At 69.1% G+C, this 53,531-nt stretch carries 59 protein-coding genes; 32 read left to right on the top strand and 27 right to left on the bottom strand.

The annotated features are described in order from the left end of the window. Nucleotides 1-105: 105 nt before the first annotated feature. Both ABIE65_RS21360 and ABIE65_RS21365 read right to left on the bottom strand, forming a co-directional pair. A complete protein-coding gene (locus ABIE65_RS21360) occupies nt 106-483 on the bottom strand; it encodes a response regulator (protein ID WP_354080530.1) in 378 nt (125 codons plus the stop codon). Continuing rightward, nucleotides 480-1,931: a sensor histidine kinase gene (locus ABIE65_RS21365; RefSeq protein WP_354080531.1), complete on the bottom strand. Its 1,452-nt coding sequence runs from the start codon at nt 1,929-1,931 to the stop codon at nt 480-482. The genes ABIE65_RS21360 and ABIE65_RS21365 overlap by 4 nt, the downstream gene beginning before the upstream one ends. Nucleotides 1,932-2,240: 309 nt before the next feature. On the opposite strand from ABIE65_RS21365, the gene ABIE65_RS21370 reads away from it, so the two are divergent. The 3 genes from ABIE65_RS21370 to ABIE65_RS21380 all read left to right on the top strand — a co-directional run bounded on the left by ABIE65_RS21370 (nt 2,241) and on the right by ABIE65_RS21380 (nt 3,502). Continuing rightward, nucleotides 2,241-2,486 carry a hypothetical protein gene (locus ABIE65_RS21370; protein WP_354080532.1) on the top strand — a complete coding sequence of 82 codons (246 nt, stop codon included), beginning with the start codon at nt 2,241-2,243 and terminating at the stop codon, nt 2,484-2,486. A gap of 148 nt (nt 2,487-2,634) precedes the next feature. Beyond that, a complete protein-coding gene (locus ABIE65_RS21375; RefSeq protein WP_354080533.1) occupies nt 2,635-2,985 on the top strand; it encodes an alpha/beta fold hydrolase in 351 nt (116 codons plus the stop codon). 70 nt (nt 2,986-3,055) lie between these two features. Next, complete coding sequence (locus ABIE65_RS21380) at nt 3,056-3,502, top strand: alpha/beta fold hydrolase (protein ID WP_354080534.1); 447 nt, start codon at nt 3,056-3,058, stop codon at nt 3,500-3,502. 15 nt (nt 3,503-3,517) lie between these two features. Here ABIE65_RS21380 and ABIE65_RS21385 read toward each other — a convergent pair whose 3' ends face one another. The 3 genes from ABIE65_RS21385 to ABIE65_RS21395 form a co-directional block, all read right to left on the bottom strand. Continuing rightward, nucleotides 3,518-4,669, bottom strand: coding sequence for a baeRF3 domain-containing protein (locus ABIE65_RS21385; protein WP_354080535.1), 1,152 nt, complete (start codon nt 4,667-4,669; stop codon nt 3,518-3,520). Between the two features lie 67 nt (nt 4,670-4,736). Next, on the bottom strand, nt 4,737-5,054 hold the full coding sequence (locus ABIE65_RS21390; protein WP_354080536.1) for an antibiotic biosynthesis monooxygenase family protein: 318 nt from the start codon (nt 5,052-5,054) through the stop codon (nt 4,737-4,739). A 43-nt stretch (nt 5,055-5,097) separates the two neighbouring features. Then, on the bottom strand, nt 5,098-5,244 hold the full coding sequence (locus ABIE65_RS21395) for a hypothetical protein (protein WP_354080537.1): 147 nt from the start codon (nt 5,242-5,244) through the stop codon (nt 5,098-5,100). 183 nt (nt 5,245-5,427) lie between these two features. Between ABIE65_RS21395 and ABIE65_RS21400 the strand changes: the two genes are divergently transcribed. Then, nucleotides 5,428-6,264, top strand: coding sequence for a DMT family transporter (locus ABIE65_RS21400; RefSeq protein ID WP_354080538.1), 837 nt, complete (start codon nt 5,428-5,430; stop codon nt 6,262-6,264). 47 nt (nt 6,265-6,311) lie between these two features. Here the strand turns inward: ABIE65_RS21400 and ABIE65_RS21405 are convergent, their stop codons facing one another. Next, complete coding sequence (locus ABIE65_RS21405) at nt 6,312-7,484, bottom strand: MFS transporter (RefSeq protein WP_354080539.1); 1,173 nt, start codon at nt 7,482-7,484, stop codon at nt 6,312-6,314. A gap of 119 nt (nt 7,485-7,603) precedes the next feature. Here ABIE65_RS21405 and ABIE65_RS21410 point away from each other — a divergent pair, with 119 nt between their 5' ends. Then, nucleotides 7,604-8,035, top strand: coding sequence for a PaaI family thioesterase (locus tag ABIE65_RS21410; protein WP_354080540.1), 432 nt, complete (start codon nt 7,604-7,606; stop codon nt 8,033-8,035). A 23-nt stretch (nt 8,036-8,058) separates the two neighbouring features. Here ABIE65_RS21410 and ABIE65_RS21415 read toward each other — a convergent pair whose 3' ends face one another. Further along, a complete protein-coding gene (locus ABIE65_RS21415) occupies nt 8,059-8,604 on the bottom strand; it encodes a hypothetical protein (RefSeq protein WP_354080541.1) in 546 nt (181 codons plus the stop codon). A gap of 150 nt (nt 8,605-8,754) precedes the next feature. On the opposite strand from ABIE65_RS21415, the gene ABIE65_RS21420 reads away from it, so the two are divergent. Next, nucleotides 8,755-9,630: an LLM class F420-dependent oxidoreductase gene (locus ABIE65_RS21420; RefSeq protein WP_354080730.1), complete on the top strand. Its 876-nt coding sequence runs from the start codon at nt 8,755-8,757 to the stop codon at nt 9,628-9,630. Beyond that, complete coding sequence (locus ABIE65_RS21425; RefSeq protein ID WP_354080542.1) at nt 9,627-10,238, top strand: glutathione S-transferase family protein; 612 nt, start codon at nt 9,627-9,629, stop codon at nt 10,236-10,238. The genes ABIE65_RS21420 and ABIE65_RS21425 overlap by 4 nt, the downstream gene beginning before the upstream one ends. Nucleotides 10,239-10,276: 38 nt before the next feature. Here ABIE65_RS21425 and ABIE65_RS21430 read toward each other — a convergent pair whose 3' ends face one another. Further along, on the bottom strand, nt 10,277-10,507 hold the full coding sequence (locus ABIE65_RS21430; RefSeq protein ID WP_354080544.1) for a hypothetical protein: 231 nt from the start codon (nt 10,505-10,507) through the stop codon (nt 10,277-10,279). Nucleotides 10,508-10,639: 132 nt separating this feature from the next. Further along, complete coding sequence (locus tag ABIE65_RS21435) at nt 10,640-10,969, bottom strand: YbjQ family protein (protein ID WP_354080545.1); 330 nt, start codon at nt 10,967-10,969, stop codon at nt 10,640-10,642. 115 nt (nt 10,970-11,084) lie between these two features. On the opposite strand from ABIE65_RS21435, the gene ABIE65_RS21440 reads away from it, so the two are divergent. Beyond that, nucleotides 11,085-11,960 (top strand): TauD/TfdA dioxygenase family protein, encoded by an 876-nt coding sequence (locus ABIE65_RS21440; RefSeq protein ID WP_354080547.1) that lies wholly within the window; start codon nt 11,085-11,087, stop codon nt 11,958-11,960. 7 nt (nt 11,961-11,967) lie between these two features. Here the strand turns inward: ABIE65_RS21440 and ABIE65_RS21445 are convergent, their stop codons facing one another. Then, entirely contained in the window at nt 11,968-13,128 is a 1,161-nt protein-coding gene (locus tag ABIE65_RS21445) for a sensor histidine kinase (protein ID WP_354080549.1), read from the bottom strand. Between the two features lie 148 nt (nt 13,129-13,276). On the opposite strand from ABIE65_RS21445, the gene ABIE65_RS21450 reads away from it, so the two are divergent. Beyond that, on the top strand, nt 13,277-14,281 hold the full coding sequence (locus ABIE65_RS21450; protein WP_354080550.1) for a C-terminal binding protein: 1,005 nt from the start codon (nt 13,277-13,279) through the stop codon (nt 14,279-14,281). A 26-nt stretch (nt 14,282-14,307) separates the two neighbouring features. Here ABIE65_RS21450 and ABIE65_RS21455 read toward each other — a convergent pair whose 3' ends face one another. From ABIE65_RS21455 to ABIE65_RS21465, 3 genes are all read right to left on the bottom strand, one after another. Beyond that, nucleotides 14,308-15,510 (bottom strand): acyl-CoA dehydrogenase family protein, encoded by a 1,203-nt coding sequence (locus ABIE65_RS21455; protein ID WP_354080551.1) that lies wholly within the window; start codon nt 15,508-15,510, stop codon nt 14,308-14,310. 139 nt (nt 15,511-15,649) lie between these two features. After that, nucleotides 15,650-16,615, bottom strand: coding sequence for a cyclase family protein (locus ABIE65_RS21460; protein WP_354080552.1), 966 nt, complete (start codon nt 16,613-16,615; stop codon nt 15,650-15,652). A 143-nt stretch (nt 16,616-16,758) separates the two neighbouring features. Then, the gene (locus ABIE65_RS21465) at nt 16,759-17,841 is read right to left on the bottom strand and encodes an NAD(P)H-dependent flavin oxidoreductase (RefSeq protein WP_354080554.1); all 1,083 of its coding nucleotides are present in this window, start codon (nt 17,839-17,841) and stop codon (nt 16,759-16,761) included. A gap of 140 nt (nt 17,842-17,981) precedes the next feature. On the opposite strand from ABIE65_RS21465, the gene ABIE65_RS21470 reads away from it, so the two are divergent. The 3 genes from ABIE65_RS21470 (at nt 17,982) to ABIE65_RS21480 (ending at nt 21,238) form a co-directional block, all read left to right on the top strand. Then, complete coding sequence (locus ABIE65_RS21470) at nt 17,982-19,373, top strand: aminotransferase-like domain-containing protein (protein WP_354080556.1); 1,392 nt, start codon at nt 17,982-17,984, stop codon at nt 19,371-19,373. A gap of 99 nt (nt 19,374-19,472) precedes the next feature. Continuing rightward, on the top strand, nt 19,473-20,741 hold the full coding sequence (locus tag ABIE65_RS21475; RefSeq protein ID WP_354080557.1) for an aminotransferase-like domain-containing protein: 1,269 nt from the start codon (nt 19,473-19,475) through the stop codon (nt 20,739-20,741). Beyond that, nucleotides 20,738-21,238 carry a GNAT family N-acetyltransferase gene (locus tag ABIE65_RS21480; protein ID WP_354080558.1) on the top strand — a complete coding sequence of 167 codons (501 nt, stop codon included), beginning with the start codon at nt 20,738-20,740 and terminating at the stop codon, nt 21,236-21,238. The genes ABIE65_RS21475 and ABIE65_RS21480 overlap by 4 nt, the downstream gene beginning before the upstream one ends. Here the strand turns inward: ABIE65_RS21480 and ABIE65_RS21485 are convergent. Then, nucleotides 21,216-21,956, bottom strand: coding sequence for an SDR family oxidoreductase (locus tag ABIE65_RS21485; protein WP_354080559.1), 741 nt, complete (start codon nt 21,954-21,956; stop codon nt 21,216-21,218). The two genes, ABIE65_RS21480 and ABIE65_RS21485, sit on opposite strands and share 23 nt — an antisense overlap. Nucleotides 21,957-21,972: 16 nt before the next feature. Continuing rightward, nucleotides 21,973-22,218, bottom strand: coding sequence for a hypothetical protein (locus tag ABIE65_RS21490; protein WP_354080561.1), 246 nt, complete (start codon nt 22,216-22,218; stop codon nt 21,973-21,975). A gap of 165 nt (nt 22,219-22,383) precedes the next feature. On the opposite strand from ABIE65_RS21490, the gene ABIE65_RS21495 reads away from it, so the two are divergent. After that, nucleotides 22,384-22,851, top strand: coding sequence for a methyltransferase family protein (locus ABIE65_RS21495; protein WP_354080563.1), 468 nt, complete (start codon nt 22,384-22,386; stop codon nt 22,849-22,851). 7 nt (nt 22,852-22,858) lie between these two features. On the opposite strand, the gene ABIE65_RS21500 is transcribed toward ABIE65_RS21495, so the two are convergent. Both ABIE65_RS21500 and ABIE65_RS21505 read right to left on the bottom strand, forming a co-directional pair. Then, nucleotides 22,859-23,647, bottom strand: a complete 789-nt coding sequence (locus ABIE65_RS21500) for an ABC transporter permease (RefSeq protein ID WP_354080564.1) — start codon at nt 23,645-23,647, stop codon at nt 22,859-22,861. Then, on the bottom strand, nt 23,644-24,570 hold the full coding sequence (locus ABIE65_RS21505) for an ABC transporter ATP-binding protein (protein ID WP_354080565.1): 927 nt from the start codon (nt 24,568-24,570) through the stop codon (nt 23,644-23,646). Before ABIE65_RS21505 ends, ABIE65_RS21500 begins: the two co-directional genes overlap by 4 nt. Before the next feature lie 123 nt (nt 24,571-24,693). On the opposite strand from ABIE65_RS21505, the gene ABIE65_RS21510 reads away from it, so the two are divergent. The 11 genes from ABIE65_RS21510 (at nt 24,694) to ABIE65_RS21560 (ending at nt 37,641) form a co-directional block, all read left to right on the top strand. Next, nucleotides 24,694-25,848 carry an LLM class flavin-dependent oxidoreductase gene (locus ABIE65_RS21510; RefSeq protein WP_354080566.1) on the top strand — a complete coding sequence of 385 codons (1,155 nt, stop codon included), beginning with the start codon at nt 24,694-24,696 and terminating at the stop codon, nt 25,846-25,848. Nucleotides 25,849-25,956: 108 nt separating this feature from the next. Further along, nucleotides 25,957-26,265: an antitoxin of toxin-antitoxin stability system gene (locus tag ABIE65_RS21515; protein WP_354080568.1), complete on the top strand. Its 309-nt coding sequence runs from the start codon at nt 25,957-25,959 to the stop codon at nt 26,263-26,265. Between the two features lie 49 nt (nt 26,266-26,314). Continuing rightward, entirely contained in the window at nt 26,315-26,548 is a 234-nt protein-coding gene (locus ABIE65_RS21520; protein ID WP_354080569.1) for a type II toxin-antitoxin system RelE/ParE family toxin, read from the top strand. A 163-nt stretch (nt 26,549-26,711) separates the two neighbouring features. Beyond that, a complete protein-coding gene (locus ABIE65_RS21525; protein ID WP_354080571.1) occupies nt 26,712-27,653 on the top strand; it encodes an ABC transporter permease in 942 nt (313 codons plus the stop codon). Then, nucleotides 27,650-28,570 carry an ABC transporter permease gene (locus ABIE65_RS21530; protein WP_354080573.1) on the top strand — a complete coding sequence of 307 codons (921 nt, stop codon included), beginning with the start codon at nt 27,650-27,652 and terminating at the stop codon, nt 28,568-28,570. Before ABIE65_RS21525 ends, ABIE65_RS21530 begins: the two co-directional genes overlap by 4 nt. Nucleotides 28,571-28,619: 49 nt before the next feature. Then, the gene (locus tag ABIE65_RS21535; protein WP_354080575.1) at nt 28,620-30,209 is read left to right on the top strand and encodes an ABC transporter substrate-binding protein; all 1,590 of its coding nucleotides are present in this window, start codon (nt 28,620-28,622) and stop codon (nt 30,207-30,209) included. Between the two features lie 41 nt (nt 30,210-30,250). Continuing rightward, nucleotides 30,251-31,273 (top strand): ABC transporter ATP-binding protein, encoded by a 1,023-nt coding sequence (locus ABIE65_RS21540; RefSeq protein WP_354080731.1) that lies wholly within the window; start codon nt 30,251-30,253, stop codon nt 31,271-31,273. Continuing rightward, a complete protein-coding gene (locus ABIE65_RS21545; protein ID WP_354080577.1) occupies nt 31,270-32,394 on the top strand; it encodes an ABC transporter ATP-binding protein in 1,125 nt (374 codons plus the stop codon). Before ABIE65_RS21540 ends, ABIE65_RS21545 begins: the two co-directional genes overlap by 4 nt. A gap of 62 nt (nt 32,395-32,456) precedes the next feature. Continuing rightward, nucleotides 32,457-33,896, top strand: coding sequence for an amidohydrolase family protein (locus ABIE65_RS21550; protein WP_354080579.1), 1,440 nt, complete (start codon nt 32,457-32,459; stop codon nt 33,894-33,896). A 467-nt stretch (nt 33,897-34,363) separates the two neighbouring features. Continuing rightward, on the top strand, nt 34,364-36,061 hold the full coding sequence (locus ABIE65_RS21555; RefSeq protein ID WP_354080581.1) for a methyl-accepting chemotaxis protein: 1,698 nt from the start codon (nt 34,364-34,366) through the stop codon (nt 36,059-36,061). Nucleotides 36,062-36,300: 239 nt separating this feature from the next. After that, on the top strand, nt 36,301-37,641 hold the full coding sequence (locus ABIE65_RS21560) for a methyl-accepting chemotaxis protein (protein ID WP_354080583.1): 1,341 nt from the start codon (nt 36,301-36,303) through the stop codon (nt 37,639-37,641). Between the two features lie 22 nt (nt 37,642-37,663). Here ABIE65_RS21560 and ABIE65_RS21565 read toward each other — a convergent pair whose 3' ends face one another. The 6 genes from ABIE65_RS21565 to ABIE65_RS21590 form a co-directional block, all read right to left on the bottom strand. Further along, the gene (locus ABIE65_RS21565) at nt 37,664-38,500 is read right to left on the bottom strand and encodes a phosphodiesterase (RefSeq protein ID WP_354080585.1); all 837 of its coding nucleotides are present in this window, start codon (nt 38,498-38,500) and stop codon (nt 37,664-37,666) included. A gap of 143 nt (nt 38,501-38,643) precedes the next feature. Then, on the bottom strand, nt 38,644-39,480 hold the full coding sequence (locus ABIE65_RS21570) for a phosphodiesterase (RefSeq protein WP_354080587.1): 837 nt from the start codon (nt 39,478-39,480) through the stop codon (nt 38,644-38,646). 96 nt (nt 39,481-39,576) lie between these two features. Continuing rightward, nucleotides 39,577-40,863 (bottom strand): ABC transporter substrate-binding protein, encoded by a 1,287-nt coding sequence (locus ABIE65_RS21575; protein ID WP_354080589.1) that lies wholly within the window; start codon nt 40,861-40,863, stop codon nt 39,577-39,579. Nucleotides 40,864-40,889: 26 nt separating this feature from the next. Beyond that, a complete protein-coding gene (locus ABIE65_RS21580) occupies nt 40,890-41,723 on the bottom strand; it encodes a carbohydrate ABC transporter permease (RefSeq protein ID WP_354080591.1) in 834 nt (277 codons plus the stop codon). Then, a complete protein-coding gene (locus tag ABIE65_RS21585; RefSeq protein ID WP_354080593.1) occupies nt 41,720-42,667 on the bottom strand; it encodes a carbohydrate ABC transporter permease in 948 nt (315 codons plus the stop codon). The genes ABIE65_RS21580 and ABIE65_RS21585 overlap by 4 nt, the downstream gene beginning before the upstream one ends. Beyond that, a complete protein-coding gene (locus tag ABIE65_RS21590) occupies nt 42,660-43,832 on the bottom strand; it encodes an ABC transporter ATP-binding protein (protein ID WP_354080595.1) in 1,173 nt (390 codons plus the stop codon). Before ABIE65_RS21590 ends, ABIE65_RS21585 begins: the two co-directional genes overlap by 8 nt. 241 nt (nt 43,833-44,073) lie before the next feature. Between ABIE65_RS21590 and ABIE65_RS21595 the strand changes: the two genes are divergently transcribed. The 5 genes from ABIE65_RS21595 (at nt 44,074) to ABIE65_RS21615 (ending at nt 46,230) form a co-directional block, all read left to right on the top strand. After that, nucleotides 44,074-44,409, top strand: a complete 336-nt coding sequence (locus ABIE65_RS21595; RefSeq protein ID WP_354080597.1) for a hypothetical protein — start codon at nt 44,074-44,076, stop codon at nt 44,407-44,409. A gap of 148 nt (nt 44,410-44,557) precedes the next feature. Then, a complete protein-coding gene (locus ABIE65_RS21600; protein WP_354080599.1) occupies nt 44,558-45,130 on the top strand; it encodes a cupredoxin domain-containing protein in 573 nt (190 codons plus the stop codon). A gap of 115 nt (nt 45,131-45,245) precedes the next feature. Beyond that, nucleotides 45,246-45,662, top strand: coding sequence for a DUF411 domain-containing protein (locus ABIE65_RS21605; RefSeq protein ID WP_354080601.1), 417 nt, complete (start codon nt 45,246-45,248; stop codon nt 45,660-45,662). Nucleotides 45,663-45,667: 5 nt separating this feature from the next. After that, nucleotides 45,668-45,799: a hypothetical protein gene (locus ABIE65_RS21610; RefSeq protein WP_354080603.1), complete on the top strand. Its 132-nt coding sequence runs from the start codon at nt 45,668-45,670 to the stop codon at nt 45,797-45,799. Next, complete coding sequence (locus ABIE65_RS21615; protein ID WP_354080605.1) at nt 45,796-46,230, top strand: c-type cytochrome; 435 nt, start codon at nt 45,796-45,798, stop codon at nt 46,228-46,230. Before ABIE65_RS21610 ends, ABIE65_RS21615 begins: the two co-directional genes overlap by 4 nt. A gap of 30 nt (nt 46,231-46,260) precedes the next feature. On the opposite strand, the gene ABIE65_RS21620 is transcribed toward ABIE65_RS21615, so the two are convergent. Next, nucleotides 46,261-48,333 (bottom strand): hypothetical protein, encoded by a 2,073-nt coding sequence (locus ABIE65_RS21620; RefSeq protein ID WP_354080607.1) that lies wholly within the window; start codon nt 48,331-48,333, stop codon nt 46,261-46,263. Nucleotides 48,334-48,489: 156 nt separating this feature from the next. Here ABIE65_RS21620 and ABIE65_RS21625 point away from each other — a divergent pair, with 156 nt between their 5' ends. The 3 genes from ABIE65_RS21625 to ABIE65_RS21635 all read left to right on the top strand — a co-directional run bounded on the left by ABIE65_RS21625 (nt 48,490) and on the right by ABIE65_RS21635 (nt 51,171). Next, nucleotides 48,490-49,335 carry a class I SAM-dependent methyltransferase gene (locus ABIE65_RS21625; protein ID WP_354080609.1) on the top strand — a complete coding sequence of 282 codons (846 nt, stop codon included), beginning with the start codon at nt 48,490-48,492 and terminating at the stop codon, nt 49,333-49,335. A 148-nt stretch (nt 49,336-49,483) separates the two neighbouring features. After that, nucleotides 49,484-49,879 carry a cupin domain-containing protein gene (locus ABIE65_RS21630; RefSeq protein WP_354080611.1) on the top strand — a complete coding sequence of 132 codons (396 nt, stop codon included), beginning with the start codon at nt 49,484-49,486 and terminating at the stop codon, nt 49,877-49,879. A 242-nt stretch (nt 49,880-50,121) separates the two neighbouring features. After that, nucleotides 50,122-51,171 carry a PLP-dependent cysteine synthase family protein gene (locus ABIE65_RS21635; RefSeq protein WP_354080613.1) on the top strand — a complete coding sequence of 350 codons (1,050 nt, stop codon included), beginning with the start codon at nt 50,122-50,124 and terminating at the stop codon, nt 51,169-51,171. A gap of 174 nt (nt 51,172-51,345) precedes the next feature. Here ABIE65_RS21635 and ABIE65_RS21640 read toward each other — a convergent pair whose 3' ends face one another. From ABIE65_RS21640 to ABIE65_RS21650, 3 genes are read right to left on the bottom strand one after another with little or no spacing between them, the layout of a single operon-like run. Beyond that, nucleotides 51,346-52,578 carry a pilus assembly protein TadG-related protein gene (locus ABIE65_RS21640; RefSeq protein WP_354080615.1) on the bottom strand — a complete coding sequence of 411 codons (1,233 nt, stop codon included), beginning with the start codon at nt 52,576-52,578 and terminating at the stop codon, nt 51,346-51,348. Next, nucleotides 52,568-52,969 (bottom strand): TadE/TadG family type IV pilus assembly protein, encoded by a 402-nt coding sequence (locus ABIE65_RS21645; RefSeq protein ID WP_354080617.1) that lies wholly within the window; start codon nt 52,967-52,969, stop codon nt 52,568-52,570. The genes ABIE65_RS21640 and ABIE65_RS21645 overlap by 11 nt, the downstream gene beginning before the upstream one ends. An 8-nt stretch (nt 52,970-52,977) precedes the next feature. Further along, a complete protein-coding gene (locus ABIE65_RS21650) occupies nt 52,978-53,382 on the bottom strand; it encodes a TadE/TadG family type IV pilus assembly protein (protein WP_354080618.1) in 405 nt (134 codons plus the stop codon). Nucleotides 53,383-53,531 lie beyond the last annotated feature (149 nt).

Here is a 53,531-nt window from a genome sequence, read left to right on the forward strand (position 1 = left end):
ATCATCCGGGCCCTCCGCAACACGCGTCGGGCCCAGCCTATCGGCTGGGGCAGAAATCAATCGGCGACCGGGTCAGTTTTCATGCGGCGGCTACAGTGAATCGGCCTATTCGCGCACCAGCCGGTCCCGGCATCGCGAGAGTTCTCGCCCCAGCTGATGCTTCAAGATGGGCTTTCCGAGGAAGGCGAGCGGCTCCACAGCCGATAGGACCTCGCGTGCCTCGTCGTCGAGATTTCCGCTGATGAAGATGCAGCGCACGCCCAGCACCTCGTAGAGCCACCGGGACGCATCGATACCGGACGAGCCGTTTGCGAGACGAAGATCCATCAACGCGAGGTCGGGCGGCTGCTCTTCCGCGCACGTCTTGCAGCTCCCGACGTCACGCGCAATGCCAGTCACCACGTGGCCCAGATCCTCCACCTGGTCCTGAAGATCGAGCGCGATGAAGAACTCGTCCTCCACGATCAGAACGCGCAGGCTCATCCGGCCTGGAGCGGCACACGGATGACCACCCGATGCCGGGTCACCGGGGGGCTCGTGCTCAAGGAGGCGCCGAGTTGCCCAACCAGACCGCGGATGATGCCGGTGCCCAGGCCTTCCTTGGCGCCTTCGGCCTTCCCAGTTCCGTTGTCGGACACTTCGAGCACCAGGTCGCCAGCTTCCAGACTGGTCGCGACCCTGATGATCCCATGCGGAACTCCTGCGAGCCCGTGCTTGATCGCGTTCGTCGCCAACTCGTTCACGATCAGCGCGAGTGGGATGGCCTTGTCGGCCGGCAACTTCACCTCGGCAGGCTCGCACTGGATTTCCACACCATCTCTCCCGGCATCGCCAGCGGCAAGATTCCCGCACAGTTCGCGGAGATAGTCCCCGAAGGCGACGGTCTTCACCTCGTTGGAACGGTAGAGCATCTCGTGCACGGATGTGACCGCCCGGACCCTCGAGGCCGCCCCTTCGAGCCGTTCGCGCACTTCGCCGTCACCGGCCCTGCGCGCGTCGGTGTTGAGGATGCTGGCCACGAGCTGGAGGCTGTTCTTGATACGGTGGTTGACCTCCCCCAGGAGCGCCTCCTTCTGCGCGAGCAGGCGGTCCCGGTCTTCCAGCGTCTCTGCCAGTTTCTCCTCGCGCTCCTTCGAGGCAGTGATGTCGAGGCTGACGACGATGAACCGGGGCAACGCTTCACGATGGTCGCGCACGAGTTCTCCATGTGACGACAACCACCGCGTCGTGCCATCCTCCAGCACTAGGCGGTGCGTGAAGGCCACGGTCGTATGTTCCGGGGAGTGAACTTCCTGCTCGAACGCGGCGTGAACGTTGGACCGGTCCTCGGCGTGCATGAGGGCGAAGCACTCGGGCGCCGGAATCGTGCCCTCCCGTTCCGGCAGGCCCAGCATGAGGGCGAAGGCACGCGAGACGTAGATGGTCTCGGTGCTGGGGTCATATTCCCAGAACGCGAGATCGTTGAGCCGCTGAGCCGAACGCAGACGGATTGCCTGGTCGCGGCGAAACAGAGTCTCCTCGGTGACATCCCGGACATGGTGGATCAGCGCCACGACCTTGCCCTGGCGCAGGACCGGCGTGTTGAGCGGCTTCCAGTAACGCTCCTCGAAACCGCCTCCCGGTCCTCGAAGGGGGATGTCGTATTTCTGAACCGCCATGGCGTGCGGACGGCCCGTCGAGCGCGCCGTCTCCAACGAAGCGCGAAGGTTGCGCACGCCGTCGGCGGTCGGATCGTCCGGATTGTCCGGAAACGCTTCGAACATCGCGACGCCGACCAGGTCCTTCCGACGGGTCCTGGTAAGGTCCAGATATTGCTGGTTGACGTCGATGATGTTGAATTCAGGATCGAGGACCAGATAGCCATGTGGAACCGCGTCGAACACAGCGTCGCGAAGAACTTCGGTTTGCAGATTTCTTGATGTTCCAGCCATGTGCGCCCTCGGGTAACTCCTCACGCTGGACGCGGTTCCCGGATCATGGTTTCGGGAAGCCGACCCCAAGCCCAGGTCTGGACGCCCGCGCAGGCGTGGACGCGTCTACCTGAACCCGATCAACGAGGCTCATCAGGCGATCCGACGTCGACTGAAGCTCGCTCCAGCCTGACGCAACGAGACTACGGTTCTCAGCCGGATACAACAAGGCAGCAGCCGCCATGCTTGCGAGAGGCGCGCCGCAGGTTCCGGCAAGCGGACATTGGCGCTGGGTGCCGTAAAGGTCGGCTAGCCGCCCGAACCTGCCCGATGCCCGAACATCGAAACCCCAGGTCAGCGCCGCCCGGCGGCGGATCGCTCCCGATCCTGCCGCGCCAGATCGGGCATGGTCTTGCTGAAGAGATGGCGCGGGATGTTCACAAGGGCGAAGCGGCGCCTGTGGAACGAGCGGTTAAGCGTTTGCGCGGTCTCAGGTTCAGGGAATCTGGCAACGCCCAAAACCTTCAGGTTTTGACCCTGAAGGATCGAGAGCAGAAATCATCGAAAAAACAATGACTTGCCGTGAGTTCAGTTGTCGCGCAACCCCGCAGAAATGCGACGCTTCTCATAACCTGAAGGTCGCGAGCCCGTTGGACCGAGGCTAACCTGCCTGCGGCCTCTTACCCAAGGTCGGATCCGGTGTCACCAGCGGACCAGGGCTTCGATGCAGACGCTCGCTCACAAGCTCAATGCCCGCGTCGTCGGGAAGGGCGACACGGCGATCGTCCTCTCGCGCGGGTTCGGAACCGATCAGAGTGTCTGGGAGCCGCTTCCCCCGGCGCTGGCCGCACGCTATCGGGTCCTTCTCTACGACCTCGCGAGTGCGCCGACGGCACACCCGGACGTCTTCGATCTGCGCAGGCACGGGGAAATGGCCGGCTATGCCGAGGACCTCGCGATGCTGATGCGGTGGTTCGGCATCGATCGGTGTCATTTCGTCGGCCATTCGATGAGCGGCATGCTGGACCTCGTCGCTGCCAGTCCCCGTCCGAGCGCTTCCAGAGTCTCTTCCTGATCGGGGCATCGGCGCGGTATGTCGACGAGGACGGATATCGCGGCGGCTTTTCAGCGCCGACGTCCTGTCCATGCTCGACGCCATCGCGGCGGATTTCCGTGGGTGGACCAGCGATTTCGCGCCCATGGTCCCTGGGCCGCGCGGCGGACGATCTGGCGGCGCAGACCTTCCTGGGCAGCTGCGGCGGATGCGGCCCGATATCGCCCTGCTGACCCTCAAGTCGGTCCTCTTCGGCGATTGCCGTCAGAAGCTGCCTCTTTGCGGCTTGCCGGCCCTGGTGCTCCAGAGCCGCGACGATGTCGCCGTTCCGCTGGAGGCTGCGGCGTATCTGGCGGCGCATCTGCCCAGGGCGCGGCTCGAACTGATCGATGCCGAGGGCCATCTCCCGCACCTGACCGATCCGGCCCTCGTGCAGAAGGCCCTGCTCGCGCATCTGGAGCGCTGCGAAGGTGCGGGACCGCCGGTCGCGGCTTGCGCTGGTTCTGCCGGCGGCCACTCTGCGCCTGCGTCCCGATAGGATGTGGAGCGGCCGTCAGTAGCGGTACACCGCCGCCAGCGACGGGTAATCGTCCGCGGCATCGGCAGGGCGTGCATAGACCGCTCCCCCGGAACTCAGCGTCCGCACCACCGCGAAATCCACTAGGTCCGTCGTGTGCGCCGTCCCCGCCGGGGACACGATCGCCCGGTTCTCGCTCTCCGAGTAGACGCCCGTCGCCGATGCCGTCGCGCCGACCACCAGGGCCTCGATGCGGCCCTCGACGGCGGCGGGCACGATCTCCTCGATCCGCGTCGCGACGGTGCGGTCGCCGCTCGCGCGACGCGCCTCGAACCGCTCCATCGCCGACCGGCGCGCCGCGTCCAGGCGGTCGCGCACCAGCGCATAGGCCTTCTCGTGCAGAGCCTCGGCACCCAGGGCGGTCGGATGCTCGCGAATGCCGTCCGGCACGGCGTGCCGGTGGTGCAGATGCTGGCGCAGCATGCCGAGCAGGCGGTCGTCGGCCGCGAGCACAAGCGGCCCCTGCGCGTCCGCCAGGATCTCGTCGGTCGCCTTCGCCACCGCGCGCGAGAAATTGTCGACCTGCTCGCGTATGGCGTCCTGCGGGCTTTCGCCCAGGCCGTGGACCTGGATACTGGTTCCGCCGCCGCTGTTGGAGTGATAGCCGACGGCATTGGTCGGGTCGGTGCGCTCGGTGAAATAGGCGGCCGAGGCCGGCAGCCGCTCGTCCTTCACCGGCGTCATGCCGTAGCGGCTCGCGCGGTAGAGCGTCACCGTGTCCTGGGATGCGGCCAGCACGTGGAACACCCCGTCGCGGGCGAGCACCGGCAGCAGCGGCCGCACCAGGAACCGGTCCCCGACATGCACCTGCTCGGCGAGATCGAGCGGGACGGAGACATACTCGGTCGCGTCCGGTCCGACGTAGGCGGCCAGGCCGCGATCCTGGTGCTGCCAGAAGGGGTTAGCCTCGTGGGTCGCATGTTCCCGGACATGCGCCAGCAGGCGGTCGACGTCGACCGGAGTCAGCCCCCGCTCCTGGAGCAGGTCGGCGGCCCGGCGGAGCAGATTGCCGAGCCGTATCGGATCCTGACGCGTCTCCGCACCCATCCTGTGGGTCGGCATGAAGATGCTGACCCGCGGGAAGCCTGTCCGTTCTGACAGGGCGACGATTCTGTCGATGTCGATCATGACGTTTCCTTTTCGGGAGCTTCGGCAAGGGCGCCGCGTGCGCGGCGCGTGCGCCGGGCTGCGGCGCTCACGCCTCGACGTGCGCCACCTCGTAGAGATCGAGGCCGATCTGTTCCGCCGCGTTGCCGACTTCCGGCCATTTCTCGCGAAAGGCGTCGGTGTGATGCGCGGCGGTGAGCTGCTCGCGGTTCGACCACTGCACGTAGTTGACCACCCGCCGGCCGTCGAGGCTCCGGTGCAGGCTGATCGAGATGAAGCCGGGCTGCCGCGCCATGAACGCCGCACGCTCCTTCATGAGGGCCAGCAGCGCGTCCTGCTTGCCCTCCTCGGCTTCGGCGACCGTGATCTGCGTGACGCAGCCGGCACCGGCTGTGATCTCCGGCATGTGTGCCTCCTTGCTCGGTCGGCCCTCGCCGGGCGGCGAGGGCTCAGTCGTCGCGGTTCATCGTCTTGTTCGGGTCGGTCTGCTGGCCGCGTTCCTCGTCCTCCGCCCGCACCTTGCGGTAGCGCTTGCCGCGCGCCTCATCCGGTTCCGGCTGGGGCTCGACGGGCTCGGGGCTGTGTTCGCTGCGCATGGCATCCTCCGGTCGCCTGGTCTCGATCTCGAAACAGGCGCGCCGCCGGCCCGGTTCCGGACGGCATCGCGATGGCCGCGGCGGGAACCCATCCGGCGTCGCTGCCTTGAATGCCTCGTGCCTTCCGACGCCTCATCCTCCGCCGCCTCGGCCGTGCGCTCCCTCTCGGGTACCGCAAAGGGGATGCTCGTCATGGGGCTCGGCATCCTGCTGCTCGCCGGGCAGGCGGCGATCGCGAAGCTCCTCCGGGGCGACCATCATGCGGGCGAAATCCTCTTCTTCAGGGGATTGTGGGCGCTGCTGCCGGTGGCGTTCCTGGTCTGGCGGGCCGGCGGCCCGCGCGTGATCCGGCCGCGCCGACCGCTGCCGACGGGAGCACGGTCCGTGATGAACCTCGCGGCCACGGCCGCCCTCATCACCGCGCTTGGGATGCTGCCGCTGGCGACCGTCCTGGCGATCTCCTTCTCCAGCCCGCTGCTCGTCGCCGCCCTATCGGGTCCGTGCCTGGGCGAGCGCGTCCAATGGCGGTGCTGGGGCGCCATCGGCATCGGCTTCGCCGGCGTGCTCCTGATCACCAACCCGTTCGCCGAGGAGACCGACTGGTGGATCCTGCTGCCGCTCGGCGCCACGATCCTGCTGGCCCTGCGCGACCTCGTCACCCGCTACGAAGGCGGTGACGAGGAGGCGACGACCATGACCTTCTGGACAATCGTCGCCAGCATCGCGGGCGGTGCCGCCGCGATGCTTCTTTTCGGCCTGCAGTGGCCGGCCGCCGAAGATTGGCCGCTGTTCGCCGCGTCTGGCGTCATGGTCGGCTTCGGCCGGTTCCTGATCATCCGCGCCTTTCGCCTCGCCGCGGCCGCCGTGGTCAGCCCGCTCAAATACCTCGCCCTGGTCTGGGGCGCGCTGATCGGCTATCTGGTCTGGGGCGACGTGCCCGGTTTCCTCGACGTCGCCGGCGCGACCGTCGTCGTCGCCTCCGGCATCTATCTCGCCACGATCGGTGGCCGGCGGGGTTGAGGCGGGGCGCTGGAAGCGTGGGCGAGCAGGCCGCGCCGCGCCGCCGCTCATGCGCGCTCGGCGCTCCGCGTCACGCGCATGACGGCAGGGCTGGCCGCGGCCATCAGGGTCAGCAGGCCCGCCACGCCCAGCAGCGCGCTGCCCAGGCCGACATGGTCCGCGACCAGCCCGATGCCGGCCGGGCCGGCGAGGACGCCGGCATAGCCCAGCGTCGTGACCGATGCGACGCTCAGATGTTCCGGCATCGAGCGCTGGCGGCCCGCCGCCGAGAACAGCAGCGGCGCCACGTTGGAGCAGCCGGCGCCGACCAGCACGAAGCCCGACAGCGCCGCCGCCGACCACGGCGACAGCACGGCGAGCGTCAGTCCGCAGGCGGCGCAGAGCCCGCCGCCGACGAGCACAAACGTGGGACCAGCCGCCTGCACCAACCGGTCGCCGAGGAACCGTCCCGCCGTCATCGCGACCGAGAACAGCGCGAACGCGATTCCCGCCTGCGCCGCGGCGACGCCGCGGACGTCGGTGAGGAAGACGGCGCTCCAGTCCAGCATCGCGCCCTCGGTCAGGAAGCAGATGAAGCAGAGGATGCCGATCGCCAGGACGGGCCCGCGCGGCACCGCGAAGGCCGGTCCGGCGCTGCCGGTGCCGTGCCGCAGCAGGCCGCTGCCGTAGCGCAGCATCAGCGCCGCCATGATCGCCACCACCGCCGCGCCGGCCGCCAGCGGCGGCGCGCCGGCCCAGAGGATGGCCGCCGTGCCGCCGGCGCCGGTGATGCCGCCCAGGCTGAACAGTCCGTGGAAGCCCGACATGATGGCCCGCCCGCTCGCCCGCTCGACCAGCACGGCCTGGATGTTCATCGCCACGTCGATGGTGCCGAGGCCGGCGCCGAACACCAGCAGGGCCGCCGCCACCACGGCGACATGGTCGCCGACGGTCAGCACGGGCAGGGCGCTCGCGATGATCGCGGCGGCGGCCAGGATGACCCGGCGGCATCCCAGGTGCGCGGTCAGCATCCCGGCGAGCGGCATCGCCATCAGCGACCCGCCGCCGAGGCAGAGCAGCAGCAGGCCGAGCGTGCCGTCGTCCACGCCCAGCCGCGCCTTGGCATAGGGGACGAGCGGTGCCCAGGCCGCCATGGCGAGACCGGACACGAAGAAGGCGGCCCGCGTCGAGGCGATCTCGCCCGCGCCGGCCCCCGAGGCATGCGTTTCCGCGAGCCTCATGCGCCCCCCGGCGCGCTTTGTCCCGCCGGCCTCTGCCGGCTCGTGGTTGAACGCCGGCCGCTTTCGCCGGACATTCGGCGCAGTTCACGCCCCGCCTTACCCAGTCTCATGGAGTTCCAATGCCCGACGTCGGTTTCCGCAAGTGGCTCGGCCTGACCTATGCCGAGATGGATGACGGCCGTGCGGTCGTCTCGCTCGACCTGGACGAGGACAAGCGCAACGTGCGCGACGTGGCGCACGGCGGGGTGGTCGCCTCGCTGATCGACGTGGCCATGGGAACGGCCGCCGGCGGCGGCAACTACGATACGCGCAAGCGCCTGGTCGTGACGCTCGAGCTGAAGGTGAATTATCTCGCCCCGGCGTCCGGCAAGACGCTCACCGCCACGGCGGAGGTGGTGCGCAGCGGCAGCCGGACACAGGTGGTGCGCTGCGACGTGCGCACCGATGACGGCGAGGTCTGCGCGACAGCGCTCGGCACGTTCATCACGCGCCGGCCCCATGCCAACGACCGCAGCGCCAGCGACCGGGGGGCCGAGGCGGAGGGCGGCTGACGGCGGGGCGGCCCGACGTCCGGTCAGGGCCGGGCCCGCCGCCGGAACAGGACCAGCGCCGCCGCCAGGGTGATCGCTGCCGTCGCCGTGCCCGCGATCAGCGCGACGATCCAGGCCGGCGGCCGGCCGCTCTCTGGCGAGGCGGGGCCGGGGGGCGCCGCCGATGCCCCCGCCTGTGCCGTGGGCCGTGGCTCGGCGCGCACGGGGGGCGGCTGCGCGGCGGCCATCGCGGCCAGGACCGCATCCGGCACCGGGGCGATCGTTACTTCCGGGGCGTTCGCCGCGGCTGGGGCGGAGTCCGGACCACGATCCGTCGGCGGCTGCGCCAACTCGTCGCCGCACAGGCTGCGCGCCGCGTAGAAGAACCAGGGCGCCACGTCGAGCGACAGCGTTCCCGACTTGGTCCGCGCCACCTGCGTCAGGAAGTCGTGGATGCGCAGCGATCCCTGCATCTGCACGCAGCGGATGAAGTCGCTCTCGCGCAGCGGGTCGGAGCGCAGCGCGTCCATAAGCCCGGTCAAATAGACCCCGCGGTCCCGGTCGGTCATCTCCAGAAAATAGCTGCGCATCGTCACAGCAGCCGCAGGGGCGGGTGCCGCCGAACACAGAAGGAGCGCCGCCGCCGCAAGCCATGGGCCGCGCCCGCCTTGTGCCGGCCGGCGCCGCGGCCTTAGACTTCGCGCCACTCTCGGCACAAGAGAGACGGAGGACGGGTGGACATGCGCTTCGGGATATCCTTCCCGCAGGTCGAGATCGGCACCGACCCGGCGGTCATCCGCGACTTCGCGCAGGCTGTCGAGGGGCTCGGCTATGCGCATCTGACCTGTATCGACCACGTCCTGGGCGCGGCGCGTCCGGATCCGAACGTGCCGTGGTCGAAGCACTATACCCGCGAGCGCATGTTCCACGAGCCGTTCGTGACACTGGGTTTCCTGGCCGCCGTCACGAAGACGCTGGAATTGGCGCCGGCCGTGATGATCCTGCCGCAGCGCCAGACCGCGCTCGTCGCCAAGCAGGCGGCCGAGGTCGACGTGCTGTCCGGCGGCCGGCTGCGCTTCGGCGTCGGCCTCGGCTGGAACGCCGTCGAGTACGAGGCGATGGGCCAGAATTTCCGCACGCGCGCCCGCCGCATCCGCGAGCAGGCGGAACTGCTGCGCCTGCTCTGGACGCAGGAATTGGTCACCTTCGACGGCACCTTCGACAAGATCCACGAGGCCGGCCTCAACCCGCTGCCGGTGCAGCGGCCGATCCCGCTCTGGTTCGGCGCCTTCGACGAGCGCGCGGTGGAGCGCGCGGCGCAGCTGTCCGACGGCTGGTTCCTGAATCCGCGCATGCGCCCGACCAACGAGGGCGGCGAACTGATCGGCCGGTTCCGCCAGTGGATCCGCGACGCCGGCCGCGACCCGACCCGGGTCGGCATCGACGCCACCATCCATTACGGCGAGGGCGACGAGGATCGGTGGGCGGAGGAACTCGCCCACTGGCGCGCCTTCGGCGTCACCCACGTCACCTTCCGCACCATGGACGCCGGCCTGCCCGGCGTCACCGCCCACATCGACGCCTTCCGGCGCTTCAAGGAGATCAGCGGCGCATGAAACTCTACAATTCCGTCGGCCCCAACCCGCGTGTCGTCCGCATGTTCGCGGCCGAGAAGGGCATCGACCTGACGAAGCAGGAGGTCGACATCCGTGGCGGCGAGAACCGGCAGGGAGACTATCTGAAGGTCAATCCCGCCGGCCAGTGCCCCGCGCTCGAACTCGACGACGGGTCGGTCCTGACCGAGATCACCGCCATTTGCGAGTACCTTGAGGAGAAGCAGCCGGATCCGCCGCTGATCGGCCGTACGCCGGAAGAGCGGGCCGAGACGCGCATGTGGACCCGCCGCGTCGACCTCGGCATCGTCGAGCCGCTGGCGAACGGCTTCCGCTTCTCCCAGGGACTGAAGATGTTCGAGAACCGCATGCGCTGCCTGCCCGAAGCCGCGGACGGACTGAAGGCGTGCGCCCAGGACAAGCTCGCCTGGCTCGACGGCCAGATGCAGGGCCGGACCTTCATCGCGGGCGAGCGGATGACGCTCGCCGACGTCCTGCTGTTCTGCTTCCTGGATTTCGGCACGCAGGTGAAGCAGCCGCTGAACCCGGACCTGAAGAACGTGAACGCCTGGTTCGCGCGGATGGCGGCGCGGCCGAGCGCGGCCGCCTGACGCAAGGCGGGCCCGCGTTCAGGGCGGCGGAGCCGCCCTCACCGGTCGGGGTCGGGTTCCTGCGCCATCCGCAGGAACTCGGCCACCTCCGCCGTCCGGCCCTGCGGGAACGGTCGGTAGGCGTTGACCAACGGCTCGTCGTTGCTGACCCAGGCCTGCGCCTCGCGCAGTTCTTCCTCGGTCGCGCCGGTACCGACCACCTGTGCGGCCATGTGGTCGTCAACAGGACCCAGCACCCTCTCGATCGCTTCCTTCGTGAGCGCGGTCATGGCGGAGCCCTCCTCATGCTGCGGAACATGGATGCGGCGGCCGGGCCTGCGGGCTCGGCAACCACGATCTGGGTTCGGGCGGCCGGCCTTCAAGGTCTCGGCCGTTGGGTCTTCGCCGGGACCGCAGCCACCTCAGCCGAGCTTGACCGCCGTGCCGTTGGCGACCACCAGCAGCAGCGTCTTCTCGTCGCCGCCGATGACCTGATAGTCCAGGTCGACGCCGACGACCGCATCCGCGCCCAGCTCGACCGCCCGCTCGCGCAGGTCGGCCACGGCTTGGTCCTTCGCCCGGTTCAGCAGCTTCTGGTACGAGCCGCTACGCCCGCCGAACACGTCGCGGATGCCGGCGAACCAGTCGGACACGAAGTTGGTCCCCATCACCGCCTCGCCGGTGACGATGCCCAGATAGCCCGCGATCTTGCGGCCTTCGACGGCGTGGGTGGTGGTGACGGTGATGGTCATGCTGGTCGTTCCTTGCTGTCTTCCGTGTGGCTGTCTTCGATGTGCGGCGGCCGGTTGCGGACGACGGTCGCCTCTGCTTCGATGATCGTCGCTACCGCATGCGAGGCGTCAGGTCATGATCGAGATCCGCAGGTTGCACCCGCTCTACGGCGCGGAGATCGTCGGCGTCGACACCGGCAAGCCGATGAACGACGACACCTTCGCCGCGATCCGCGAGGCGTTCGAGGAATATTCCGTCCTGCTCTTCCGGGACCAGAGCCTCGACGATGCCCGCCAGATCGCCTTCAGCGAGCGCTTCGGCCCGCTGGAGAACACCGTCAGCGCCAATTCCGGCGGCGGCGGCGCCTTCGCGCGCCAGTCGAACATCGACGTGGAGACCGGCGAGGTCATCCCGTCCGACGACAAGCGCATGCTGTACCAGAAGGCGAACATGCTCTGGCACAGCGACAGTTCGTTCAAGCATGTGCCGGCGCTGTGCTCGCTGCTCTCGGCGCGGGTCGTGCCGGCCGAGGGCGGTGCGACCGAGTTTGCGACGATGCGCGCCGCCTATGCCGACCTGCCGGAGGAGACGAAGCGCCGGCTGGAGGGGCTGGTCGCCGAGCACAGCCTCGTCTATTCGCGCAGCCTCGTGGATCCCGACGTCACGGTCATGACCGACGCCCAGAAGGCCGAGGTGCCGCCGGCGCGCCAGGTGATGGTGCGCACCAACCCGGTGAACGGCCGCAAGGCCCTCTATGTCGGCTCGCACGCCTTCGCCATCCTCGGCTGGCCGGACGACGCGGCGCGCGCCTTCATCGCCGAACTCACCGCCCATGCGACGCAGCCGAAATACGTGCTGCGCCACGAATGGCGCGAGGGTGACATGATCGTCTGGGACAACCGCGCCGTCCTGCACCGCGCCACCCCCTTCGACAACGTGAAGTACCGCCGGCTGATGCAGCGCACGACGGTCGCCGGCGACGCGCCGACCGTTCCCGCCGCCGCGGCCTGAGCGGTCGTCAGGCGGCGGCCGCACCGGCCCGGCTGCTCCCGGCTTCGATCGGGAAGGAAAGCGCGAAGCGGCAGCCGGTGCCCGTATTCGCGTCGGTGTTCGCGACCGTCAGCGTGGCGCCGCTCAGCTTCGTCAGCGAGTGGGTCAGCGCCAGCGCCAGCCCCGTCGCGCTGAGCGACTCGCTCCCGGCGCTGGCCGGCAGGCGCGTAGCGTCGCCCTCGAAGGCGCTCGCGATGGCGGTTGGCACGTCGTCGCGAACCAGCGGTTCGCCGGTGGTCTCGCAAATCACGCTCACGGCGAGGCCGGCGCGCCGCAGCGCCACCTTGACCGTGCTTGCCGGCGCCGCCTTGGCGATGGCGGCCGACACGATCTGCAGCATGATCTGCTTGATCGCACGCGGGTCGGCGGCGATTGTCGGCAGCATCGCCTGCCCGCCGAGGTCGATGCGCACGTCCGCCTGGTTGGCGAGCATCCGCTTCAGGGCGACGACATGCACGGCGACCGCGGCGACGTCGACGGCCTCGGTTTCCGGCACGAAGCCGCCGGACTCGATCTGGCTGAGGTCGAGCACGCTCTGGATCAATTCCAGGAGCCCGGCGCCGCTGGCGTTGATGTCGCCGGCATAGCCGACATAGGCGCCGCCACCGAGGGGGCCCAGCATCTCGTGCTGCATCACCTCGGAGAAGCCGATGATGTGGTTCAGCGGCGTACGCAGTTCGTGGCTCATCCGCGACAGCAGCTCGAACTTGCTCCGCCGGTCCTCCTCGGCGCGCAGCCGCGCGGCATGCGCGGCGTCCAGCGCGATGTCGAGGCGGGTGATGCCCTCCTGGACGTCGGCCATCAGGCGGCCCGCCTCGTCGAGGGCGCCTGTCGGCAGCGCCGGGACGGTCTTCGCCGCCAGATAGTCGCGCACCGCCTTGGACGCCGCCCGCACCGGCGACAGCAGGGCGTAGAGGGCCGCCAGGGTGGCACCCGTGCCGAACAGCGTCGCCACCAGGGTGACGATCAGGATCGGCAGCACCTCCGGCCAGGCGAGCGAGGACGCGAGGACGATATAGCCGACCAGCCCGATCAGCGGCACGTGCACGCCCAGGAAGCTCACCAGGAGGATCTTGCCCAGGTAGCTCCGCGGGTATCGGAGTCCGGAAAGATAATTGTACAGCCACATGGCGACCTCTCCTGGCCGGCGCGATCCGTATCCATAAGGACGCGACCTTTACGGCACGTAAAGCCGAACGGATGCGTGGCCGTGGCCTAATTTCGCCGCCGGGTCCATCATTGCCGCGGAAACGACCGCCAGGACGGAGAAGCCGCCGATGCACATCCTCATCACCGACCGGAACTTCCAGGGGGAGCCGCTCCTGGAGCGCGAGGCCGCCGGCAAGGGGGCCGAGATCGAGATCTTCGACGCGCCGGACCAGGTGACCGACGCCGCCTGGGCGCGCGCCGACGCCGTGGTGACCTATCGTGGCACGCGCACGGTGACGGCCAACATGGCGAAGCTGCAGCGCTGCCGCATCATCGTGCGCGGCGGCGTCGGCTATGACGGGCTCGACCTGTCGGGTCTGGGCGCCCGCGGCATCGCCGTCTGCACGGTTCCCGACTACGGCACGACCGAGGTCGCCGACCACGCCATCGCCCTCATGCTCGCCCTGCGCCGCGGCATCGTCAGCTATCACGACGGCCTGCGCGCCGACCCGCACGCCAACTGGCGCTTCCGGCTGCCGCCGGTGGTGGACCGGCTGCGCGGCGCCACCTTCGGCGTCGTCGGGCTCGGCCGAATCGGCACCGCGGCGGCGCGCCGCGCCCAGGCCTTCGACATGCGGGTGCAGTTCTTCGATCCGCACCTGCCCGACGGCGTCGATCTCGCCACGGGCTGGCACCGCGTGAAGACGCTGGCCGAACTGTTCGAGACCTCGAACGCCGTCAGCATCCACACGCCGCTCACCGACGAGACGCGCGGCATGATCGACGCCGACTGCTTCGCGCGGATGCCCGACAACGCCGTCCTGGTGAACACGGCGCGCGGCGCGGTGGTCGACGTCGATGCGCTCTACGAGGCGCTGAAGGCCGGCCGTCCCGCCGCGGCGGCCCTGGACGTCCTGCCCGTCGAGCCGGCCGACAGGGCGCATCCCCTGGTACAGGCCTACGCGGCGCGCGAGGCGTGGCAGGAGGGCCGCCTCATCCTGACGCCGCACGCCGCCTTCTACACGGAGCCCGGCCTGCTCGACATGCGCCGCAAGGCGGTCGGCACGATCGCCGCCTATCTGCGCGACGGCGTCCTGCGCAACTGCGTCAACGGCGCATATCTGAACAGCTAGCGGCGGACCTGCTCGGCCGAGCCGTATCAGACGAAGGTCAGGTCGGGCTCGCCGCCCAGCAGGTGGCGGCCCGCCGTCTCGAAATGGGCGGCGCGGCCCTGGATCTGCTGGGTCACCGTGTGGATGTCGCGGAAGCGGCGTTCGAAGGCGCTGCCGCTGAAGATCGCGGTGGCACCCGCCATGTTCCACACCGCGTCGGCCACGTCACGCGCCTCGTGGATGGCGAAGGTGGCCGCAAGACGGATGCGCATGCGCTGGTCGAGCGTCGGCCGGCGGGTGCGCGCCACGTCGGCGCGGATCTCCTCCAGCGAGGAGAGCAGCCAGCCGCGCGCCGCTCCGAGCCGCGCCGCGCAACGCGCGACCTGGGCCTGCACCGTCACGTCGTCGCGCATCAGCCCGCGGCCGCGCGGGCTCTTGTCCCGCGCGAGGTCGATCAGTGCGTCCAGCATCGGCTGCGCGATGCCGAGCGCCACGCCGGCGAAGCCCGAGGCGTACAGGCTGAGCGTCGTGAAGCAGAAGGCCAGCCCTTCCTCGCGCCGTTCGTCGACGGCGTCGCGCAGCACGGCGTACGCCTCCGGCACGAACAGGCCTTCGACCGAGAAGCCGTCGCTCGCCGTGCCGCGCAGTCCGACCACGTCCCAGATGTCGTGCATGGTGGCGTCGCCCGCCGGCAGCAGCATCGTACGCTGCAGCTGCCGTCCGTTCGCGCCCATGCGGGGGCTGCCGTCCGCCTCGAAGATCGGCGCGTGCGCCCCCAGCCACGTCGCGTGCCGGCTGCCGCTGGCGAAGTTCCAGCGCCCGGTCACCCGGAAGCCGCCGGGCACCGCGACCGCCTCGGCGCCCGGGGCGGGCGGACCCCACGCCAGCACCGCGTCGCGCGGGCCGAAGATCCGCCGTGCCGCCTCCGGCGCCAGATACGCCGCCGCCATCGAGCAGCCGGACGCCTGGCACAGGCACCAGGCCGTGCTTGCATCGGCGCCGGCGATCGTCTCGATCGTCCGGACGAACGTCGCGAGGTCGACCTCGCCGCCGCCGAGCGAGCGCGGCAGCATCATCCGGAACATCGACGCGTCGTGCAGTGCGTCGAGCAGGTCGCGCGGCAGCCGCCGCGTCCGTTCGATCTCGTCCGCCGCCGCCGCGATGCGCGGCACCAGCGCCGCGGCGCGCGCGGGCCAGTCGACGGCGTCCTGCGACGCTTCGGCCGCCGCCCTCGCCAGTGTGGCGCACATCTGCCGGCCACCCCCTTTGGTCGTTACGGCAAGTGTAGGCGGCGCGGCCGGCCTCGGGAAGCCGCCCCCGCCGCCTTCACGAAAGCACTACCTTCACGAACGCGCCGCCTTCACGAAAGCGTGCCGGCCGCGCGCCGCCTCAGTGCACCGCGACGGGCGCCACTGCCGAGCCGGTGCCGCCCTGCACCTTGATCGGCTGCATCATGAAGGCGAACTCGTGCACCTTCTTCGCCGCCAATTCCTCCAGCTTCATGTTCTCCAGCAGGTGGATGCCGTTCACCACGAGTGCGATCTGGTGCACCGGCAGCGACAGTTTAGGGTCGGGATTGGGCGCGACCTCGACGGGCCAGTTGTCCGCGCCGAGCAGCATCGGATCCTTCTCGGCCAGCCACAGCGCCGCCGCCACGCCGATGCCGGGGCAGGTCTTTACGTAACGGGCATTGTCCTTGCCCCAAAGCTTGCCCCACCCGGTGTTGATCACGATCGCGTCGCCGGGCTGTAGCGTCGTGCCCTGCTTCTCCAGCGCCGCTTCCAGGTCCTCAACGGTGATCTCGTAATTGTCCGGCAGCATCTCGACGCCCTTCGACGCGGCGACGTCGATCAGGACGCCGCGGCCCATCAGCATGCCGACCTTGTCGATCCCGAGCTTGGTGAAGCCGGTGCGGGTCGCCGTCTCGTCCACCTTGAAGCAGTTGTAGAAGCTGTTGCCGTGGGTCTGGTGCGCGAACCCGTCGAGTTGGGTGCCGACCTGTCCGATCTCGGTGATCACGATCTCCTCGTTCGAGCCGCGATTGTTCGGCGCCGTATTGGCGAAGGTGCGCTTGGTGTGCACGTCGAACCGGCGCGTGCCGAAGAAGGGGATGGAGCCGCTCAGCGTGTGCCCCAGTTCGACCACCTCGCCGGTCTTGATCAGGGCGGCGGCCTTGCGCACGCTTTCCGGTTTCATGTGGTTGGCGGAACCCCGTTCGTCGCCCGCGCCCCACTTGGAGGGGCAGCGTTCCGATTCCGGCGGCGGCGACCAGCCGCTGGCGGCCTGCTGGGCATGGAGGGAAGGACTGGCCAGGAGCGCCGCGGACAGGGCGAGGCCCAGTGTGATGCGTCTCATCGGTTTCCTCCGTCATTGTCTTGTTTTTCTGAGCAGGCGGATCGCGAAGACGTCTCCTTGTGTGGCTGCAACCGAAGCATGCGCCGGCGCCCGCGCCGGATCAACCGGCGCGCCATCGAGCGGCGTACCCGAACCGGTCCGCGTCAGGACCGATCATGGCGGCCGCCCATCCGTGCCGCCGCTTCCCGCGCCAGCGTCTCGGTCAGGTCGCGCGCCGGCATCTCGCGGGCGAGGCGGGCGGCCTGGCCGGTCCAGAGCGAGGTGAAGTCGGACGACCCCTTCGCCTCGGCCGCCGCCTTCAGCGGAGCCAGCGCGCCGCCGGCGAGCGGGAAGGCGGGTGCCTTGTCCGACATCGGGCCCAGGTCGCGCATGACGCGGTTGAGGATGCCGCGCGCCGGCCGGCCGGTGAAGATGTTGGTCAGGGCGCTCTCGTCCTCGCGGGCGGCACGCAGGGCGGCGCGGTGCAGCGGCTGCACCTTCGCCTCCGGACAGAAGAGGTAGGCGGTGCCGATCTGCACCGCCGCCGCACCCAGCGCGAACGCAGCGGCGATGCCGCGCGCGTCGGCGATGCCGCCCGCCGCGATCACCGGCACCGTGACCGCGTCCACCACCTGCGGCACGAGCGCCATCGTGCCGACCTGGGTCGCGATGTCCGCCGACAGGAACATGCCGCGGTGGCCGCCGGCCTCGGATCCCTGGGCGATGATCGCGTCGCAGCCGTGCGCCTCGAGCCACTCGGCCTCGCGCACGGTCGTGGCGGAGGCGATGATCTTCGCCCCCGTCGCCCGTACCCGTTCCAGCAGCGGGGTCTCCGGCAGGCCGAAGTGGAAGCTCACGACCTCCGGCCGCACCTCCTCGACCACCGCGCACATGGCGGCGTCGAAGGGCGTGCGCGCCGAGCGTGGCGCCGGCGCGTCGGGATCGAGGCCGAGTTCGATGCGGTAGGGCCGCAGCATCGCCACCCATGCCGCCTCGCGCGCCGGGTCCGGATGCGGCGATACGTGCGCGAAGAAGTTCAGGTTGATCGGCCTGGCGGTGCGCTGGCGGATCACCGCCATGTCACGCCGCACCTCGTCCGCCGTCGACATGGCGGAGGCGAGCGAGCCGAGCCCGCCGCCCTCGGCGACCGCGATGGCCAGTTCTGGTGTGCTCGGGCCGGCCATGGGTGCCAGCACGATCGGGTGCTCGATGCCGAAGAGATCGCATATGCGACGGTCGGACCACATGGCTTTGCCTCCTTTGACGGTTCTTTAGACCCTTCTACACCCATCCGGCCCGCCGTCGCAGGGCTCCTGCCGATCATCCGACGCGCCGTCGCGATACGCTCGTGATACGATCCCGCCGACGGAACGAAGAACCGGTCCCCTTGAAAAGCGCCCCCGCTTCCCCGCCGCCGCCCGGCCCGACCATGCTGCACCTGCCGCAGGGCAACCTGCCGCTGCACGAGCGCGTCGCCGAGGCGCTGGCGGGCGCGGTGGCCGAGGGAACGCTGAAGCCAGGCGAGCGGCTGCCGCCGCACCGCGAACTGGCGAAGCGGTTCGGGGTCGCCATCGGCACCATCACCCGCGCCGTCGATGCGCTCAGTCGGCGCGGCATCGTGCGCGGCGAGGTCGGCCGCGGCACCTTCGTGCAGGGGCCGGCGCTGGCGGCCCCGGCATCCGCCGTCATCGACCTCAGCGTCAACGCGCCGCCGCCCCTGGTGCCGCTCGAGACGCTGCGCGCCGCGGCCGATCTGGCCGTGCGCCGTGCCGCGGCCATGCCGAACGGCGGCTATATCGACGTGACCGGCGCGCCGGAGCAGCGCGCCGTGCTGACGGGCTGGCTGAGCCGCCGGCCGCTCGACGTCGCGCCGAACGATCTCGTCCTCTGTGTCGGCGCGCAGCAGGCCATCTCGCTCGCCTTCGCCGACCTGCGGCGCCTGTCGGCGACGGTTGCGACGGAGCGCGCCACCTTTTCCGGCGCGATCGCCGCGGCCAAGGCGCACGGCATGACGATGCTGCCCGTCGACCACGACGCCGAGGGCATGATCCCCGACGCCCTCGACCGGGTACTGCGCGAGGCGGGCTGCCGCGCGGTCTATGCGACACCGGTCTGCCAGAACCCGCTGGGCTTCGAGACGGGTGCGGCCCGCCGCGCCGAGATCGTCGCGGTCTGCCGGGCGCGCGGCGCCATGATCGTCGAGGACGACATCTACGGCCTCTACGCGGCCAAGACCGACGCCACCTACCGCAGCTCGGCACCGGAGATCACCTACTACCTCACCAGCCTGTCCAAGGTGCTGACGCCGCTGGTCCGGGTCGGGATGCTGGTCCCGCCGGCCGCCCGACGGCCGGCGGTGGCGGAGCGGCTGCGCGCCGACCTGTGGGGCGCGCCGCCGCTGGCGCTCGCCATCGGCGGCGCCCTGATCGAGATGGGCGCCGACGGGCCGGCGCTCGACCTGCTGCGGCGCGAAGCGAAGGCGCGGCTCGATCTCGCCGCCGGCATCCTGGGCCTGCGCAGCCTGCCGATGCCCGAGGGCGCGCCGCACCTCTGGCTGCCCATGCCGCCGCTGGCGGCGGAACGCTTCGCGCGGCGGGCGGGGGAGCAGGGGGTGCGCCTCACCCCGCCGGACTCGGTCATCGTCGGCGGCCTCGTCGAAGGCAGTCCCGCCTCCGGCGTGCGGATCTGCCTGCTGGCGACCGAAGGCCGGGCGCCGCTGGAGCGGGCGCTGCGCATCCTCGCCGGCTTCGCCTCCGCCGGCGCCGAGGCGATCGTGTGAGCGGGACCGCTCCCGGCGCAGGGCGGCTATGCCCTCCGCGCCGTTGACAGGCAGCCCATCTCGGTATTGTATTTTTTGTATCATAAGCGAGCGATACAAATGCAGCCCTCGACCCTCTCCGGCTCCGGCCTGTCCGACCTCTGCGCGCAGCGGGCGTCCCGCATGGCCGCGTCGGAGATCCGCGAACTCCTGAAGATCCTGGAGCGGCCGGGGCTGATCTCCTTCGCCGGCGGCATTCCCGATCCGGCCCTGTTCGACGTGGAGGCGTTCCGCACCGCCTATGCGGGCGCGCTCGCCCGGCCGGAGGCGGCGGCCGCCGCCCTGCAATATTCGACGTCCGAAGGCTACCTGCCGCTGCGCCGCTGGATCGCCGCGCATATGGCCCGCTCGGGCGTCGACTGCACGCCGGACAACATCCTGATTACCAGCGGCTCGCAGCAGGCGATCGAGCTGATCGGCAAGCTGTTCATCGACGAAGGCGATACGCTGCTGACGGCCGCACCCACCTATCTGGGGGCGCTGCAGGCCTTCGCGCCGAACGGCCCGCGCTACGACACGCTGGGCGACAATGTGACGGCCGCTGTGCATCGCGCGCGTGCCGAGGCGGCGGGAAGCCGCGTGAAGCTGATCTACCTCGTCCCCGACTTCGCGAACCCGTCGGGCGATACCCTCTCCCTGGCGGAGCGCGCGCGCATCGTCGACATGGCGGCCGAGCTCGGCTGTCTGATCGTCGAGGACGGCGCCTACACCGCGCTGCGCTACGGCGGCGAGGAACTCCCGCCGATCGCGGCGCTCGACGCCCGCCGCGCGGGCTCGGTCGACGCCGGCCGCACGCTCTATTGCGGCACCTTCTCCAAGACCCTGTCGCCGGCCCTGCGGGTCGGCTGGATCTGCGGCCCGCGCGAGACGATGCAGCGCCTGACCCTGGCGAAGCAGGCCGCCGACCTGCACAGCGCGACGATCAACCAGGTCGCCATGCACGCCGTTGCCGAGGCCTGCTACGACGACCGTGTCGCCGCGGCGCGGCACCAGTACCGCATCCGCCGCGACGCCATGCTCGCGGCACTCGATCGCCACGCGCCGCCGGGCATGGACTGGACGCGGCCGGACGGCGGCCTGTTCGTCTGGGTGACGTTGCCGCCCGGCGTTGACGGCCGCCGCCTGCTGAAGCGCGCGATCGAGGAGGCGAACATCGCCTTCGTGCCCGGCCGCGCCTTCTTCGCCGAGGAGCCCCAGGACAACACGCTGCGCCTCAGCTTCTCGCTCGCCGACCCCGCCCGGATCGAGACCGGCATGGAGCGTCTCTGCGACCTGATCCGCAGCGAGGTGGCGGCGCTGCGGGCCGTGCCCGACGCGGTGCCGGCATGACCGTCGCGGTCCGCCCGGCGACGGCGTCCGACGCGGCCGACCTGGGCCGGCTGATCCGTGCGCTCGCCGCCTTCGACGGCGTGCCGGAGCGTGTCCGGTTCACCCGGGCGCAGCTGACCGCGGCCCTGTCCGGGCCGGCGCCGCGCCTGCACGCGCTGGTCGCCGAGCGTGGCGGCGTCGTGCTCGGCTTCGTCAGCTACACCATCGACTTCGCGATCTGGACCGGCGGCGAGATCGTGCGCGTCGACGACCTGTTCGTGACCGGCACCTGCCGGGGCCAGGGCATCGGCCGCCGCCTGCTCGCCGCCGTCGCCGATCTGGCGCTGGCCCGGGGTGCGGCCGTCTGCTGGGAGGTGGAGCCGGCGAACGCCGCGGCCCAGGCCTTCTATCGCAGCCTCGGCGTCGAGCTGCGCCCCAAGATCGCCGCGCGCTGGTGGCCGGACGCGATGGCGGCGTTTCGCAATGCTCCGGCCGCTACAGGCCGCCGGACACCCTGAGCACCGCGCCGGTTACGTAGGACGCTTCCGGCCCGAGCAGCCACAGCACGGCGCCGGCGATCTCGTCGGCTTCGCCGACCCGGCCCATCGGGATGCGCGACGCCACGCGGCGGGGCCGGTCCGGATCGCCGCCGGCGGCATGGATCTCGGTCGCGACCGTGCCGGGCGAGACGGCGTTCACCCGGACGCCGGACGCCGCGACCTCCTTGGCGAGCCCGACGGTGAAGGCCTCGACCGCCGCCTTCGTCGCCGCGTAGTGGACATACTCGCCCGGCGCGCCGAGCGTCGCCGCGACCGAGGACACGTTCACAATCCGGCCGGCATGGCCGCGCGCCTCCCACCGGCGCAGGGCCTCCTGCGCGCAGAGCATCGGCGCGATCACGTTCACGTCCACGGTGCGCCGAAGGACGGCCCTGTCGAGTGCCGCGAACGGCCCGATCCTGCCCGTGATGCCGGCGTTGGCGACGAGCGCGGTGACGGGGCCCAGCGCGGTCTCGCATCGTTCGAAGAGTGCGGCCACGTCCGTCTCGTCGAAGACGTCGCCGCGCACCGCCTGCACCGCGGCGCCGGTGGCGCGCAACGTGTCCATCAGGGCGGCCGCGGCGTCGTCGTCGCGCACATAGCTGAAACACACGGCGTAGCCGCGTGCCGCCGCCATGCGCACGATCGCGGCACCGATGCCCCGGCCGCCGCCGGTGACGAGCAGAACGTCCGTCATCTCTCCTCCGATCCCGTCAACCCGCCCGTCTGAGCCGGGGCGGCGCCTCGTCGCAGTATTGCGTCGACCGGCCGTCGGCTGGCGCCTCGCCGCAGAACGGATAGCGCATCACCGGCCGCGGGTCGTGGTCCCGCCAATGATGGACGGTGGGATGGCCGATGTCCTTGCGCTGCCGCTCGCTCAGCCCGGCCAGAATGCGCGCGGTGCGCCATGCCCGAAAGCGGCATCGCAGGCGGCGCAGTCCCTCGATCGGGTTCGGCATGGGGGTCTCCGCTCGGGAGGGGTGTCGGTCAACCCGGATCGTAGATACAATAATGGATATTGTCACTGAGACATTAGATGCGATTTTCGGAGCGGGGACCGCATCCGCCGCGTGCTATCCTGGCGCGGTACTCCAAGCTGCGCAGCATCGAGGGGGGCAGGCGGTATGAACGCACCTGGGCATGCGGGCGTGGTGGCGCCGCCGCCGCTGATCTTCGGCACGGCGATCACCCTGGGCCTCCTGCTGGACTGGTGGGCCGGGACGTCGACGGGGCTGCCGGCCGGCGTGCGCTTCGTCGCGGCGATCCTCCTGTTCGTGCCCGCGGCCATCCTGCTGGCCGGGGCGCTGTCCGGCTTTCGCGCCGCCGGGACGCATCCCGCCCCTTGGCGGCCGACCACGGCGATCGTCTCCGGCGGCGTCTACCGCTTCACGCGCAACCCGATGTATCTCGGCATGGCGTTGCTGCAGGCGAGCCTGGGGCTGGCCGCGAACGGGCCCGTCACGCTCCTCTTCCTGATCCCCGCCCTGCTCGTCATCCACTACGGCGTCGTCCGCCGCGAGGAGCGCTATCTCGCGGCGGTCTTCGGCGAGGACTATCTGCGCTACAAGGCCTCGGTCCGCCGCTGGCTTTGAGCCGCCGCTACGGCCGCAGCCGATAGCCGGTGCGGAAGATCCACCACAGGATGCCGATGCAGGCCGCCAGGAAGAAGAAGGTCATCCCCAGGCTGACGCCGACGTTGACGTCGGCCATGCCATAGAAGCTCCAGCGGAAGCCGCTGATCAGGTAGACGACGGGGTTGAACAGGGTGACCGTCCGCCAGAAGGGCGGCAGCATGTCGATCGAATAGAAGCTGCCGCCCAGGAAGATCAGCGGCGTCACCACCAGCAGCGGGATGAACTGCAGCTTCTCGAACCCGTCGGCCCAGATTCCGATGATGAAGCCGAACAGGCTGAAGGTGACGGCCGTCAGTACCAGGAACAGCAGCATCCAGAGCGGGTGCTCGATGTGCAGCGGCACGAACAGCGACGCCGTCGCCAGGATGATCAGGCCGAGGATCACCGACTTGGTCGCCGCCGCCCCCGCATAGCCGGCGACGATCTCGATATAGGAGACGGGGGCGGACAGGATCTCGTAGATCGACCCGGTGAATTTCGGGAAATAGATGCCGAAGGACGCGTTCGAGATGCTCTGGGTCAGCAGCGACAGCATGATGAGGCCGGGCACGATGAACGCGCCGTAGCTGACGCCGCCGATCTCCTGGATGCGCGAGCCGATCGCCGCACCGAACACGACGAAATAGAGCGACGTCGAGACGACGGGCGAAACCACGCTCTGCAGCAGCGTCCGCCACGTCCGGGCCATCTCGAACAGATAGATGGCGCGCACGCCCCCGAGGTTCATGGCGAGGTCCATCCTGCCGAAGTTCATGGGCGCTCTCCGACCAGGCCGACGAATATGTCCTCGAGCGAGCTCTGGCTGGTCTGCAGGTCGCGGAAGCGGATGCCGGCCGCCGCGAGGTCGCGCAGCAGACTGGTGATGCCGGTGCGCTCGCCCCGCGTGTCGTAGGTGTAGACCAGTTCGCAGCCGTCCGCGGAGAGGGCGAGCCCGTGCCCGGCCAGCGCCTCGGGCACCGCACCCAGCGGGCTCTGCAGGTGCAGCTTGAGCTGTTTGCGCCCCATCTTGCGCATCAGCTCGGCCTTCTCCTCGACCAGGATGATCTCGCCCTTGCTGATCACGCCCACCCGGTCGGCCATCTCCTCGGCCTCCTCGATATAGTGGGTGGTCAGGATGATGGTGACGCCGGTCTCGCGCAGCCGCTGGACCAGCCGCCACATGTCGCGGCGCAGTTCCACGTCGACGCCGGCCGTCGGCTCGTCCAGGAACAGGATGCGCGGCTCGTGCGCCAGTGCCTTGGCGATCAGCACCCGGCGCTTCATGCCGCCCGACAGCGTACGGATCTTCTGGTCCTTCTTGTCCCACAGCGACAGGTCGCGCAGGATCCGCTCGATCAGCGCCGGGTCGCGCGGCCTGCCGAACAGGCCGCGGCTGAAGCTGACGGTCGCCCAGACCGTCTCGAACGCCTCGGTCGTCAGCTCCTGCGGCACCAGCCCGATCAGCCGCCGCGCCGCGCGATAGTCGCGCACGATGTCGTGCCCGCCGGCCAGCACGGTCCCGGTGCTGGCCCGCACCAGGCCGCAGACGATGCTGATCAGCGTCGTCTTGCCCGCACCGTTCGGCCCGAGGAGCGCGAAGATCTCGCCTTGCCGGATCGTCAGGTCGACCCGCTTGAGGGCCTGGAAGCCGGTGTCGTAGGTCTTCGACAGGCCGGATATCTCGATGACGGGCTGCATGAGCCTCTCTTGTTCTTCGGCCGGCGGAGCGGGGCCCGCCGGGGGGCGACACCTTGTCCGCATCGCCGCCCGGGGTCCAGAATGGATCGCACCGGAGGAAAGCGAACAGGCGGGACATATAAAATGGCAATGCGTCATCTGCGTTTCGGCATATTCCTCGCGCCCTTCCATGCGGTGGGAGAGAACCCGACATCCGCGCTCCAGCGCGACATGGAACTGCTCCAGCATCTCGACGCCATCGGCTACGACGAGGCCTGGGTCGGCGAGCATCACTCCGGCGGCATGGAGATCATCGCCTGCCCGGAGATGTTCGTGGCGGCGGCGCTGGAGCGGACGCGGCACATTCGCCTCGGCACGGGCGTCGTGTCGCTGCCCTATCACCATCCCTTCCTGGTCGCCGACCGTATGGTCCAGCTCGACCATATGGCGCGCGGACGGGCGATGTTCGGCGTCGGGCCCGGTTCGCTCACGTCGGATGCCTTCAAAATGGGCATTCATCCCAGCGACCAGCGTCGCCGCATGAACGAGGGCCTCGACGCGGTCGTCCGCCTGCTGAACGGCGAGGTCGTGAACGAGGAGACCGATTGGTACAAGCTGGTCGACGCCCAGCTGCAGATCCGTCCCTACACCCAGCCACGCATGGAGATGGCGGTCGCCGCCTCGCGCTCGCCGTCCGGCGCGCTGGCGGCCGGGCGCCACGGCATCGGCATGCTGTCGATCGGCGGCACCTCGGATGCGGCGCTCGCCGCGCACGCCAACAACTGGAATATGTACGAGGAGACGGCGCGGGAGAACGGCAAGACCGCCGACCGCAACAACTGGCGCATCGTCTCGCTGATGCACATCGCCGAGACCCGTGCCAAGGCCGAGGCGAACGTCGAGTTCGGCCTGCCCGAGTGGGTGAAATATTTCCGCGAGGTGGCGACCTTCCCGATCGTGCCGGGCGACATCGGCGACCCGATCCCGTACCTCCGCGACACGCGCACGGCGGTCATCGGCACCCCCGACGACGCCATCGAACATATCGAGCGGCTGCTCGCCGGCTCGGGCGGGTTCGGCGGTTTCCTTGAACTGGCGCACAATTGGGCAGACTGGGAGGCGACGAAGCGCAGCTACGAGTTGATGGCGCGCTACGTCGTTCCGCACTTCCGCGGCGCGATCGAACTCCGGCAGGCCAGCTGGAACCACGCCTGGCGCAACCACGAGAATTTCGCCGGCGCCGCCGCGGCGGCTGTTCAGAGCGAGACGGAGAAGTATCAGGCCCGGAAGAAGGGGTAGGGCGCGAAGCGGTGAGGGGGCGGAGGCTGAGGCTACGCCGCCGCCTTCCGTCTTGCGGACGTCGGTCGAAACCGTATCTGATCGGTCAGCGTCTTCGGGAGGCCGACGATGGCAAAGCAGGCTGTGTTCACCATTGAGATCGACGATGAACTGCGGGACGCCTTCCTGGCGGCCGCGTCGGCGTCGAACACGCCTGCGGCGCAGGTCGTCCGCGGACTGATGCGGGACTTCGTCGAGAATCAGAAGGTCGAAAGCCGGAAGGCGGCCGAAGAATACGAAGCCTTCCTCGCCGCAAAGGTCGCGCGAGCGAGGTCCTCGATCACGGAAGGCCGCACGCGTGCCGACGAGGATGTCGAACGAGACTTCGCGGCGCGGCGCGCCGTCTTGCTGGGAAGGGCGGGCGGATCCGGCGCTTGAAGGTCCGCTGGACGCGCGACGCCGAGTGCGACCGGGCCACGATCCTCGATTGGATCGCGGCCGAGGATCTGCGGGCGGCCGTGCGAATGGACGCCTGTTCGGTGCCGCCGCCGCCCGGCTGGCCGCATTTCCGATGCTCGGCCGCAGCGGGCTCATCGCCGGAACCCGCGGATTGATCCCGCACGAGAGCCACCGGATGGTCTACGAGATCCGGGACGATACGGTGTGGATCCTGGCGCTCATCCATACCGCGCGGCTCTGGCCTCCGCTTCCCGAGGAGTAGCAGCCGGCGTCTCGTCGGATGAGCGTCGTCGCGTGACCTGCCCTGAGGCTGCCTAAGGGCCGCGAGGGACTTCTCGCCGCCACCGTCATGACCCCGTTTCCGGCACACCGCTTGCAGGTCGCCTTGCTCCCGATCCCGCAACGGAGCATGGGCGAAGCCACGCATGGGCCGGCACATCATCGAACGGCTGATCGTATCGGTCCCGGTTCTCCTGGGCGTCCTGCTGATCGGCTTCCTGCTGCTCCAGGTGGTGCCGTCCGATCCGGCCGCCGTCATCGCCGGGCCAACCGCCAGCCAGGACGAGATCGACCGCATCCGTGAGGCGCTCGGCCTGAACGAGCCGCTCTGGTACCAGTTCGGCAACTACATCGTCCGCGTGCTGCAGGGCGATTTCGGCCGCTCCTTCATCAGCAACACCGCCGTCTCGGACGAGCTTCTGGCCGCCTTCGGCCCGACGCTCGAACTGATGGTCGCCAGCCTCGTCTGGGCGGTGCCGCTCGGCATCCTGCTCGGCACCCTGGCCGCCGTGCGGCGCGGCCGCCTGACCGACCGGGCGATCATGGCCTTCTCGGTCGCCGGCGTGTCGATGCCGATCTTCTGGTTCGGCCTGATGCTGATCTGGATCGTCGGGTTCAAGCTGAACCTGCTGCCCTTCCAGGGGCGCGCCGGACCGCTCTGGACGATCGACGGGCTGCGCGCCATCGCCCTGCCGGCGATCACGCTGGGCGGCGTCTTCGTCGGGCCGATCGCCCGCATGACGCGCACCTCGGTGCTGGAGGTGCTCGGCGCCGACTATGTGCGCACCGCGCGGGCGAAGGGTGCGGGCGAGGGGCGCGTCGTCGTGCGCCACGCGCTGCGCAACGCGCTCATCCCGATCGTCACCCTGATCGGCCTGCAGATCGGCTTCCTGCTCGGCGGCGCAGTGGTGACGGAGACGATGTTCGCCTGGCCCGGCCTGGGCCGCCTCGCCGTCGGCGCGATCGTCTCGACCGACATGCCGCTGGCCCAGGGTGCCATCATGATCCTGGCGCTCGCCTTCCTCCTCGTGAACCTCGGCGTGGACGTCCTCTATGCCTATCTCGATCCGCGGGTGAAGCGCGCATGACCACCGTGCCCGCCGCAGCGGCCGCCGCCGCTCCTTCCCCTGCCGGGCCCGCGCCCGCGGCGAAGCCCGCGAAAGGCACTCCGGCCCGCCGCCACAGCCCGCTGCGCCGCCTGCTCCGCGACAAGGCGGCGGTCGTCGCCGGCGTCTTTCTGATCGCGGTGATCCTGGCGGCGATCCTGGCGCCCTGGATCGCGCCGTCCGATCCGTACGCGAACAATCTGCGCCTGCGCATGAAGCCGCCGAGCGCCCAGTTCTGGCTCGGTACCGACGCCCAGGGGCGCGACATGATCACGCGCATCCTGTTCGGGATGCGCACCTCCTTCTTCATCGGCTTCGTCGCGGTCGCGATCGGCGGCCTCATCGGCGCCACCCTCGGCATCCTCGCCGCCTACTATTCCCGGCTCGACAATCTGATCATGCGGATCGTCGACGTGCTGCTGACCTTCCCGGCGATCCTGCTCGGCCTGGCCATCGCGGCGGTGCTCGGCCCGGGCGTCGGCAGCCTGATCGTGGCGCTCGCCGCCTCGGCGGTACCGACGGTGGCGCGCATCACGCGCGGTGCCGCCAGCGTCGTGATGCGCAGCGAATACATGGAGGCGGGGCGGGCGGTGGGCCTCGGCGACGGCGCGCTCATCTGGCGCTACCTCGCGCCGAACTGCGTCTCGACCATCCTGGTCTACCTGACCCTGCAGTTCGGCCAGACCGTGCTGCTCGGCGCCTCCCTCTCCTTCCTCGGCCTCGGCGTCCAGCCGCCGGTCGCGGAACTGGGCAGCATGGCGGCGGAGGGGCGCAACTTCCTGTTCTTCGCACCGCATGTTTCGACGGTGCCCAGCGTCGCGATCTTCCTCGTCGTCCTCGCCTTCAACGTGCTTGGCGATGCGATGCGCGACGTCCTCGACCCGCGGCTGCGGCAGTAGGCGGCGGCCCGCTCGTCATAATCACGAACCGAGCAGTATGGAGGCGGAGTTGACATCAGGCAGGATCATCGGTGCCGCGGTCGCGGGCGCCGTTCTGGGGGTGGGGCTGGCGCCGGCGGCGATGGCGCAGGAGAAAATCGTCACCATCGCGCGCACGCTCGACGCCGACAAATACGACCCGCACATCTCGACGGCCCGCTCCGCCGCCGAGGTGCTGTTCATGACCGGCGACACGCTGGTCGTGCTCGACTACGACATGAAGACGATCCGTCCGAACCTGGCCAAGTCGTGGACCATCTCCGACGACGGCCTGACCTATACCTTCAAGCTGCGCGACGACGTGACGTTCTGCAGCGGCAAGAAGTTCACGGCCGCCGACGTGAAGGGCTCGCTCGACCGCTGGCAGAACATGCCGAAGGGCACCACCAAGTGGCGCGCCGGCGAGTACGATTCGACGACCGTGGTCGACGACTACACGCTCGAGTACAAGATCAAGAAGCCCTATTCCGAACTTCTCTACCAGATGACCCAGCACAACCACACGGTCATCAACCCGGAGGAGGCCGAGAAGCTCGGCGAAGACCTAGGCGTCAAGGCGCTCGACGGCACCGGCCCCTACTGCTTCAGCGAGTGGCAGCCGCGCAACCAGCTGACCCTCACCAAGAACCCCTATTACGACTGGGCGCCGTCCTTCTACGACAACAAGAAGCCGATGGTGGACAAGGTCGTCTGGAAGATCGTTCCGGAGGACAGCACCCGCGTCGCCGCCCTGGAGACGGGACAGAGCGACGCGCTGCAATACGTGCCCTGGTGGGCGGTGCCGCAGTTCCAGTCGAACCCGCGCTTCAACGTTTCCAAGGCCGAAGCCTATTTCTGGACCTACTATATCGGCATGAAGATCTCGCGGGATCTGATGTCCGACCTGCGCGTGCGTGAGGCGATCAACCTCGCCGTCGACCAGGCGGCCATCGCCGAAGCGGTGTGGTTCGGCCTCGCCGAGCCGGCGAACGCCTACATCGCGCCCGGTGTTCTCGACTATGCCGAGGGCCAGGATCTGTCGAAGTTCGGCTACGACCCGAAGAAGGCCGAGGCCCTGCTCGACGAGGCCGGCTGGAAGAAGGGCTCCGACGGCTTCCGCGCCAAGGACGGCGTGAAGTTGGCGCCGCTCGCCTACGGCAATTCCAGCCCGGTGGCGGCCGACGTGCTGCAGTCGGTCCAGGGCGACCTGCGCAAGATCGGCATCGACATGCAGATCCAGCAGTGGGATGCGACGGTCGTCTGGGGCAAGCTGAAGACCCAGGACTTCGACATGTACACGATGAGCTATCCGTACGTGTCGGCCGGCGACGCCCTGAACCTCTACTTCCGCTCGGCCAACATGCCGGCGCCGAACCGGATGAACTGGAACGACCCCGAGACCGACCAGTGGCTGACCGCGGCGTCCGCCGCGCTCACGGACAAGGAGCGGGCCGAGAATTTCGCCAAGGTCCAGAAGAAGGTGCACGCCGCCGCCGTCTGGATCCCCATCGTGCACGAGCCGCTGTTCCTGATCTCCGGGCCCAAGCTGAAGCCGATCAAGGCGCACGGCAACTACGGTGCCGGCTTCTACAAGGGCCTCGGCATCGAGCTGAAGGGCTGAGCGTGCTGGACGACGCAGGCAATCGGCAGGGGGCGAACGCCGTGAGCGATCCGACCGCCGCGGCGGCACGCGATACGGATCAGGCGCTTCTCAGCGTCGAGAACCTCGGCGTCCATTTCAGATCGAGCGAGGGCGTGTTCGCCGCCGTGGACGGAATCTCCTTTTCCGTCCGCCGCGGCGAGACCCTGGGCATCGTCGGCGAGTCCGGCTGCGGCAAGAGCGTGACGTCGCTCGCCATCATGGGCCTCGTCCCGCAGCCCGCCGGCAGCATCGCCCAGGGCCGCATCCTGTTCGAAGGCGAGGATCTCGCGGGCAAGTCCGCCCGCGAGATGCGCCGCATCCGTGGCAACGAGATCTCGATGATCTTCCAGGAGCCGATGACCTCGCTGAACCCGGTCTACACGGTCGGCGACCAGATCATCGAGGCGATCCAGCTCCACGAGAGCGTCTCCAACGCGGAGGCCCGCCGCCGCGCGATCGAGATGCTCGGCCTCGTACGCATCCCGAACCCGGAGAGCCGGGTCGACGAGTACCCCCATCAGATGTCGGGCGGCATGCGCCAGCGCGTGATGATCGCGCTGGCCCTCGCCTGCCATCCCAAGCTGCTGATCGCCGACGAGCCGACCACGGCGCTCGACGTGACGATCCAGGCGCAGATCCTGGACCTGATGCGCGACCTGCGCGACCGCACCGGCACGGCCACCATCCTGATCACCCACGACCTGGGCGTCGTGGCCGAGGTCGTCCATCGGGTCGTCGTCATGTATGCCGGCCGTATCGTCGAAGAGGCACCGGTCGAGGACCTGTTCACCAACCCGCAGCACCCCTACACCCTGGGGCTGCTCGGCTCGATCCCGAAGCTGCACCTGGAAGAGGAGCAGCTGGCGACGATCGAGGGCACCGTGCCGAACCCCTACGACATGCCGTCGGGCTGCAAGTTCAACCCGCGCTGCCCATTCTCCGACGACCGCTGCCGCAGCGAGGTGCCGCCGCTCGCGGAACTGGCGCCGGGCCATCGCGCCGCCTGCTGGCGCGCCCCGTTGGAGGAGAAGGTGCTCGCATGACCGCCGCCGACGGTGCCGTTATCCCAGTCTCACCGCCGCAGCCGGTGCTCGAGGTCGAGGGGCTGACCAAGCACTTCCCGGTCAATCGCGGCATCGTCCTGTCGCGCCAGGTCGGCGCCGTCCGCGCCGTCGACGACGTCTCCTTCAGGCTGAACGCGGGGGAGACGCTGGCGCTGGTCGGCGAGAGCGGCTGCGGCAAGTCGACCACCGGCCGCCTGCTGATCCGCCTGATCGAGCCGACGGCGGGCAGCGTTCGCTACGGTGGCCGCAACATCTTCGACCTCGGCCGCACCGAGGTGCGCGGCCTGCGGCGCGAGCTGCAGATCATCTTCCAGGACCCCTACGCGTCGCTGAACCCGCGCATGTCCGTCGGCCAGGTGATCGGCGAGCCGCTGCGCGTGCACGGCCTCGGCGACCGCGCCGAGCGTCAGCGGCGGGTGGAGGAACTGCTCGGCCTCGTCGGCCTGTCGCCCTGGCACGCGGTGCGCTACCCGCACGAATTCTCCGGCGGCCAGCGCCAGCGTATCGGCATCGCCCGGGCGCTCGCCGTGTCGCCGAAGGTCATCGTCTGCGACGAGCCGGTGTCCGCCCTCGACGTCTCGATCCAGGCCCAGGTCGTGAACCTGCTGAAGGACCTGCAGCGCAGCTTCGGCCTGTCCTACGTCTTCATCGCCCACGACCTCGCGGTGGTGAAGCACATCAGCGACCGCATCGCCGTCATGTATCTCGGCAAGATCGTCGAGCTGGCGGAGAAGCGCACCCTCTACGCCGCCCCGCGCCACCCCTATACCCAGGCGCTGCTGTCGGCGATCCCGATCCCGGACCCGACGCTCAACCGGGAGAAGCGGATCCTGGAGGGCGACGTCCCCAGCCCGATGAACCCGCCCAGCGGTTGCCGCTTCCACACCCGCTGCCCATTCGTGCAGGATCGTTGCAGACGCGACGAGCCGGCGTTCCGCGACATCGGCGGCGGCCAGATGGTCGCGTGCCATTTCGCCGAGCAGATCCCGGCGATGGCGCCGATCGCCGACGTTGCGTCCGACAGCGCCACGGCGGCCTACCGCCGTCGCCTCGCGATCTACGAGAAGGCGCGCCGCGCCGCCGCCGGCCTGGCCGCCTGAAAGACGAGCAAACGCGCAGCGCGCGAACGACAGAACCGAGCCAGGAGCAGGAGAGCCCCCGCATGGTCGACACCACCGTCATTCGCAACGCCGACTGGCTGATCGCCTGGAACGAGACGACGCAGAGCCATGTCTACAAGCGCGGCTGCGACGTCGCCTTCGCCGAGGGCAAGATCACCTTCGTCGGCAAGGGTTATGCTGGTCCGGCGACGAAGGAGATCGACGGCCGCGACCGATTCGTCCTGCCCGGCCTCGTCAACATCCACACCCACCCGACCAGCGAGCCGCTGCGCAAGGGCATCACCGACGAGACGCGCAGCCCAGGTTTCTGGCACAGCTCGCTCTACGAATACCTGACCATCTTCCACAACGACGCCGCCGGCTACACCGCCGCGATCCGCTGCGCCCTGGCCGAACTGCTGATGAGCGGCGTCACCACGGTCGTCGACATCTCCATGCCGTTCGACGGCTGGCTCGACGAACTGGCCGACAGCGGCATCCGGGCCGTCGCCGCACCCGTCTATCGCGATGCGCGCTGGTTCACGCGCAACGGCCACAAGCTCGAATACGAGTGGGACAAGAAGGCCGGCCGCGAGGCCTTCGAGCGTGCCCAGCGCGTCGTCGAACTGGCGCGCCAGCATCCGTCCGGGCGCCTGTCCGGCATGATGTCGCCGGTCCAGATCGACACCTGCTCGGCCGAACTGCTCCGCGACAGCCAGGATTACGCCAGGGAGCGTAACCTGCCGCTCCAGATCCACGCGGCGCAGAGCGTGACGGAGTTCCACGAGATGGTCGGCCGCACCGGCCTGACGCCGATCCAGTGGATGGACAAGATCGGCATCCTCTCGGACAACACGATCATCGGCCACGGCATCTTCCTCGACCACCATCCCTGGCTGCACTGGACGACGCGCAAGGACATGGGCCTGCTCGCCGACCGCGGCGCCACCGTCGCCCACTGCCCGACCGTCTTCGTGCGCCGCGGCATCACCCTGCGCACCTTCGGCGAGTATGTCCGCGGCGGTATCAACATGGGCATCGGCACCGACACCTATCCCCACAACTTCCTCGACGAGATGCGGGCCGTCGCCTACTACGCCCGCGCGGTGGGCGAGAGCGTCGACGACCTGCAGACGCTCGACGTGTTCAACGCCGCCACCATCGGCGGCGCCAGGGCGCTGCGCCGCGACGATATCGGCCGCCTGACGCCCGGCGCCTGCGCCGACATCCTGCTCTGCGACACGAAGGAGCCGGCGATGCGCCCGCTGCGCGAGCCGCTGCGCAGCCTGATGTACGTCGCCGGCGACCGTGCGGTGCGCGAGGTCTTCGTCGCCGGCGAGATGGTTGTCAAAGACGGCAAGTGCCTGACCATCGACCTCGCCGCCGAGTCCGAGGCGCTGGAGGAGGCGCAGAAGCGCTCCATGGCCGGCGTCGCCCAGCGCGACTGGGCCGGCCGCACCGCCGACGAGATCGCGCCGATGGTGATGCCGACGGTGAACTGATCTTCCGCGGCGATCGCGGGCCGGGGACAATTTGTCCGTATCGCCCCCGGCACGGCGGCTGCCGGCTTAGATCGGCCTTAACGGACGGGGCGCTATCAACGGCTCCCCCCGGCGGTCGCGGGGCGGTGTATCCGGGACGCGCGCCATGACTCGCGAAGTCGCCTTGCCTATGCACGGGGCCGTCACCGCGACAGGGCTGCCTCCGCGGCGGGCGGCCATCATCCTTTTCGGCCCGGGCCCGCGCCACCGGGCCGTCCGAGGATCGACCCGCACGTTGATCCGGGGATGAAAAAGTCGTCCCCCTCGTGATCCGGGCCGCGGCCGAAGCCGTATGCGCCACGATGGTTTGGTCGCAAGACTGAACCGCCTCTCCCGCCATTTCTGCCGCCGCCGGATCGGGTGTGCACAGCGCCCGCGCAACGGCCTTCGCTCGTTAACACAACCGTAACGCTCATGAGAATGGGACAATGCTGTCAAAAATAACAATCGCGACCAGGATGGTCCTCGGCTTTTCTGTCGTTCTGATCCTCATGTGTGCCCTGAGCGCGATCAGCATCTACCAAGTCGACCGCATCAGTGCCGATCTCGAACGGATCAACGACGTCAACGGCGTAAAGCAGCGTTACGCCATCAATTTCCGCGGAAGCGTGCATGATCGGGCGATCAGCGCCCGCGATGTCACCCTGGTTGCGGGTGACGACAAGCTCGGCGCGGTGGTCGCGGAAATCGACCGCCTGGCGGCATTCTACGCGACGTCGGCTGCGGCAATGGATGCGATGTTCGCCGCGCGGACCGACATCTCCGACGAGGAGGTGCGCATCCTCGCGAGCATCAAGGAGACCGAAGCGCGGACCCTCCCACTCATCTCCCGGATCATCGCCAGCCAGCGTGCCGGCGATGCCGATACGGCGCGTTCCGTCCTGATGAACGAGGCCCGGCCCGCATTCGAGGAGTGGCTGGCCCGGATCAACCGCTTTATCGATCTTCAGGAGAGCATGAACCAGGGCATCGGCTCCGAGGTCAATTCTCTCGTCGCCAACTTCAAGTATCTGATGCTGGGCCTGTCCGCCGCGGCCCTGCTGATCGGCTTGGTGATCGGGCTCTGGAACGTGCGCGCGGTGCGCCCGCTACGCCGCCTGACCGGTACGATGATCAGGCTGTCGAAGGGCGAGCTGTCGGTCGAGATCCCGCCGGCGACCACGGGTGACGAGGTCGGCGACATCATCCGGGCGGTGCACGTCTTCAAGGATAATGCCCTGGAAACCGCCCGGCTGCGCCAGGAACAGGCGCACTCGGCGGTCGAGGCCGAACGGCAGAAGAAGGCTGCGATGAGCGCGCTGGCCGCCGAGTTCGAGACCTCCGTCAACGAGATCGTCGGGCTGGTGTCGTCGGCGTCGACCGAACTCTTCGCGACCGCCCAGGAGATGTCGGCCACCGCGGAGCGCACGGCCGCCCGGTCCAGCGACACGGCCACGGTCTCCGAGCGGTCGTCGGCGAACGTGCAGGCCGTCGTGGTGCGGGCCGACGAACTCGGGGCGACCGTGCAGGAGATCGGCCGTCAGGTCTCGACCTCCACGCAGGCCGCGGAGCGTGCGGTGGACGAGGCGCGCAGCGCCGGCGTGCAGGTGCGCGAACTGGTCGATGCCGCCGAGAAGATCGGCGAAGTGGTCAGCCTGATCAGCGACATCGCCAGCCAGACCAACCTGCTCGCCCTCAACGCCACGATCGAGGCGGCGAGGGCCGGCGAAGCCGGCAAGGGCTTTGCCGTGGTGGCGACGGAGGTGAAGTCGCTCGCCGGCCAGACGGCGAAGGCGACCGAGGAGATCTCGCGCAAGATCGCCGAGATGCAGAACGTCACCTCGCTTTCCGCCGCCGCCATCGGCCGGATCACCCAGGTCATCGACGAGATCAGCCGCATCTCGGGGATCATCGCCTCGGCGGTCGGGCGACAGGACGAGGTGACCCGCGAGATCGGCAGCAATGTCGGCGAAGCCGCCCGTGGCACGAAGGAAGCCGCGAGCAACATGTACGAGGTCAACCGCGCCGCGGGCGACACCCGTACAGCCTCGACGCGGTTGGTTTCGTCGGCGGGCGATCTTTCGAGGCAGTCAGAGCTGCTGCGAACGCGCGTTGCCGACTTCATCGATCAGATCAGGGCAGCATAGCCCGCCCCCCGATCCGCCGTGCAGCCCGGGCTGTGGCGCTGATCGGCTTCGCCGTCCCCGCGGGGCGCGGAGGGCGGGATAACCGGCGGCGCTCCAGGCGGCCTCTCGTGGAACGGGACATTTTGTCCGTCCATCAGGGCGATTTTTTTCGCCGTGACAGTGATCCCTTCAATCATCGCCGCGTATGACGTCCCCATTGGGGGGAAGTTCTGTCGCGTTTGATTGAAGGGTGACGCAGGATGCGCGCTACGGCTGGGGACGGGCAGAAGAAGCGGTTCGCCGCCTTCGGAATCGAGGATGCCGACGTCGCGGTGCTACGTCGGCACGCCGACACGGTCCGGCGGCGCGTGCCCGATCTACTCGACGACCTGCACGGCGACTTCGCCGGCTGGCCCGAAATCCAGTCGGCCCTGATGAAGCCGGACGTGCACGCGGTCCGCGTGGCGCACTGGGTCCGGGTCGCCTCGGGTGATCTCGGCGACGGCTTCCTCGAGTCCGCGCGAAGCCTCGCCTCCGCCTTCTACGACAGCGGCGTTCCCAGCTACGCGGTGGCCATCTGCCATGCCACCGTCGGCGCGGCGGTCACGCGGATGCTGACGGCCGAGGTGAAGGGCGGCTTCCTCTCGTCCGGTCGGGAGGACCGCGCGGCGTTGGCCGCGGCCCTCAACAAGGTCGCATGGCTCGATCTGGAAGTCCTGCTGGAAACCTATGCCGCTGCCGAGACCGAGGCGAAGCGCGCGGTGGTCAAGGCGCTGGCCGACAGGTTCGACGCGAGTGTCGGCGCGGTGATCGGCAAGGTGCTGGAGTCGGCGCGCGGTCTCGAGGGCACGGCGAAGAGCATGATCGGCACCGCCGAGACAACGACCGATCTGGCCTCGTCGGTCGGCACCTCCTATGCCCGCGCGAACGCCAGCGTACAGACGGTGGCTGGCGCTTCCCAGGAACTGTCCGCGTCGATCGCGGAGATCGGCCAGCAGATGAGCCTGTCCCAATCCATCGCCCGCAGTGCGGTGAGCGAGGCGGAGAAGACGAATGCCACCGTCAGCGGCCTCGTCCAGGCGGCCGCCCAGGTCGGCGAGGTGGTCGGCCTGATCAACTCGATCGCGGCGCAGACGAATCTCTTGGCGCTCAATGCGACCATCGAGGCGGCGCGGGCCGGCGAGGCGGGCAAGGGCTTCGCCGTCGTCGCGTCCGAGGTGAAGAATCTTGCCAACCAGACCGCCCGGGCGACGGAGCGCGTGACGGCCGAGATCAAGTCGATCCAGTCGATCAGCGCTGAGGCCGCAGGTGCCATCGGCGGCATCGCCGGCACGATCACGCGCATCGACGGGATCGGGACGTCGATCGCGGCGGCGGTGGAGGAGCAGAGCGCGGCCACCCAGGAGATCACGCGCAACGTTCGGCAGGCGGCCGAAAGCGCCGAGGAAGTCGCAGCCAGCATCGGCGCGGTTCATTCTGCCGCCGACGCCAGCCGCAACTCGTCCGTCGAGGTTCTCGGGGCCGCCGGTGTCCTTGCCGGCCAGGCCGAGGCCATGCGCCGTCAGGTCGAGAGCTTCCTCGCCGAGATCCGCGCGGCGTGACTCCCGGCGGCGCCGCCGCCGCTCAGCCGGCGGCGCGGCGGCGCTCCTGCTCCTCCCAGAAACTGTAGGCGCCCTCGCTCAGGCTGAACGGTTCGGCGTCGGCGAGGAAAGCATGGCGGTGCACGATCACGCTGTGGGCGTCGATGAACGCGACATCGTAGGCGGGCGCCTCCTGCACGCCCCGCGGCCGTGCGTCGGCATAGTCCAGCGCCATCTGATGGCAGGTGCCGCCCGGCGTGCTGAACGGCACGCCGCGCCATGAGCCGGACACCGGCCGCTGTGCGTGGCCGAAGAAGAGGTGGCGCACCCGCGGCAGGTGCGGGCCGATCCGCTCGACGAACTCGAAGCCCTGGATCAGGCCGGTGGCGTCGATCGCCGGCACGCCGAGCTTGAACGGCGGATGGTGCATGAACAGGAAGACCGGCTGCCCCTCGCTCTCGCGGAAGCGCTCGTCCAGCCAGTCGAGCCGCTCGTCGTCGTACCAGCCGGCATGGGTGCCGGTCTTGCTGGTGTCGGCGAAGATGAAGCGGCCGAGGTCGGTGTCCATCACGCTCTGCACGTTGCCGCGGCCGTCGACCTTCGCGTCGCGGAACACCTTGCGGAAGGCGTCCGGCCGGTCGTGGTCGCCGAGCAGGAAGCGCATCGGCATCGACAGGTGCGACAGTCCCGCCCGCAGGTTCTCATAGGCGGCCCGGTCGCCGAAATGCGTGAGGTTGCCGGTCAGCACCAGCAGGTCCGCGTCGGTATGGTGGCGTTGGATGTCGGCGATGCAGGCATCCAGCCGGGCGCGCGGGTCGATGCCGTAGACCTGCTCGCCGGGGGCGGCCAGGTGCGTGTCGGTCAGGTGGATCAGCTTCATGGGATCACTCGCCGTCGCAGCGGGGACGAAGGGGAGGTTTTCATTTAGGGGCCGCGGGACCGCGCGGCCACCCTTCGCGACCTCATTGGGTTACCGCAGCGACCGGCTGTCGCCCCTCCATAGCCTCGCTGCGGTCGCCGCCGTCAGGACGCCAGCCGGCGTTCCTGCTCCTCCCAGAAGCCGTAGCCCACGTCCGACGTGTCGAATTTCGGGCTGGCATCCAGGAAGTCGTGGGTGTGGATCACGACGTTCGCCGCGTCGATCAGCACGACCGCATAGGCCGGCGGCTCGTGGCTGCCGGGCGGGCTGGCGGCGGCCTGGAAATCGAGCCAGACCTGATGGTTGGTCGCGCGCAGCGTGCTGAACGGCACGCCCTGCCACGACCCGGATACCGGCCGGTGCACATGGCCGAAGAAGAGGTGGCGGATGCGCGTCAGATAGGGCCGCAGCCGCGCGGCGAAGGCATCCGCCTGGGCCAGCCCGATCCTGTCCATCGCCGGGATGCCCAGCGGCAGCGGCGGGTGGTGCATGAACAGGAAAACCGGCGCGTCGCCGCTGTCGCGGAACTGCGCCTCCAGCCAGTCCAGCCGCGCATCGTCGTACCAGCCGCCGTGGCTGCCGGCGCGCGTCGTGTCCAGGAACATCAGCCGCCCGGCGTCGGTGTCCAGGACGCTCTGGATGTTGTCGTGCGGGTCGACCGGCGCGTCCGGGAAGGTCCGGCGGAAGGTCTCGTTGCGGTCGTGATTGCCGACCAGCAGGCGCAGCGGCACGCGCAGCGCGGACAGGGCCTCGCGCACGTGCTCGAACGACGCAACGTCGCCGAAATGCGTCAGGTCGCCGGTCAGCACGGCGAGGTCGGCGTCGGCATGGTTGGCATTGATGTCGGCGATGCAGGCGTCGAGCCGGGCACGCGGGTCGAGCCCGTAGAGCATCTCGCCGGGCCCGACGAAGTGGGTGTCGGTGAAGTGGATCAGCTTCATGGAAACCTCGGCATGAAAGGCGAGGGGGCAAAAGGGGAAGGGGCCGGCGAGCCGGCCCCCTGCAGGATTTGAAGGCGGTCCGTCGTCGGCCGCGCCTCAGCTGGCCTTCTTCGGCAGCAGCTTCTGCACGTCGCGGGTCATGTCCTCCAGGACCTTCTCCGGCTCGTTCGCACGGTCGCGTGTGACGATGGAGTTCATGTGGTCCTTGATCACGTCGGTGATCTTCAGGCCGTTCTCGCCCGGGAAGGCGTACCACTTGGTCAGGATCGGCAGCTGCCTCACCGCCGTGTAGTTGTTCGGGTTCTTCTCGTAGAAGTCCTTCAGGTGGACCTCGTTCGCCACCTTGTTGGGCGGCATGTAGCCGGTGGTCTTCGCCATGATCGCGGCACCCAGCGGGCCGGTGGCGAACTTCACGAACTGCCACGCGGCCTTCCGCTTCTCCTCGTCCTTGGCGACGATCATCGCGACGTTGCCGCCGGCGGGCAGGCGGCCGACCCCTTCCTTCACGTCCGGGAAGACGTGCGTCTTCAGCGTGAACTTGCCGTCGATCATGCCGGTGGTCTTGTTCAGGTCGGACGTCGACGTGATGTGCACGCCGGTCTTGCCGGCGGCGAAGGTCGCGCGCGCGTCCGGCTGCGACAGGTTCGGCATGTTCGCCTCGGTGACGAAGCGTGCTAGCGTCTTGATCGCCGTCTGCCCCGCCGGCCCGTCGAACGCCACCTTCGTCTCGTCCTCGTTCAGCATGGTGCCGCCCTGGGCGAACACCGGCGCCTGCCACAGCCAGTTGCCGGTGATGTCCCAGACATAGGTGATGCCGTTGATGTCCGGACCCAGCGCGTCGATCTTCTTCGCCAGGTCGATCACGCCGTCCCACGTCGTCGGCAGCTTCTCCGGGTCGCCGCCGGCCTGCTTCACCAGGTCCAGGTTCCAGTAGGTGATCGGCAGTGAGATCGCGAAGGGCAGGGCGTACACCTTGCCGTTCTGCATGCCGATGTCGAACATCGCCTGGTGGAAGCCCTCCTTCTCGAAGTCCTTCTCGGCCTTGATGTAGTCGTCCATCGGTGCCGCGATGCCGCGGTCGACCAGGATGCGCACCCGGTTCAGGCCCTGGAAGGTCACGTCGGGCAGCTGGTTGGTCACCGCCTCGCGCAGGATCTTCTGCGTCCCCTCCTCGTAGGAATCGTAGGCGGCGCGGAAGGTCAGCTTGATGTCCGGCTGGACCTTCGCGAACTCCGCGGCGATCTGCTTGTGCGTCTCGTTGAACAGCTCGCCGTAGGGATACTGCACGACGACCTCGGTGGCGCCCCAGGCGCTGCCCGCGGCCATCACGGCGGCGGCGGCGGCACCCGCGAGAAGACGCGGCGACAGGATGTGCTTCGACATGGAAGTCCCCCGGTTGGGTTGGTGGCTCACTTCATGCCCGTCAGCGCGATGCCCTCGATGAAGCGTCGCTGCACCATCAGGAAGGCGATCACGAGGGGGGCGATGATCACGGTGGCCGCGGCCATCAGCGGGCCGAAATCGGTCCCCGCCTCCTGGTTGCGGAAGGCCGCGACGCCCAGCGGCGGCGTCAGCAGGTGTTCGCTGTTGATGACGATCAGCGGCCAGAAATAGTCGTTCCAGTGGGCGACGACGGAGAAGATGCCGAAGGCGGTCAGCGCCGGGATGGCGGTCGGCAGCATGACGCGCCAGACGATGCCCATCTCCGAGATGCCGTCCATGCGCGCCGCGTCGATCAGGTCGTCCGGCACGGTCAGGAAGAACTGCCGCATCAGGAAGATGCCGAAGACGGAGATCGTGAACGGCACTACCATCGCGGCGTAGCTGTTCAGGATGCCGATCTGGTGGAACAGCAGGAACAGCGGCACGGAGATCGCGTGCGGCGGGATCAGCAGGCAGAACAGCACCGCACCGAACAGCACCGGCCGCGCCCGGAAGCGCAGCTTCGCCAGGGCATAGGCGCAGGGCAGGGCCACCGCGACCTGCAGCGCGAAGATCGTCGCCGTGACGATCACGCCGTTCAGCATGAAGCGCAGCAGCGGCGCGCGCGTGAAGGCGGCGGTGTAGTTCTCGACGACGTGCAGGTCGTTCGGCCACCAGCGGATATGGTCGAGGAAGATCTCGCCCGGCGGCTTCAGCGAGGTGGAGATCATCCAGGCGAAGGGCGCCAGCATGAAGGCGGCCCCAGCCAGCAGCAGCACGTGCCGCAGGACCGCGAAACCCGGGTTGCGCCGTGCGTTCACTGGTAATGGACCTGTCTGTCGAGGAAGCGGATCTTCACCAGCGTCAGCGCCAGCACGAAGCCCAGGAAGACGACGGTGATCGCCGCGGCGTAGCCCGAGCGGAAGAACTCGAAGCCCTCGGCGTACATCGTGTAGAGCAGGACCTCGGTCGCCTTGTTCGGCCCGCCCTTGGTCAGCACGTGCACCGTGTCGAATACCTGGAACGAGCGGATCGAGGTGATCACCACGACGAACAGCATGACCGGGCCCAGCATCGGCCAGGTCACCAGCCGGAACCGCTCCCAGGCGCTCGGCACGCCGTCCATCTCGGCCGCGTCGTAGAGGAAGCGCGGAATCGAGACGATGCCGGCCAGGAACAGCACCATGTTGAAGCCGACGGCCTGCCAGATGCCGATCACCGCCAGCACCCACAGCGCCAGGTCGCCGTCGGTCAGCCAGTTCTGCGGCGTCAGCCCGATGGCCTTGAGCGCCAGGTTGGCGAGGCCGAACTGCGGGTGCAGCATGAACTCCCACACGATCGCCATGGCGATCAGCGTCGCCATCACCGGCAGGAAGTAGACGGCGCGGTAGAAGGCCTTGCCGCTGTCGCCCGCCTCGATCAGCAGGGCGATGCCCAGGCCCAGCGCCACCGACCCGGGCACCACGGTGCCGACATAGAGCAGCGTGTTGATCAGCGAGGTGCGGAACACCCGGTCGGCGAACATATCGGCGTAGTTGTCGAGGCCGATGAAGGCCATCGTCTGCGCGCCGAGCTGATAGTCGGTGACCGACAGCGCCACCACCGCCAGGATCGGCCCGATCAGCAGCGTCACCATCAACGCCACGGCCGGCGTGCACAGGGCATAGGCCGTGGCGGACTGGCGCATCTGCGCCCAGCGCACGGTGCGCGCCGAAGCGGCGGGGCGCGCGGCGGGCGCCGGTCCTGCGAGGGCGGGCTCAAGCATGGGCCGGCGCCTTCGGTCGCGTGCGCGACAGGTCGGCCCGCTTGCCGTCCGCGCCGAACACCAGCGGCGGCGGCCCGGCGATGGCGATGCCCGCCGTCTGGCCGATCGTGTGCCGGGCGGCCCATCCATGCCCGTCGGGCGCGCTGCGCACGACGACCGGCGGCCGACCCGGATCGCCGACGTGCAGATGCACCAGCAGGTCGGAGCCCAGATTCTCCACATGCGCGATCCGGCCGCGGAAGGCGCCGTGCTCCGGCTCGGTCAGCACCCCGTGCTCGGGACGGAAGGCCAGCATCACGTCGGTGCCGGGTCGTGCTTCCGCCTCCGCCGGCACGCTGCCGTCGCTGACGACGATGCTGCCGCAGTCGCGCATCACCGCCGGGAGTACGTTGATCTTCGGGCTGCCGATGAACTCGGCGACGCGCAGGTCGGCCGGGTCGCGATAGACCGTGTCCGGCGCGTCGACCTGCAGGATGGCGCCGTCCATCATCACGGCGATCCGGTCCGACATGGTCATCGCCTCGGCCTGGTCGTGCGTGACGTAGACGAAGGTCGCGCCCAGGCGCCGGTGCAGCTGCGCGATCTCAGTGCGCATGTGGACGCGCAGCTTGGCGTCCAGGTTGGACAGCGGCTCGTCCATCAGGAAGGCCTTGGGGTGGCGCACCATGGCGCGCCCCAGTGCCACGCGCTGGCGCTGCCCGCCCGACAGCTGCCCCGGCTTGCGCGCCAGCAGGTGGCCGATGCCCAGCATGTCGGCCGCCGCGTCCACCTCGGCCGCGATCTCGCGCTCGATCGTGCGCGTCCCCGGCATGAAGCGTCCGGCGAGCGGCCAGCGCTGATGCCCCGCGAGGCGCCGCATGCGCAGCGGCACCGCGATGTTCTCCGCGACGGTCAGGTGCGGGTACAGGGCGTAGGACTGGAATACCATTGCCAGGTCGCGCTGTCCCGGCCGCAGATGGTCGATCGCCTCGCCCGCGATCCGGATGGCGCCGCTCGACGCCGTCTCCAGCCCGGCGATGATCCGCAGCAGCGTCGACTTGCCGCAGCCCGACGGCCCGACCAGCGTCATGAACTCGCCCGGACGGATGTCCAGGTCGACCCGGCGCAGCACCTCCGTGCGCCCGAACGCCTTGGTCACCCCCTCGATCGCGATTCCCGCCGCCATGCCGCCACACCCGTTCCGGAATGGGCGCGAACATCGCCGCGGGCAGAGACGCGCTGATGACGGTGCGGTGAAGAATGGGAGGCGGGAGGATTACCCCGGGTGCCTGCCCCGGTACCATCAGGGCGGCCATGGGGCGTCCCGCTTCTGCCCCTGCCTTGCCTTGACTTGACCCTGAACCCGGGCCTACGGTTTTCGGGTGAAAACACGGGCTCACGATGCCGCGTGGGCAGCCAAGCTGCGCATGATCGGCCTGCTGGTTCTGGCGGTGATTGCATTCTGGTTTGCGATCGCCGGTACGGCCGCGGCTCCGACCGAGCCCATGGTTCCCTGCCATGCCGCGTCTACGGAGCATGATGCTCAGGACGTCGGCGGCCATGCGGGTCATCCGCATCAGGATCAGGAAGCCCATCGTTCAGGCTCCTGCTGCACCATGTCCTGGTGCCATGCCGCCATCGCAGCGGTTGCGGCCGGCGTATATCTGCCCCCGCTCGCCTCCGGCCGTATCGGTGGTCAAACCGACTGGACATGGCAGGAAGCCGGCTCTCGCCTGGAGCGTCCCCCGCGCACGTTCGCCTGACCGTCGCCCGTCGCGGCGGTCCAGGACGAGCACGCGCAGCGTCCCGGCGCTAGCGAAACGTGGCCGGCCTTCGGTCGGCACATCCGACGCCTCGGCGCTGCCCTCGTCTTTTCCTGCTCATCTCGCTCTCAGGAAGAGGCTCCATCTCATGACGACGCTTCACGATCTTTCCGTGCGCCTGGCCGTTGGCGCCGCCCTTGCCGGCATGCTCTCTCCCGCAATGGCTTCCCCGGGCGGCGCCGGGCATGTTCACGACATCGGCGAGCCGGCAGGTGTAACGCCTGCCACGCGCACGATCGAAATCGAACTCGGCGACAGCTTCTATAGGCCCGCGACCGTCGAGGTGCGGGCAGGGGAAGCCATCCGCTTCATACTGACCAATACCGGGGAACTCCTGCACGAGTTCAACATCGGCACCGCCGCCATGCACGCCGATCACCGGAAGGAGATGCAGGCGATGACGGACGCCGGCATGTTGACGGCCACCGCGGTCGTCACCGATCCGACAAAGATGGATCACGGCAAAATGGGCCATGGCTCAGGACACGCTATGGGCCACGGCATGATGAAGCATGACGACCCAAACAGCGTGCTCGTCGGTCCGCGCGAGAAAAAGGAGCTGGTCTGGAAATTCCCGAGCAGGACCCAGCTCGAATTCGCCTGCAACGTGCCGGGGCACTACGAGGCGGGCATGGTGGGGGAGGTCGAGTTCAGGAATTGAAGGTGGGGGCGCGTCTCCTGGCTCGATCTAAGACGGCCGGCGGCTGTCCGCGACGGCCAGGTCGACGCGCAACCGGACGGATGTGTGGCCCGTAGGCCCGTCTTAGGAGAACGAAATGCACCGAATCGCGCCGATCCTTATCCTTCTTGCCGCTGCGCCACAGGCCGTCGCGGCTGTGCCGGCCACCCTCTACCGAAGTCCCGAATGCGGCTGTTGTGTCGAATACGCCGCGCATCTGCGAGCCGGCGGCTTCGATGTCGACGTCGTCAGCACCGACGACCTCGCAGCCATCAAGGCGAAGCATCGCGTCCCTGAGGCGCTCGAAGGCTGTCATACGACCCTGATCGGCGGCTACGCCATCGAGGGGCATGTGCCCCTCGCCGTGGTGAACCGGCTTCTCGCCGATAAGCCCCGGATCAGCGGGATCTCGCTGCCCGGCATGCCGGCCGGATCACCCGGCATGGGCGGTGCGAAAACCGGGCGGTTCGTCATCTACGAACTCGATCGGCAGAAGGTCTATTCCGTGGAGTGATCGCCATGATGCACGATGGAATGATGGGCGACGGCATGATGTGGGGGATGGGAGTGCTGGGACTGCTCGTCCTGGTGATTCTCGTCCTGGCGATGGCCGCCCTGCTCAAATATCTGTTCTCCGGAAGCCGTCATTGAACTGGCGGCATTTTGGAGCGGCCGGGCTGGTCGTTGTCGCGAGCGTGACGGCGGCCGCCTGGTTCGTTGCGCCGACCGGCGGCATCGATCCGTCCGATGCCTCTCAGGTGGCGCTCGGCCGCGCGATCTATGCCGATCACTGTGCGAGCTGTCACGGGGTCAACCTGGAAGGCCAGCCGGACTGGCGCACGCGCAAGGCCGATGGCCGCATGCCCGCCCCACCCCATGATGCTTCCGGTCACACCTGGCACCACCCGGATGAGCAGTTGATCGAAATGACAAAGAAAGGTGCGTCGGGGATCGTGCCGGGCTACCAGAGCGACATGCCGGGATTCGAGGGCATCCTGAGCGATCGCGAGATCGAGGCGGTGCTGTCCTACATCAAGAGCACGTGGCCCGCCGAAATCAGGCGCCGGCAGGAGGGGCGTTAGCGACGGGCGGATGAGGTCGCGGCCGATCCTTCAGCGGATGCCGATGCGCTTCGCTCCCTTCCGGAACAAGGCGGCTGCATCGGGGTGAAAGCGCATCGCGGTGAGGAAATCGCCTATCCGGTAGTCTGGCCGCGCGCGATGGATGGTCGCGACATAGGTCCGCGCCTCCTCGACCCGGTCCGCAAGGGCGAGACTGTAGGCGGCGATCGCCAGGATATGCGCGTGCGCATTGGGGCGGGCTGCCGCCCGGACGCCCCACTCGGCCGCCTCTTCGAATCGTCCGAGACGGACGAGAGCCATGGCACGAGCGCCCAGCATGCCAAACAGCATCGGGTCGAACGGGCTGAGTTCGCGCGACTGGTCCGACGCCCTTATGGCGGCTTCGGCATCGCCGGCCTGCGAATGGAAGAATGCCAGGGTGTAGTGGCCCATCGCGAAGTTGGGGCTGAGATCGATCGCGCTTTCCAGCTCCAGGACCGATTGATCCTGGTGTCCGTTCAGCCAGAGCGCCCGGCCCATCGCCCAATGGGCGGCCGGATCCCGATCATCGGCCATCAGGCTCAGTCTGGCCGCCTCGCAGGCGCGGGCGGTCTCCGCCTCACGGTCCTCCCAATGCTGGAAGGCGCTCTGGAAGTGCGTGAAAGAGAGGCCGGCATAGGCGCGCGAAAAGGTCGGATCGAGGCGTACGGACGTCTCGAAGAAGTGCCGCGCGCGTTCGTTGTCGGCCCTGTTGAAGCGATACATGTGCCACAGGCCGCGATGGTGCGCTTCCCATGCGTCGAGCGAGTTCGGCGGCTTCAGGATGGCTCGGTTGCGTTCGACTGCCTCGATCTCGCTGGCGATCGACGCCACGATGCTGTTCCCGATGCGGTCGAGGACGTCGAACGCCTGGTCCAGCCGGTAGTCGAACACCTCCGCCCAGAGAATGCGCGCGGTCTGCGTCTCGGCGAGTTCGACCGACGCGACGACCCGCTCGCCCTGACGCTGCAGTGACCCGGCGACGATGTAGTCGACGTTCAGCGCCCTGCCTGCCTGTTCCGGCCCCATGCCCCGCTCTCGCAAGGCGAAGACAGTCCCCTGCGCGATCACGAAGAGGCTCCGCAGCTTGGCGAGCCGCGTGATCACGTCGTGGACGAGAGCGTCCGCCGGTCCGCCGCGCGGTTCGATGGCGCCGGAGCGGTCGGCGAAGGGCATCACCGCCACCGATGCGCGGCGAGGTCTGTCCGCGACGGGTTCGTCCGGACGTTCCGGACGTTCCGGGCTCTCCGGACGTTCCGGTGGGGCGCCGGCGGAGACGGGAGCTGCCGGACGCGACCCTGTTTCGGCCTGGATTCTGGCCGAGCGCCACGCCTCGCGCACCGGCGTGAAATCGATGTCCTCGGCCTCGAACAGCCGGGCCGCCGCCGCGAGATGTTCCTCCCCCTCGCGGATCCGGCCGCAGCGGGCGAGGGCTGTCAGGATTCGCTCGTGGACGCGCGGGTCGAACGGCGCCAGCTCGCGCCATGTCTCCAGATGGTCGAAGGCTTCCTCGTCGGGAATGTCGGCGACGAGCCTCTCGAGCAGGGCGGCGCGATAGCCGCGGAACCGCCGCCGCTGCGCCGCCAGCCAGCCGTCGAAGAGCGGGCTCCGGTCGATCTCCAGGCCTTCCAGGAAGTCGCCTTCGAAGAGCGCGGCGAGCGCCCGCAACTCCGAGAGATCGAGAGCCTGCATGCCGTGCTGCAGCGCCTTGGCGACTTCGATCGCATCCACCGCGCAATCGGTCAGGTCCAGCCGGATCGTGTCTCCGGCGACGCGGATGTGCTGCCGGTCCGGGCCGTCGACGATGCTCCTGATCTTGCTGAGGCACCAGCGGAGTTCGCCGCGGGGATCGTTGGGGACGTCCCACAGCAGCTCGCAGAGGTGGCTGCGCGTCACGGGATGCGGTGCGAGCGCCAGGTATGCGAGCAGCGCGCGTACCTTGCGCGATGTCGGAAGCGGCAGCGGCAGGCCCTCGCGGCTGACGGCCATGGTGCCGAGCAGGCGTACCCGAAGCATCGGCGGGTTTCCCGCCGCGTCGTTCCCCGTCGCGCCGTTCCCCGTCGCGTCGCGACGATCGGAATCCACGGGCATTTCCACGCCGGCTCCCATGCTCGCCTCCACGGGTGACCGCTACGGTCGCAATCGAGGCCGCGGCGTCCCCATGGCGCCCGGCCCGGCAGCCGTCTTCGCGCGAGCAGACCGGCAGCTTAGCAGACTCAACGGGCTCGATGGAGAATGATCATGGAAGCGTCCACAATAGCCGCCCAGCCGCAGACCGCACAGTCGATCGATCTCGGCGCCGTGAAACTGCGCCAGAAGGGAGCGTGGTCTTCCGGCGATTACGCCGTGGTCGGCACGACCCTGCAGATCGTCGGCGAGGATCTTTGCGAAGCCCTCGACATCCGCTCCGGGCAGAAGGTTCTCGATATCGCCGCCGGCAACGGCAACGCCTCGCTCGCTGCCGCGCGCCGCTGGTGCGACGTGGTCGCGACCGACTACGTGCCCTCGCTGCTCGCGCGCGCGGCCGAGCGGGCCGACGCGGAGCGGCTGTCCATCGCATTCCGGGAAGCCGACGCCGAGGCTCTTCCCTTTCCCGACGCCGGTTTCGACGTCGTCCTCTCGACCTTCGGCGTGATGTTCACCCCCGACCAGGACCGGGCGGCGGCGGAGATGATCCGCGTCTGCCGGCCGGGCGGGAAGATCGGGCTGGCCAACTGGACGCCCGATGGCTTCATCGGCCAGCTGTTCAGGACCATCGGGGCGCATGTCGCACCGCCGGCGGGAGCGCGCTCGCCGGCCTTGTGGGGCACGCAGGCGCGCATGACCGAACTGTTCCAGCCCCATGCCTCCTCCGTCAAGACGGCCTCGCGGAACTTCGTGTTCCGCTATCGGTCGCCAGCGCACTGGCTCGACGTCTTCAAGACCTACTACGGCCCCGTCCTCAAGACGTTCGCCGCGCTCGACCCCTATCGCCAAGCCTCTCTCCAGCGCGACCTCGTCGCACTCATCGATCGGTTCAATCGCGCCGACGACGGGACGATGGTCGTGCCGAGCGAATACCTGGAGGTCGTCGTAACCCGCCGCTGACGCAGGCCGCAGGGCTCGCGATCAGTATGTGAACCGGAAAGGACATCCTATGACACATCTCACTCGATGGGTGTGGGCGGCGTTGCCGCTCGCCGGAGCCGTCGTCGGGACGGCCGCACTTCTGCAGGCGGGGGAGCCGCATCATACGGTGGTGCGGGGCGACGCCGTCGAATGGGGCCCGGCGCCGGCTTCGCTGCCGCCCGGCGCCGAGGCCGCCGTGCTGCTGGGCAGTCCGGCGAAGGAGGGGCCGTTCGTGTTGCGGCTCAAATTCCCCGGTGGTTTCGCGGTTCCGCCGCACCGACACTCCAAGGACGAGTTCGTCACCGTGATCTCGGGCGGTTTCGCGATCTCATCCGGCGAGACCGCGGATCGCGCATCCGCCAAGGCGCTGCCGCCGGCGAGCTTCGTTCATCTGCCCGCCGGAATGCCGCACTATGCGTGGGCAGAAGGCGAGACCGTGGTGCAGATCAACGGCGTCGGTCCCTTCGACGTGACCTACGTCGATCCGAAGGACGACCCGCGCAAGCAGGCGGCCCGCTACTAGCCCGGGAGCTGGCACCGACGCGAACGAGAGGCCGGATCGCCCTGCGCTCGTCCTTTCGCCGGACCATCGACGGGGATAACGTGGGCCGGGGCCGCAGGCCCCCGCCGGGCGACGAACGCTCCGGCCCCGGCGGCCTGTCGTCGCGTTGTCGAAGGGAACAAGGCGGCCGCACGTCGCGACCGTATCGATCGCCCGATGCGGTCGCCGCACCATGGCGGCCGCCTCGAACGCTGGAGGCGCGGATGGGCAGGTTCGACAATATCCTGGGAACGATCGGCAACACGCCGGTCGTTAGGATCAACAGGCTGGCGCCCGAGGGCGTCAACCTCTTCGTCAAGGTGGAGGCCTTCAACCCGCTGGGCTCCATCAAGGATCGCCTGGCGCTCGGCGTCGTCGAGGCGGCGGAGCAGGCCGGCCAGCTCCGGCCGGGACAGACGGTCATCGAAGCGACCAGCGGGAACACCGGCATCGGGCTGGCTATGGTGTGCGCGCAGAAGGGCTATCCGCTCGTGGTGACGATGGCGGAACAGTTCAGCGTCGAGCGCCGCAAGCTGATGCGCTTCCTCGGCGCCAAGGTCGTGCTCACGCCCGCTGCGGGCCGTGCCTTTGCGATGGTCACCAAGGCCGCGGAACTGGCTCGGGCGCATGGCTGGTTCATGACCCGCCAGTTCGAGAACGAGGCCAATGCGGACATTCACTCCCGCACGACGGCGCGCGAGATCCTCGCCGACTTCAGGGGCGAAAGGCTCGACTACTGGGTGACGGGGTACGGTACCGGTGGCACGCTGAAGGGCGTTTCCCGGGTGCTCGCGGCGGAGAGGCCGGACACCAGGATCGTCGTCTGCGAGCCCGAAGACGCTCCACTCCTCGGCAGCGGCGTCGAGCAGGATCGCCATCCGGACGGCTCCGCCGTTACGGCACATCCGGCCTTCAAGCCGCATCCGATGCAGGGCTGGACGCCCGACTTCATCCCCAAGCTGACGGCCGATGCCGTCGCGATGGGAGCGATCGACCGGATCGTCACGGTTTCGGGCGCCGACGCCATGCGGTACGCGGGCGAACTGGCCCGGAAGGAGGGCATCTTCGTCGGGATCACCGCCGGTGCCACCTTCGCCGGAGCATTGCGCGTGGCGATGGACGCGCCGCCCGGATCGAACATCCTCTGCATGCTGCCCGACACGGGCGAGCGCTACCTCACCACGCCCCTGTTCGCCGACGTCCCGGCGGAGATGACCGAAGAGGAGCAGGAAATCTCCCGCTCGACACCGAGCGCCCAGTTCGCGTCCGTCTGACGTGCGTGCGGCGATCGGGATTCGCCGCAGGACCTGCGGAGAACGACTCGGGCGGCTGCCCGTGCCTGATCGCCCGAGCGATGTGCGGAAGCGACGGGGCGGGATTGCGGATCGGCTTCGGCCGGGCAGCGGACGCGTCGTCCGCCTGCCGATGGCTCGGCAAGCCACCGGCCGCTACTTGATGAGACGGGCCGCCAGTTCGAGCGACATCGTTCCCGGCAGCGGGACGGGCGTCGCGTCGTATTTGTTGTCGATGGTCATCTCGGCTGCACCGACCAGCGCGATCCGGTGGGCGATGAAAATGCTGAACGGCGACGGCGATCCCGAACCCGCCGCCCCCTGGAACGTGATGTCGCCCTTCGGCAGGTAGATGGCGCCGAGATAGGATTTCGAGGAGTTGCCGGTCAGAAGGTGCGGCAGGCCGATGGTCAAGCCGAGAAGGGTCGCGGGATCGCGGTCACTGACGATCACGACGCCGGCCAGCGGCCCGGAGGTCGGAGCGCTCAGTTCCACGTCGGCATTGCCGTGCATCTGGATGGTGGCATTGCCCTGCAGGTAGATCGTCACCCCCTCGCCCGTCAGCTTCGAAGGGCCGACGGTGAAGTTGCCGAGCCGGACCACATAGATGCCGGGCTGCATCACGGTGTCGCCGACAACGTTCAAGCCGCCGCAATAGACGCCAGGCTGCGCCGTCCCGCTGACCACCGGAGATTGCGAGCAGGCGCCCTTCGCCTCCGGCGGCTCGGGAAGGTCCTTCAGCGGATCGGGTACGCCGGTCGTGCAGTACTCGTCGGGAGTCGGGCTGAAGGCACCGCTGCCTTTGGTCGCGCCCGCGACGCAGATCGAATGCGCCGTGATCGCCGCGTGACCTCCCTGGCTGTCGATGGCGTCGCTCGAATCGGAGTCCACCTGGATGTTGCAGCCGGGTGCGACGATCTCCGCAGCCCCCTGGAGCTTCACGCCCACGCCGCTTTTCGCGAGGGCCATGATGCAGACCTGGACCGGGTTCATGCCGGCGGTCGCGGTGACGCTGGCCGTGGGCGATATCTTCGTGACCATCCGCGCGAAGAAGAGGGAGAAGTCTTCCGCGATGTCGACGGTGACCTGGTTGAGACCGATGGTGTAGTCGACGAGCGAGCCGTCGACCCCGTTCGCCGCCGCCTCCTGCAGGACCGCGGCTTCGATCCGTGCGACGTCGTTGCCGCGCGCCAGCTCCATCGCACCGGCGATGGCGGCGGAATCGGCGGCGCGCTGCATCACCTGGTGGCGCGAGTACCAGATGCCGACATCGACACCCAGAGCGACGAAGCCGGCCAGCGCGGTCATGAGGAAACCGGTGATAACGGCGATGTTGCCGCGGTCGCAGCGGACGAACGGATGGATCATGCCCGCGTCGTTAGTTGACAACGACCATCTCCGTTGCAGCGGCGATCGTGAATGCCGGCCGACCCGGCAGCGGGAACATGAAATCGAACGGACAGCTGACCTCGATCGACAGGATGCTGCCGGGCAGGTTGCCCGAGGAGTAGCGGATGTCGGGTGTGCAGAGATCCGTATTCACGACGCTGTCTTTCCGGATGATCGCGAGGATGTCGTTCGTCGATGCCGGAGCGCCGCTGCGTTCGCTGCGGACGATCGCGGCCCGCGCGGCGGTCCGCGTCGCATGCTCCAGGGTGGTCTGCAGGTAGAGGAGCCGCCCGACCTCGATCACGCCGAAGACGACGAGCAGGAAGAGCGGAAACACGATGGCGAATTCCACCATCCCGGCGCCGCGCTCGGACGCGGTGAAGCGTCGCATCGCCGCCTCTATCTCAGCCGCGTCGACATGCGACGCTCGGTGATATCGAGAAGCGGAAGGAAGCGCGCCTCGAACGGTGCCGAAACGCTCACCGTCAGATGCGTTTGGGGGGATCCATAGCCGGGGCAGCGGCCGTCGACGAGTGCAATGCCTGCGGGACAGCCGGTGACGCGGTCGACTCCGACGTCGGCGCCCTCGATACCCGCGGCCGCGAGCTTTTCGAGAAGTCGCGCCTCCACGTCATCCCGTGGGGCGTTGTTGTGCGCGCCGTACTGCAGCACCCCCTGCACGACGTTCCCGAGGCGCATCGATTGGGCGACATAGAATCCGTAGTCGACGAGCCCGGCCATCAGCAGCAGAAGCAGGGGACCGATGATCGCGAACTCGACTGCGGCTGCGCCACGCTGATCCATCATGTTCTCTATTGGCGGGATCTCAGTGGGCCATCCTGGCGGTAGCGCGTTAAGGCAAGTCTAACGGGGGCTTACGCCGGATTTGGTTCGCTCGGCCCGTCCGTTCCGCGCGTTCGATGGACCCGCCGTCGCCGCCGGGCGCCCTGATC

The sequence above is a fragment of the Constrictibacter sp. MBR-5 genome (assembly GCF_040549485.1).
GTDB lineage: Bacteria > Pseudomonadota > Alphaproteobacteria > JAJUGE01 > JAJUGE01 > Constrictibacter.

Excerpts from the sequence above, each read along its gene's own strand:
- ABIE65_RS21490 (WP_354080561.1), bottom strand. The coding sequence starts at position 22,218 with ATGCCGAACCCGATCGAGGGACTGCGCCGCCTGCGATGCCGCTTTCGG.
- ABIE65_RS21435 (WP_354080545.1), bottom strand. The coding sequence starts at position 10,969 with ATGACCATCACCGTCACCACCACCCACGCCGTCGAAGGCCGCAAGATC.
- ABIE65_RS21480 (WP_354080558.1), top strand. The coding sequence starts at position 20,738 with ATGACCGTCGCGGTCCGCCCGGCGACGGCGTCCGACGCGGCCGACCTG.
- ABIE65_RS21560 (WP_354080583.1), top strand. The coding sequence starts at position 36,301 with ATGCGCGCTACGGCTGGGGACGGGCAGAAGAAGCGGTTCGCCGCCTTC.
- ABIE65_RS21545 (WP_354080577.1), top strand. The coding sequence starts at position 31,270 with ATGACCGCCGCCGACGGTGCCGTTATCCCAGTCTCACCGCCGCAGCCG.
- ABIE65_RS21450 (WP_354080550.1), top strand. The coding sequence starts at position 13,277 with ATGCACATCCTCATCACCGACCGGAACTTCCAGGGGGAGCCGCTCCTG.
- ABIE65_RS21600 (WP_354080599.1), top strand. The coding sequence starts at position 44,558 with ATGACGACGCTTCACGATCTTTCCGTGCGCCTGGCCGTTGGCGCCGCC.
- ABIE65_RS21375 (WP_354080533.1), top strand. The coding sequence starts at position 2,635 with ATGCAGACGCTCGCTCACAAGCTCAATGCCCGCGTCGTCGGGAAGGGC.
- ABIE65_RS21460 (WP_354080552.1), bottom strand. The coding sequence starts at position 16,615 with ATGAGACGCATCACACTGGGCCTCGCCCTGTCCGCGGCGCTCCTGGCC.
- ABIE65_RS21405 (WP_354080539.1), bottom strand. The coding sequence starts at position 7,484 with ATGAGGCTCGCGGAAACGCATGCCTCGGGGGCCGGCGCGGGCGAGATC.
- ABIE65_RS21455 (WP_354080551.1), bottom strand. The coding sequence starts at position 15,510 with ATGTGCGCCACACTGGCGAGGGCGGCGGCCGAAGCGTCGCAGGACGCC.
- ABIE65_RS21585 (WP_354080593.1), bottom strand. The coding sequence starts at position 42,667 with ATGCTTGAGCCCGCCCTCGCAGGACCGGCGCCCGCCGCGCGCCCCGCC.
- ABIE65_RS21550 (WP_354080579.1), top strand. The coding sequence starts at position 32,457 with ATGGTCGACACCACCGTCATTCGCAACGCCGACTGGCTGATCGCCTGG.
- ABIE65_RS21410 (WP_354080540.1), top strand. The coding sequence starts at position 7,604 with ATGCCCGACGTCGGTTTCCGCAAGTGGCTCGGCCTGACCTATGCCGAG.
- ABIE65_RS21430 (WP_354080544.1), bottom strand. The coding sequence starts at position 10,507 with ATGACCGCGCTCACGAAGGAAGCGATCGAGAGGGTGCTGGGTCCTGTT.
- ABIE65_RS21395 (WP_354080537.1), bottom strand. The coding sequence starts at position 5,244 with ATGCGCAGCGAACACAGCCCCGAGCCCGTCGAGCCCCAGCCGGAACCG.
- ABIE65_RS21565 (WP_354080585.1), bottom strand. The coding sequence starts at position 38,500 with ATGAAGCTGATCCACCTGACCGACACGCACCTGGCCGCCCCCGGCGAG.
- ABIE65_RS21380 (WP_354080534.1), top strand. The coding sequence starts at position 3,056 with ATGCTCGACGCCATCGCGGCGGATTTCCGTGGGTGGACCAGCGATTTC.
- ABIE65_RS21485 (WP_354080559.1), bottom strand. The coding sequence starts at position 21,956 with ATGACGGACGTTCTGCTCGTCACCGGCGGCGGCCGGGGCATCGGTGCC.
- ABIE65_RS21445 (WP_354080549.1), bottom strand. The coding sequence starts at position 13,128 with ATGTGGCTGTACAATTATCTTTCCGGACTCCGATACCCGCGGAGCTAC.
- ABIE65_RS21525 (WP_354080571.1), top strand. The coding sequence starts at position 26,712 with ATGGGCCGGCACATCATCGAACGGCTGATCGTATCGGTCCCGGTTCTC.
- ABIE65_RS21500 (WP_354080564.1), bottom strand. The coding sequence starts at position 23,647 with ATGAACTTCGGCAGGATGGACCTCGCCATGAACCTCGGGGGCGTGCGC.
- ABIE65_RS21465 (WP_354080554.1), bottom strand. The coding sequence starts at position 17,841 with ATGTGGTCCGACCGTCGCATATGCGATCTCTTCGGCATCGAGCACCCG.
- ABIE65_RS21370 (WP_354080532.1), top strand. The coding sequence starts at position 2,241 with ATGCCCGAACATCGAAACCCCAGGTCAGCGCCGCCCGGCGGCGGATCG.
- ABIE65_RS21510 (WP_354080566.1), top strand. The coding sequence starts at position 24,694 with ATGGCAATGCGTCATCTGCGTTTCGGCATATTCCTCGCGCCCTTCCAT.
- ABIE65_RS21505 (WP_354080565.1), bottom strand. The coding sequence starts at position 24,570 with ATGCAGCCCGTCATCGAGATATCCGGCCTGTCGAAGACCTACGACACC.
- ABIE65_RS21650 (WP_354080618.1), bottom strand. The coding sequence starts at position 53,382 with ATGGATCAGCGTGGCGCAGCCGCAGTCGAGTTCGCGATCATCGGTCCC.
- ABIE65_RS21420 (WP_354080730.1), top strand. The coding sequence starts at position 8,755 with ATGCGCTTCGGGATATCCTTCCCGCAGGTCGAGATCGGCACCGACCCG.
- ABIE65_RS21515 (WP_354080568.1), top strand. The coding sequence starts at position 25,957 with ATGGCAAAGCAGGCTGTGTTCACCATTGAGATCGACGATGAACTGCGG.
- ABIE65_RS21635 (WP_354080613.1), top strand. The coding sequence starts at position 50,122 with ATGGGCAGGTTCGACAATATCCTGGGAACGATCGGCAACACGCCGGTC.
- ABIE65_RS21440 (WP_354080547.1), top strand. The coding sequence starts at position 11,085 with ATGATCGAGATCCGCAGGTTGCACCCGCTCTACGGCGCGGAGATCGTC.
- ABIE65_RS21570 (WP_354080587.1), bottom strand. The coding sequence starts at position 39,480 with ATGAAGCTGATCCACTTCACCGACACCCACTTCGTCGGGCCCGGCGAG.
- ABIE65_RS21605 (WP_354080601.1), top strand. The coding sequence starts at position 45,246 with ATGCACCGAATCGCGCCGATCCTTATCCTTCTTGCCGCTGCGCCACAG.
- ABIE65_RS21390 (WP_354080536.1), bottom strand. The coding sequence starts at position 5,054 with ATGCCGGAGATCACAGCCGGTGCCGGCTGCGTCACGCAGATCACGGTC.
- ABIE65_RS21475 (WP_354080557.1), top strand. The coding sequence starts at position 19,473 with ATGCAGCCCTCGACCCTCTCCGGCTCCGGCCTGTCCGACCTCTGCGCG.
- ABIE65_RS21610 (WP_354080603.1), top strand. The coding sequence starts at position 45,668 with ATGATGCACGATGGAATGATGGGCGACGGCATGATGTGGGGGATGGGA.
- ABIE65_RS21365 (WP_354080531.1), bottom strand. The coding sequence starts at position 1,931 with ATGGCTGGAACATCAAGAAATCTGCAAACCGAAGTTCTTCGCGACGCT.
- ABIE65_RS21530 (WP_354080573.1), top strand. The coding sequence starts at position 27,650 with ATGACCACCGTGCCCGCCGCAGCGGCCGCCGCCGCTCCTTCCCCTGCC.
- ABIE65_RS21385 (WP_354080535.1), bottom strand. The coding sequence starts at position 4,669 with ATGATCGACATCGACAGAATCGTCGCCCTGTCAGAACGGACAGGCTTC.
- ABIE65_RS21625 (WP_354080609.1), top strand. The coding sequence starts at position 48,490 with ATGGAAGCGTCCACAATAGCCGCCCAGCCGCAGACCGCACAGTCGATC.
- ABIE65_RS21645 (WP_354080617.1), bottom strand. The coding sequence starts at position 52,969 with ATGCGACGCTTCACCGCGTCCGAGCGCGGCGCCGGGATGGTGGAATTC.
- ABIE65_RS21425 (WP_354080542.1), top strand. The coding sequence starts at position 9,627 with ATGAAACTCTACAATTCCGTCGGCCCCAACCCGCGTGTCGTCCGCATG.
- ABIE65_RS21595 (WP_354080597.1), top strand. The coding sequence starts at position 44,074 with ATGATCGGCCTGCTGGTTCTGGCGGTGATTGCATTCTGGTTTGCGATC.
- ABIE65_RS21495 (WP_354080563.1), top strand. The coding sequence starts at position 22,384 with ATGAACGCACCTGGGCATGCGGGCGTGGTGGCGCCGCCGCCGCTGATC.
- ABIE65_RS21400 (WP_354080538.1), top strand. The coding sequence starts at position 5,428 with ATGCTCGTCATGGGGCTCGGCATCCTGCTGCTCGCCGGGCAGGCGGCG.
- ABIE65_RS21555 (WP_354080581.1), top strand. The coding sequence starts at position 34,364 with ATGCTGTCAAAAATAACAATCGCGACCAGGATGGTCCTCGGCTTTTCT.
- ABIE65_RS21360 (WP_354080530.1), bottom strand. The coding sequence starts at position 483 with ATGAGCCTGCGCGTTCTGATCGTGGAGGACGAGTTCTTCATCGCGCTC.
- ABIE65_RS21415 (WP_354080541.1), bottom strand. The coding sequence starts at position 8,604 with ATGCGCAGCTATTTTCTGGAGATGACCGACCGGGACCGCGGGGTCTAT.
- ABIE65_RS21590 (WP_354080595.1), bottom strand. The coding sequence starts at position 43,832 with ATGGCGGCGGGAATCGCGATCGAGGGGGTGACCAAGGCGTTCGGGCGC.
- ABIE65_RS21575 (WP_354080589.1), bottom strand. The coding sequence starts at position 40,863 with ATGTCGAAGCACATCCTGTCGCCGCGTCTTCTCGCGGGTGCCGCCGCC.